This is a genomic window from Fictibacillus enclensis (assembly GCF_001457035.1).
Lineage (GTDB): Bacteria > Bacillota > Bacilli > Bacillales > Fictibacillaceae > Fictibacillus_C > Fictibacillus_C enclensis.
Window position 1 is genome coordinate 964,278 of record NZ_KQ758617.1, and the last position, 56,525, is coordinate 1,020,802.

65 protein-coding genes and 1 pseudogene (1 of these 66 only partly in view) are annotated in these 56,525 nt (G+C 42.8%); 46 read left to right on the forward strand and 20 right to left on the reverse strand.

Annotation, left to right across the window (positions count from 1 at the left end):
* Window position 1 precedes the first annotated feature (1 nt).
* Window positions 2-373, reverse strand: coding sequence for a VOC family protein (locus AS030_RS05105; protein WP_061969112.1), 372 nt, complete (start codon window positions 371-373; stop codon window positions 2-4).
* 130 nt (window positions 374-503) lie between these two features.
* On the opposite strand from AS030_RS05105, the gene AS030_RS05110 reads away from it, so the two are divergent.
* The 5 genes from AS030_RS05110 (at window position 504) to AS030_RS05130 (ending at window position 5,124) form a co-directional block, all read left to right on the forward strand.
* Complete coding sequence (locus AS030_RS05110) at window positions 504-1,364, forward strand: LysR family transcriptional regulator (RefSeq protein WP_061969114.1); 861 nt, start codon at window positions 504-506, stop codon at window positions 1,362-1,364.
* A gap of 75 nt (window positions 1,365-1,439) precedes the next feature.
* Window positions 1,440-2,156, forward strand: a complete 717-nt coding sequence (dapD, locus tag AS030_RS05115; protein ID WP_061969116.1) for a 2,3,4,5-tetrahydropyridine-2,6-dicarboxylate N-acetyltransferase — start codon at window positions 1,440-1,442, stop codon at window positions 2,154-2,156.
* Window positions 2,157-2,182: 26 nt separating this feature from the next.
* Window positions 2,183-3,307: an N-acetyldiaminopimelate deacetylase gene (locus tag AS030_RS05120; RefSeq protein ID WP_061969118.1), complete on the forward strand. Its 1,125-nt coding sequence runs from the start codon at window positions 2,183-2,185 to the stop codon at window positions 3,305-3,307.
* A 116-nt stretch (window positions 3,308-3,423) separates the two neighbouring features.
* The gene (locus AS030_RS05125) at window positions 3,424-3,669 is read left to right on the forward strand and encodes a YkuS family protein (protein ID WP_061969120.1); all 246 of its coding nucleotides are present in this window, start codon (window positions 3,424-3,426) and stop codon (window positions 3,667-3,669) included.
* Between the two features lie 150 nt (window positions 3,670-3,819).
* Window positions 3,820-5,124, forward strand: coding sequence for a hemolysin family protein (locus AS030_RS05130; protein ID WP_061971556.1), 1,305 nt, complete (start codon window positions 3,820-3,822; stop codon window positions 5,122-5,124).
* Between the two features lie 25 nt (window positions 5,125-5,149).
* Here the strand turns inward: AS030_RS05130 and AS030_RS05135 are convergent, their stop codons facing one another.
* Window positions 5,150-5,353, reverse strand: a complete 204-nt coding sequence (locus AS030_RS05135) for a ChaB family protein (RefSeq protein ID WP_061969122.1) — start codon at window positions 5,351-5,353, stop codon at window positions 5,150-5,152.
* 61 nt (window positions 5,354-5,414) lie between these two features.
* Window positions 5,415-6,263, reverse strand: a complete 849-nt coding sequence (locus AS030_RS05140; RefSeq protein ID WP_061969124.1) for a mechanosensitive ion channel family protein — start codon at window positions 6,261-6,263, stop codon at window positions 5,415-5,417.
* 243 nt (window positions 6,264-6,506) lie between these two features.
* Here AS030_RS05140 and AS030_RS05145 point away from each other — a divergent pair, with 243 nt between their 5' ends.
* Window positions 6,507-7,055: a peroxiredoxin gene (locus AS030_RS05145; RefSeq protein ID WP_061969126.1), complete on the forward strand. Its 549-nt coding sequence runs from the start codon at window positions 6,507-6,509 to the stop codon at window positions 7,053-7,055.
* Between the two features lie 164 nt (window positions 7,056-7,219).
* Window positions 7,220-7,879 (forward strand): potassium channel family protein, encoded by a 660-nt coding sequence (locus AS030_RS05150; RefSeq protein WP_061971558.1) that lies wholly within the window; start codon window positions 7,220-7,222, stop codon window positions 7,877-7,879.
* A 52-nt stretch (window positions 7,880-7,931) separates the two neighbouring features.
* Here AS030_RS05150 and rnjA read toward each other — a convergent pair whose 3' ends face one another.
* The 3 genes from rnjA to def form a co-directional block, all read right to left on the reverse strand.
* A complete protein-coding gene (gene rnjA, locus AS030_RS05155) occupies window positions 7,932-9,602 on the reverse strand; it encodes a ribonuclease J1 (RefSeq protein ID WP_061969128.1) in 1,671 nt (556 codons plus the stop codon).
* Between the two features lie 3 nt (window positions 9,603-9,605).
* Complete coding sequence (locus AS030_RS05160) at window positions 9,606-9,815, reverse strand: DNA-dependent RNA polymerase subunit epsilon (RefSeq protein WP_061969130.1); 210 nt, start codon at window positions 9,813-9,815, stop codon at window positions 9,606-9,608.
* 342 nt (window positions 9,816-10,157) lie between these two features.
* Complete coding sequence (gene def, locus AS030_RS05170; protein ID WP_061969134.1) at window positions 10,158-10,712, reverse strand: peptide deformylase; 555 nt, start codon at window positions 10,710-10,712, stop codon at window positions 10,158-10,160.
* 531 nt (window positions 10,713-11,243) lie between these two features.
* Here def and pdhA point away from each other — a divergent pair.
* From pdhA to lpdA, 4 genes are all read left to right on the forward strand, one after another.
* Window positions 11,244-12,323, forward strand: a complete 1,080-nt coding sequence (pdhA, locus tag AS030_RS05175; RefSeq protein WP_061969136.1) for a pyruvate dehydrogenase (acetyl-transferring) E1 component subunit alpha — start codon at window positions 11,244-11,246, stop codon at window positions 12,321-12,323.
* A gap of 1 nt (window position 12,324) precedes the next feature.
* A complete protein-coding gene (locus AS030_RS05180; protein ID WP_061969138.1) occupies window positions 12,325-13,302 on the forward strand; it encodes an alpha-ketoacid dehydrogenase subunit beta in 978 nt (325 codons plus the stop codon).
* Window positions 13,303-13,402: 100 nt separating this feature from the next.
* Complete coding sequence (locus AS030_RS05185) at window positions 13,403-14,701, forward strand: dihydrolipoamide acetyltransferase family protein (RefSeq protein WP_061969140.1); 1,299 nt, start codon at window positions 13,403-13,405, stop codon at window positions 14,699-14,701.
* Between the two features lie 4 nt (window positions 14,702-14,705).
* Window positions 14,706-16,118: a dihydrolipoyl dehydrogenase gene (gene lpdA / locus AS030_RS05190; RefSeq protein WP_061969143.1), complete on the forward strand. Its 1,413-nt coding sequence runs from the start codon at window positions 14,706-14,708 to the stop codon at window positions 16,116-16,118.
* Between the two features lie 408 nt (window positions 16,119-16,526).
* Here lpdA and AS030_RS05200 read toward each other — a convergent pair.
* A pseudogene (locus AS030_RS05200) lies at window positions 16,527-16,817 on the reverse strand (BCCT family transporter); the annotation flags it as partial.
* Between the two features lie 159 nt (window positions 16,818-16,976).
* Window positions 16,977-17,390, reverse strand: a complete 414-nt coding sequence (locus AS030_RS05205; protein WP_061969149.1) for a DUF1885 family protein — start codon at window positions 17,388-17,390, stop codon at window positions 16,977-16,979.
* Between the two features lie 217 nt (window positions 17,391-17,607).
* Between AS030_RS05205 and AS030_RS05210 the strand changes: the two genes are divergently transcribed.
* Together AS030_RS05210 and AS030_RS22895 are read left to right on the forward strand one after the other, a co-directional pair.
* On the forward strand, window positions 17,608-17,907 hold the full coding sequence (locus AS030_RS05210) for a DUF3055 domain-containing protein (RefSeq protein WP_061969151.1): 300 nt from the start codon (window positions 17,608-17,610) through the stop codon (window positions 17,905-17,907).
* 112 nt (window positions 17,908-18,019) lie between these two features.
* Window positions 18,020-18,139: a GapA-binding peptide SR1P gene (locus AS030_RS22895; protein WP_074440471.1), complete on the forward strand. Its 120-nt coding sequence runs from the start codon at window positions 18,020-18,022 to the stop codon at window positions 18,137-18,139.
* A gap of 81 nt (window positions 18,140-18,220) precedes the next feature.
* Here AS030_RS22895 and AS030_RS05215 read toward each other — a convergent pair whose 3' ends face one another.
* A complete protein-coding gene (locus AS030_RS05215; protein ID WP_061969153.1) occupies window positions 18,221-19,699 on the reverse strand; it encodes an aminotransferase class I/II-fold pyridoxal phosphate-dependent enzyme in 1,479 nt (492 codons plus the stop codon).
* A gap of 137 nt (window positions 19,700-19,836) precedes the next feature.
* Here AS030_RS05215 and AS030_RS05220 point away from each other — a divergent pair, with 137 nt between their 5' ends.
* Entirely contained in the window at window positions 19,837-20,805 is a 969-nt protein-coding gene (locus tag AS030_RS05220; RefSeq protein WP_061969155.1) for an NAD(P)H-dependent flavin oxidoreductase, read from the forward strand.
* An 89-nt stretch (window positions 20,806-20,894) separates the two neighbouring features.
* Here AS030_RS05220 and AS030_RS05225 read toward each other — a convergent pair whose 3' ends face one another.
* Complete coding sequence (locus tag AS030_RS05225) at window positions 20,895-21,533, reverse strand: YktB family protein (protein ID WP_061969157.1); 639 nt, start codon at window positions 21,531-21,533, stop codon at window positions 20,895-20,897.
* Between the two features lie 203 nt (window positions 21,534-21,736).
* On the opposite strand from AS030_RS05225, the gene AS030_RS05230 reads away from it, so the two are divergent.
* The 3 genes from AS030_RS05230 (at window position 21,737) to AS030_RS05240 (ending at window position 23,371) form a co-directional block, all read left to right on the forward strand.
* On the forward strand, window positions 21,737-21,925 hold the full coding sequence (locus tag AS030_RS05230; RefSeq protein ID WP_061969159.1) for a hypothetical protein: 189 nt from the start codon (window positions 21,737-21,739) through the stop codon (window positions 21,923-21,925).
* A gap of 167 nt (window positions 21,926-22,092) precedes the next feature.
* Window positions 22,093-22,908, forward strand: a complete 816-nt coding sequence (locus AS030_RS05235; RefSeq protein WP_061969160.1) for an inositol monophosphatase family protein — start codon at window positions 22,093-22,095, stop codon at window positions 22,906-22,908.
* Complete coding sequence (locus AS030_RS05240; protein ID WP_061969162.1) at window positions 22,898-23,371, forward strand: GNAT family N-acetyltransferase; 474 nt, start codon at window positions 22,898-22,900, stop codon at window positions 23,369-23,371. The genes AS030_RS05235 and AS030_RS05240 overlap by 11 nt, the downstream gene beginning before the upstream one ends.
* Here AS030_RS05240 and AS030_RS05245 read toward each other — a convergent pair.
* The gene (locus AS030_RS05245; protein WP_061969164.1) at window positions 23,368-23,556 is read right to left on the reverse strand and encodes a DUF5325 family protein; all 189 of its coding nucleotides are present in this window, start codon (window positions 23,554-23,556) and stop codon (window positions 23,368-23,370) included. The genes AS030_RS05240 and AS030_RS05245 overlap by 4 nt on opposite strands.
* 185 nt (window positions 23,557-23,741) lie before the next feature.
* Here AS030_RS05245 and typA point away from each other — a divergent pair, with 185 nt between their 5' ends.
* From typA to AS030_RS05260, 3 genes are read left to right on the forward strand one after another with little or no spacing between them, the layout of a single operon-like run.
* Window positions 23,742-25,580 (forward strand): translational GTPase TypA, encoded by a 1,839-nt coding sequence (gene typA / locus AS030_RS05250; protein ID WP_061969166.1) that lies wholly within the window; start codon window positions 23,742-23,744, stop codon window positions 25,578-25,580.
* 43 nt (window positions 25,581-25,623) lie between these two features.
* Window positions 25,624-25,941, forward strand: coding sequence for a YlaH-like family protein (locus AS030_RS05255; protein WP_061971561.1), 318 nt, complete (start codon window positions 25,624-25,626; stop codon window positions 25,939-25,941).
* 11 nt (window positions 25,942-25,952) lie between these two features.
* Window positions 25,953-26,222, forward strand: a complete 270-nt coding sequence (locus AS030_RS05260; RefSeq protein WP_061969168.1) for a hypothetical protein — start codon at window positions 25,953-25,955, stop codon at window positions 26,220-26,222.
* A gap of 188 nt (window positions 26,223-26,410) precedes the next feature.
* Here AS030_RS05260 and AS030_RS05265 read toward each other — a convergent pair whose 3' ends face one another.
* Window positions 26,411-26,611, reverse strand: a complete 201-nt coding sequence (locus AS030_RS05265; protein WP_061969171.1) for a YlaI family protein — start codon at window positions 26,609-26,611, stop codon at window positions 26,411-26,413.
* Window positions 26,612-26,899: 288 nt separating this feature from the next.
* On the opposite strand from AS030_RS05265, the gene AS030_RS05270 reads away from it, so the two are divergent.
* Entirely contained in the window at window positions 26,900-28,231 is a 1,332-nt protein-coding gene (locus AS030_RS05270) for a PhoH family protein (RefSeq protein WP_061969173.1), read from the forward strand.
* A gap of 53 nt (window positions 28,232-28,284) precedes the next feature.
* Here the strand turns inward: AS030_RS05270 and AS030_RS05275 are convergent, their stop codons facing one another.
* A complete protein-coding gene (locus tag AS030_RS05275; protein ID WP_061969175.1) occupies window positions 28,285-28,782 on the reverse strand; it encodes a molybdopterin-binding protein in 498 nt (165 codons plus the stop codon).
* A 146-nt stretch (window positions 28,783-28,928) separates the two neighbouring features.
* On the opposite strand from AS030_RS05275, the gene AS030_RS05280 reads away from it, so the two are divergent.
* The 11 genes from AS030_RS05280 to AS030_RS05330 all read left to right on the forward strand — a co-directional run bounded on the left by AS030_RS05280 (window position 28,929) and on the right by AS030_RS05330 (window position 42,323).
* The gene (locus AS030_RS05280) at window positions 28,929-29,210 is read left to right on the forward strand and encodes an Fpa/YlaN family protein (protein ID WP_061969177.1); all 282 of its coding nucleotides are present in this window, start codon (window positions 28,929-28,931) and stop codon (window positions 29,208-29,210) included.
* Between the two features lie 152 nt (window positions 29,211-29,362).
* A complete protein-coding gene (locus AS030_RS05285) occupies window positions 29,363-30,520 on the forward strand; it encodes an FtsW/RodA/SpoVE family cell cycle protein (protein ID WP_061969179.1) in 1,158 nt (385 codons plus the stop codon).
* 27 nt (window positions 30,521-30,547) lie between these two features.
* Complete coding sequence (gene pyc, locus AS030_RS05290) at window positions 30,548-33,994, forward strand: pyruvate carboxylase (RefSeq protein ID WP_061969181.1); 3,447 nt, start codon at window positions 30,548-30,550, stop codon at window positions 33,992-33,994.
* Window positions 33,995-34,376: 382 nt separating this feature from the next.
* Window positions 34,377-35,312 (forward strand): heme o synthase, encoded by a 936-nt coding sequence (cyoE, locus tag AS030_RS05295; protein WP_061969183.1) that lies wholly within the window; start codon window positions 34,377-34,379, stop codon window positions 35,310-35,312.
* A gap of 185 nt (window positions 35,313-35,497) precedes the next feature.
* Window positions 35,498-36,514 (forward strand): cytochrome c oxidase subunit II, encoded by a 1,017-nt coding sequence (gene coxB, locus AS030_RS05300; RefSeq protein ID WP_061969185.1) that lies wholly within the window; start codon window positions 35,498-35,500, stop codon window positions 36,512-36,514.
* A gap of 36 nt (window positions 36,515-36,550) precedes the next feature.
* Entirely contained in the window at window positions 36,551-38,395 is a 1,845-nt protein-coding gene (gene ctaD, locus AS030_RS05305) for a cytochrome c oxidase subunit I (protein WP_061969186.1), read from the forward strand.
* Window positions 38,395-39,015: a cytochrome c oxidase subunit 3 gene (locus AS030_RS05310; protein WP_061969188.1), complete on the forward strand. Its 621-nt coding sequence runs from the start codon at window positions 38,395-38,397 to the stop codon at window positions 39,013-39,015. Before ctaD ends, AS030_RS05310 begins: the two co-directional genes overlap by 1 nt.
* Window positions 39,016-39,018: 3 nt before the next feature.
* Window positions 39,019-39,360, forward strand: coding sequence for a cytochrome C oxidase subunit IV family protein (locus tag AS030_RS05315; RefSeq protein WP_061969190.1), 342 nt, complete (start codon window positions 39,019-39,021; stop codon window positions 39,358-39,360).
* A gap of 82 nt (window positions 39,361-39,442) precedes the next feature.
* A complete protein-coding gene (locus AS030_RS05320; RefSeq protein WP_061969192.1) occupies window positions 39,443-40,300 on the forward strand; it encodes a cytochrome c oxidase assembly protein in 858 nt (285 codons plus the stop codon).
* A 96-nt stretch (window positions 40,301-40,396) separates the two neighbouring features.
* Complete coding sequence (locus AS030_RS05325) at window positions 40,397-41,584, forward strand: GNAT family N-acetyltransferase (RefSeq protein ID WP_061969194.1); 1,188 nt, start codon at window positions 40,397-40,399, stop codon at window positions 41,582-41,584.
* Window positions 41,585-41,597: 13 nt separating this feature from the next.
* The gene (locus AS030_RS05330; RefSeq protein ID WP_061969196.1) at window positions 41,598-42,323 is read left to right on the forward strand and encodes a nucleotidyltransferase domain-containing protein; all 726 of its coding nucleotides are present in this window, start codon (window positions 41,598-41,600) and stop codon (window positions 42,321-42,323) included.
* A 234-nt stretch (window positions 42,324-42,557) separates the two neighbouring features.
* On the opposite strand, the gene AS030_RS05335 is transcribed toward AS030_RS05330, so the two are convergent.
* Window positions 42,558-42,905 carry a YugN family protein gene (locus tag AS030_RS05335; RefSeq protein ID WP_061969198.1) on the reverse strand — a complete coding sequence of 116 codons (348 nt, stop codon included), beginning with the start codon at window positions 42,903-42,905 and terminating at the stop codon, window positions 42,558-42,560.
* A gap of 163 nt (window positions 42,906-43,068) precedes the next feature.
* Here AS030_RS05335 and AS030_RS05340 point away from each other — a divergent pair, with 163 nt between their 5' ends.
* Window positions 43,069-43,497, forward strand: coding sequence for a CBS domain-containing protein (locus tag AS030_RS05340; protein ID WP_061969200.1), 429 nt, complete (start codon window positions 43,069-43,071; stop codon window positions 43,495-43,497).
* Between the two features lie 115 nt (window positions 43,498-43,612).
* The gene (locus AS030_RS05345) at window positions 43,613-44,632 is read left to right on the forward strand and encodes a CAP domain-containing protein (RefSeq protein WP_141687027.1); all 1,020 of its coding nucleotides are present in this window, start codon (window positions 43,613-43,615) and stop codon (window positions 44,630-44,632) included.
* Between the two features lie 27 nt (window positions 44,633-44,659).
* Here AS030_RS05345 and AS030_RS05350 read toward each other — a convergent pair whose 3' ends face one another.
* On the reverse strand, window positions 44,660-45,139 hold the full coding sequence (locus AS030_RS05350) for a PaaI family thioesterase (RefSeq protein ID WP_061969204.1): 480 nt from the start codon (window positions 45,137-45,139) through the stop codon (window positions 44,660-44,662).
* 174 nt (window positions 45,140-45,313) lie between these two features.
* Here AS030_RS05350 and ylbD point away from each other — a divergent pair, with 174 nt between their 5' ends.
* Together ylbD and AS030_RS05360 are read left to right on the forward strand one after the other, a co-directional pair.
* Window positions 45,314-45,748, forward strand: a complete 435-nt coding sequence (gene ylbD, locus AS030_RS05355) for a spore coat protein YlbD (protein ID WP_061969206.1) — start codon at window positions 45,314-45,316, stop codon at window positions 45,746-45,748.
* Window positions 45,749-45,763: 15 nt separating this feature from the next.
* A complete protein-coding gene (locus AS030_RS05360; RefSeq protein WP_061969208.1) occupies window positions 45,764-46,009 on the forward strand; it encodes a YlbE-like family protein in 246 nt (81 codons plus the stop codon).
* A 40-nt stretch (window positions 46,010-46,049) separates the two neighbouring features.
* Here AS030_RS05360 and AS030_RS05365 read toward each other — a convergent pair whose 3' ends face one another.
* Window positions 46,050-46,814, reverse strand: a complete 765-nt coding sequence (locus AS030_RS05365) for an ATP-grasp domain-containing protein (RefSeq protein ID WP_061969210.1) — start codon at window positions 46,812-46,814, stop codon at window positions 46,050-46,052.
* 158 nt (window positions 46,815-46,972) lie between these two features.
* Here AS030_RS05365 and AS030_RS05370 point away from each other — a divergent pair, with 158 nt between their 5' ends.
* Complete coding sequence (locus AS030_RS05370) at window positions 46,973-47,413, forward strand: YlbF/YmcA family competence regulator (RefSeq protein WP_061969212.1); 441 nt, start codon at window positions 46,973-46,975, stop codon at window positions 47,411-47,413.
* A 22-nt stretch (window positions 47,414-47,435) separates the two neighbouring features.
* On the opposite strand, the gene AS030_RS05375 is transcribed toward AS030_RS05370, so the two are convergent.
* A complete protein-coding gene (locus AS030_RS05375; protein ID WP_061969214.1) occupies window positions 47,436-47,762 on the reverse strand; it encodes a hypothetical protein in 327 nt (108 codons plus the stop codon).
* A 92-nt stretch (window positions 47,763-47,854) separates the two neighbouring features.
* Between AS030_RS05375 and AS030_RS05380 the strand changes: the two genes are divergently transcribed.
* The gene (locus tag AS030_RS05380) at window positions 47,855-48,130 is read left to right on the forward strand and encodes a YlbG family protein (protein WP_061969216.1); all 276 of its coding nucleotides are present in this window, start codon (window positions 47,855-47,857) and stop codon (window positions 48,128-48,130) included.
* A 55-nt stretch (window positions 48,131-48,185) separates the two neighbouring features.
* Here AS030_RS05380 and AS030_RS05385 read toward each other — a convergent pair whose 3' ends face one another.
* Window positions 48,186-48,563: a DUF7147 family protein gene (locus AS030_RS05385; RefSeq protein WP_061969218.1), complete on the reverse strand. Its 378-nt coding sequence runs from the start codon at window positions 48,561-48,563 to the stop codon at window positions 48,186-48,188.
* A 355-nt stretch (window positions 48,564-48,918) separates the two neighbouring features.
* On the opposite strand from AS030_RS05385, the gene rsmD reads away from it, so the two are divergent.
* Together rsmD and coaD are read left to right on the forward strand one after the other, a co-directional pair.
* The gene (gene rsmD / locus AS030_RS05390; RefSeq protein WP_061969220.1) at window positions 48,919-49,476 is read left to right on the forward strand and encodes a 16S rRNA (guanine(966)-N(2))-methyltransferase RsmD; all 558 of its coding nucleotides are present in this window, start codon (window positions 48,919-48,921) and stop codon (window positions 49,474-49,476) included.
* Between the two features lie 44 nt (window positions 49,477-49,520).
* Window positions 49,521-50,009: a pantetheine-phosphate adenylyltransferase gene (gene coaD, locus AS030_RS05395; protein WP_061969221.1), complete on the forward strand. Its 489-nt coding sequence runs from the start codon at window positions 49,521-49,523 to the stop codon at window positions 50,007-50,009.
* Here coaD and ylbJ read toward each other — a convergent pair.
* The gene (gene ylbJ / locus AS030_RS05400; RefSeq protein WP_240482282.1) at window positions 50,006-51,241 is read right to left on the reverse strand and encodes a sporulation integral membrane protein YlbJ; all 1,236 of its coding nucleotides are present in this window, start codon (window positions 51,239-51,241) and stop codon (window positions 50,006-50,008) included. The genes coaD and ylbJ overlap by 4 nt on opposite strands.
* 121 nt (window positions 51,242-51,362) lie before the next feature.
* On the opposite strand from ylbJ, the gene AS030_RS05405 reads away from it, so the two are divergent.
* Window positions 51,363-52,190, forward strand: a complete 828-nt coding sequence (locus tag AS030_RS05405; RefSeq protein WP_061969223.1) for a patatin-like phospholipase family protein — start codon at window positions 51,363-51,365, stop codon at window positions 52,188-52,190.
* On the forward strand, window positions 52,147-53,199 hold the full coding sequence (locus AS030_RS05410) for a SepM family pheromone-processing serine protease (RefSeq protein ID WP_061969225.1): 1,053 nt from the start codon (window positions 52,147-52,149) through the stop codon (window positions 53,197-53,199). Before AS030_RS05405 ends, AS030_RS05410 begins: the two co-directional genes overlap by 44 nt.
* Before the next feature lie 3 nt (window positions 53,200-53,202).
* Here AS030_RS05410 and AS030_RS05415 read toward each other — a convergent pair whose 3' ends face one another.
* Entirely contained in the window at window positions 53,203-54,444 is a 1,242-nt protein-coding gene (locus AS030_RS05415; RefSeq protein WP_061969227.1) for a nucleotidyltransferase, read from the reverse strand.
* 146 nt (window positions 54,445-54,590) lie between these two features.
* Here AS030_RS05415 and AS030_RS05420 point away from each other — a divergent pair, with 146 nt between their 5' ends.
* From AS030_RS05420 to AS030_RS05435, 4 genes are all read left to right on the forward strand, one after another.
* Window positions 54,591-55,112, forward strand: coding sequence for a YceD family protein (locus tag AS030_RS05420; RefSeq protein ID WP_061969229.1), 522 nt, complete (start codon window positions 54,591-54,593; stop codon window positions 55,110-55,112).
* Window positions 55,113-55,166: 54 nt separating this feature from the next.
* A complete protein-coding gene (rpmF, locus tag AS030_RS05425) occupies window positions 55,167-55,340 on the forward strand; it encodes a 50S ribosomal protein L32 (protein ID WP_007202619.1) in 174 nt (57 codons plus the stop codon).
* 132 nt (window positions 55,341-55,472) lie between these two features.
* Window positions 55,473-56,237 carry an enoyl-CoA hydratase/isomerase family protein gene (locus tag AS030_RS05430; RefSeq protein WP_061969230.1) on the forward strand — a complete coding sequence of 255 codons (765 nt, stop codon included), beginning with the start codon at window positions 55,473-55,475 and terminating at the stop codon, window positions 56,235-56,237.
* Window positions 56,238-56,385: 148 nt separating this feature from the next.
* Window positions 56,386-56,525, forward strand: the beginning of a protein-coding gene (locus tag AS030_RS05435) for an RsfA family transcriptional regulator (RefSeq protein ID WP_061969232.1). It continues 466 nt past the right edge of the window; 140 of the gene's 606 nt are visible here — the first part of the coding sequence; the start codon lies at window positions 56,386-56,388; the stop codon falls past the right edge of the window.

Consider the following 56,525-nt stretch of genomic DNA (forward strand, 5'->3'; position numbering starts at 1 on the left):
GTTATGTTGTTTTCTCAAGAAACTCTATGCGATTGCCGAAGGGATCACGGAATGAGAACCTTGATAAGCCCGGAATTTTAATTTCCTCTTTTACAGCTAATCCGTGGGAAAGAAGATGTTTTTTTACAGAGTCAAGCTGGGCCACTTCAAATGCGGGGTGGCTTTTTCTTTTTTGGAGAGGAATGTTTTCAATACCTAAATGAAGCTCCTGCTTTCCCATTTGATACCATAATCCGCCGTTTGGTTTTAAACTCTCGGGTTTTTCAATCTCCTGAAATCCCAGGATTCCCGAAAAGAAGGATCGTGCCTGATCTTCAGTACCAGGGGGAATGCAAAGCTGTACATGGTGAATGCCTTTTACGTCTACTTTCATTGTTTTCATCCTCTCATTATGGTTCATCTCTACTTTTTATCTTAAATATTTCGTGCAGAGATGAAAAATAGAATATAATAGGTTAGAGTTATAAGTTTTGCTTATGAAGTTTAGCCGAAGGGGGAGCAGCATGCAGCTATCTGAATTTAAAATCCTTCAAGTGCTCGCTCAGGAATTAAATATGAGAAAAGCATCCGAGCGCCTGTATGTTTCTCAGCCAGCCCTGAGCCAGCGCTTGCAGAGCATTGAAAACAGCTGGGGGACAAAAATTTTCCTACGATCGCAAAAAGGGCTCGCAATCACGGCAGCAGGAGAAAAAATTATATCCCATGTTAATGAGACGCTGAAAGACGAAGGCCGTGTGAGAGAGGAACTGCAATCCCTTTCCAAAGAAGTGTTTGGTACACTAAGGCTTGCGGTGGCGTCCATCATAGGGCAGTACTGGCTTCCAAACACGTTAAAAAAATATGTGAACCTGTATCCGCAGGTCAATATCTCTCTCATTACGGGCTGGAGCAGTGAAATCATCAAGCATCTGTATGAAGATCAGATTCATATTGGGATCGTCCGGGGGAATCCGGAATGGCGGGGAGAAAAAATCCACTTATTTTCTGACAGTCTGTACCTTGTGGATACGGATATTTCTTCTATTGAAGAGTTACAGAAAACAGAAAAGCCTTTCATCCAGTTTAAAAGCCATTCCACCTATTATCAGGATATCCAGGAGTGGTGGCAGGACCACTTTTCCATTCCTCCGAAAAAAACCATCATTGTTGATCAGATCGAAACATGCAAACAGATGGCTCTTCACGGGATTGGATATGCCATTCTGCCTTCCATCTCCTTACGTGAAGCGGATGCCTTTTATCAGGTTCCGCTGCATAATAAGAATGGCGAGCAGATGAAGCGTGACACATGGATGATCTGCCATGGTGCTTCACTTGAACTGAAACAGGTCGAAGCTTTCGTGAAATTGGTGAAGGAAGATTGAAACAATTTGGTTTGAATGTTGGCTGAATTAGTGGTTTAATACAATACAGAACGTATTAAAGGAGGAGCACACACCATGAAAATGATGGATGCAAATGAAATTATTTCTTTTATTAGTAACAGTAAAAAATCAACACCTGTAAAAGTATATGTAAAAGGGGATCTGGAGGGGCTCCAATTCGGTGAAAACACTCAATCGTTCATCAATGGGAACACCGGGGTACTATTTGGTGAGTGGAAAGAGATCCAGGACGTACTGAAAACCAATGAAAGCAAAATTGAAGATTTTGTGGTGGAAAATGATCGCCGCAATTCAGCCATCCCGTTGCTTGATATGAAAAATATTAACGCACGTATTGAACCAGGTGCGATTATCCGTGACCAGGTTGAAATTGGAAACAACGCTGTAATCATGATGGGTGCTGCCATCAATATCGGTTCAGTAATTGGTGAAGGTACTATGATCGACATGAATGTGGTTCTTGGCGGACGTGCAACTGTCGGGAAAAACTGTCATATCGGAGCAGGTTCCGTCTTGGCTGGTGTGATCGAACCGCCATCTGCAAAACCTGTTGTTGTTGAAGATGATGTCGTTGTTGGGGCGAACGCGGTGATTCTTGAAGGAGTTACAGTTGGACAAGGAGCTGTTGTTGCAGCAGGTGCCATCGTCATCGAAGATGTACCTCCATACACAGTGGTAGCCGGAACACCTGCGCGTGTGATTAAAGAAATCGATGAAAAAACAAAATCCAAAACAGAAATTAAGCATGAATTGCGTCAACTGAACGATTAATCTTGTCTGGACAGGAATGATATTGAATGGAAGCTCAACGTTTCATTGACATTAGAAGACAGCTGCATCAAATTCCTGAACCGGGTTTTATGGAATTCAAAACACAGCAGTTTATTCTAGATTTCATAACTCAGCTGCCACAAGAACGCCTGAGCGTAAAAAAATGGAAGACTGGTTTACTTGCTAAGGTGTCAGGTACCCATCCTTCAAAAACAATTGCTTATCGCACGGATATGGATGGATTGCCGATTAAGGAAGAAACCACCTATGAATTTTCTTCTCTTCATAAAGGATTCATGCATGCCTGCGGACATGATATCCATATGTCCGTCGCATTGGGGTTGCTCGATTATTTTGTCAATCACCCGGTGAAGGATGATTTGCTGTTTGTGTTTCAGCCGGCAGAAGAAGGGCCAGGGGGGGCACTTCCTTTGCTTCAAAGCGAAGAGTTTCAGTCCGAAAAACCCGATATGATCCTCGGATTGCATATCGCTCCGGAATATCCGGTTGGCACAATTGCGGTCAAAGAAGGGCTTTTGTTCGCCAACACGTCGGAGCTTTTTATTGATATTAAAGGGAAAGGCGGACATGCCGCTTATCCTCACCTTGCCAATGACATGGTCGTTGCCGCCAGTCATTTGGTGACCCAGCTTCAGTCGATTGTGGCACGAAACATTGATCCTCTTGATTCAGCCGTCGTGACGGTTGGTAAAATTACCGGCGGGACAAAGCAAAATATCATTGCGGAAACCGCCCGTTTGGAGGGGACCATCCGTACTCTTTCCTCCGACTCCATGAAAAAGGTCAAAGGAAGGATCGAATCACTTGTGAGGGGTCTCGAAATGTCTTTTGATTGCCAGGCCGAGATTGATTATGGCGCCAATTATTATCAGGTGTACAATCATGAAGAACTGACGAGAGAATTCATTGCCTTCCTCGAGCGAGAAAAAACAGCTGAATTTTACCATTGCAAAGAAGCCATGACAGGAGAAGACTTTGGCTATTTTCTAAAAGAAATTCCAGGGTTTATGTTTTGGCTAGGAGCAGACAGCGAGTTCGGTCTTCACCATTCCAGGATCGAGCCGAAAGAAGAAGCGATTCCTGTCGCTCTCCGTACGCTTGTTTCTTATATCGAATGGAAAGCAAAATGAAATTAGAAAACATATTAAATAAGGGGCTGCTCGTAATGAGCAGTCCTTTTTTCGTTGTCAGAGGAATAAGTCGCCTTCTCCTAGGAAAAATTAAAAATGCTAAGGAGGTGGAAACGATGGCAAGAATTGGTGTGGAGGAATCCTTAACTAATGTTTCCGATGCTTTAAAAGCTAAAGGTTTTGATGTGGTTATGCTTCGTCAGGAAAATGACGCAAACGGCTGTGATTGCTGTGTGATCTCTGGTCAGGATGAAAATGTGATGGGCATGCAAAATGCAGTTGTGCAGGGCTCTGTCATTAACGCAGACGGTATGAGTGCTGATGATGTTTGTCAGGCAGTACAAAGCAAGCTTCAGCAATAAAAAAACAGAGGGGAACAGCGATTAAGCTGTTCCTTCCTCATTTGTCTTTGTTTATCTGCTAGGTGTAGAGGGTAATCTTTATTATCTTTACTCTTATTTTTCAGCAGGAGGTGACGTTCCTTGGTCACATAAGTGATCTGGGATAACCACATGGCATTATTCAATATCTTCATTATTATCATCCTAATATTAATAACCGCATTCTTCGTGGCTACTGAATTTGCCATTGTAAAAGTCCGATCAACCCGAATAGATTTTCTGGCAGAACAGGGAAACGGAAATGCAAAAGCTGTTAAAAAAATTCTGGCCAATATCGATGGTTATCTTTCTTCTACACAACTGGGAATTACGATAACATCACTGGCACTGGGTGGAATGGGAGAACCGACAGTGGAAACGCTGCTTCATCCCGTTTTTCAGCATGTAGATCTGCCAGCGCAATTAATCAACACCATTTCTTTTATCATTGCATTTACAGTTATTACGTATTTTGAGGTTGTACTTGGCGAATTGGCTCCAAAGTCATTTGCAATCAGAAAGTCTGAGGCTATTGCCATGGCGGTTGCAAGACCCTTAATTGCCTTCAGCGTGATTATGTTTCCGTTTATCTTCCTTTTAAACCGTTCCGCTGCGATCCTTACCAGAATAATGGGACTGAAGCGCGGGGAAGAACACGAAATGGCCCACAATGAAGAGGAATTGCGCCACCTGCTATCCGAAAGCTTTGAGGGCGGGGAAATCAACCAATCAGAATACCGTTATGTAAACCGGATATTTGAGTTTGATGACAGACTGGCGAAGGAAATTATGGTTCCCCGTACCGAGATTGTCTGTTTATATAAAGAAAATACCTTTTGGGAAAACCTTGATATCATGAGAGGGGAAAAGTTTACGCGATATCCGGTTGCCGATGAGGATAAAGACCATATTATTGGTTTGGTGAACATAAAGGAATTCTTTAATGAACATGTAACCAATGAAGAAGAGGAACTGGAACGATACATACGGCCAATCATCTCTGTCCATGAATCGTTTCCCATACAGAAGCTGCTCGTAAAAATGCAAAAAGACCGGGTGCATATGGCAGTATTAATGGATGAGTATGGAGGAACCTCGGGCATTGTTACCGTTGAGGACATTATTGAAGAAATCGTAGGTGAAATTCGGGATGAGTTTGATGAAGATGAAGAGCCGAGAATCAAAAAAGTAAATGATCAAGTGACCATTCTTGAAGGAAAGGTACTTATTTCCGAAGTGAATGAAATGTTCCATCTGGATCTTGATGATTCGGATCTTGATACAATCGGAGGCTGGTTTTTAAGCCAGGGAATTGATGTGGACCTTGATAAAGAAGTAGAACACGAAGGGTATACATTCAAAGTGATTGAAATGGACGGACATCAAATCAAAAAGTTAAAAGTGATAAAAAGAGAAAAAGAAGAGGCAACAACATGATATAACATGTTGTTGCCTTTTTTTATTACTCTTCTTTTTTTACCCACTCATCGTTATCATTTTTTTCGTACTTGTTTTTTACCGCACTCCATGCAACCTTGAAAGCCGTTTCTTCTTCTTTGTATTCTTCAGAGGCAGAATTGAAGGCTGCTTTGAAGATTTCCTGTGCGTGGTGCGGAAGGTTGTCTTTTACTGAATCTGGCAGTTCTTTAAGAGAATCATAAGGCAAGATACAAACCTCCTTTATATGGGATTCTATATCATGAATACCCTTTGATCCCTTTTAATAATCATTCGGTACCAGGCTCGCCGGCTTTATCTTCTTCCGGAGAAGGCAACTGAATACCTGCTTCATTAAACTTCTGATGAAGGCGGTCTTTGATTTTTTGCTCCATGCTCCATTGCTTGAGGTTTTCGGTTCTTGCAAGAATGCGCAATACAGTTAGGCCAGTTTCTTCCTCGATCACTGGAAGAACATTCGGCCCTTCAAGGATGGCGGGCTCCTCCTGCTGGAGTACAAGACTTTCTTCTTTAATAATTCTCAATGCTTTTTCAACCTGGGGTGTGGTGGGGATTTTAAAATCAACGAGAGCCCTCATATTGCCTCTGGAATGGTTGCTTACACTTGTGATTAACCGGTTCGGTATATAATGAAGCGTACCGTCAAAGCCTCTTACTTTGGTTGTTCTCAATTCTACATCCTCTACGATCCCGTTAAATACGCCGGTTGTGATGTAGTCACCAACATCAATTTGTTTTTCCAGGAGAATAAAGAACCCTGTAACAATATCACTGACAAGTCCCTGTGCTCCGAAGCCGATAGCAAGTCCAACGATCCCCGCGCCTGCAAGCAGCCCTCGGATATCAATGTTGAACAGACCAAAAACGGCGACAAAAGCCATAAAGATTAAGGCATATGTATAAATGCTGATAACCAGTGTCTCCAAAGTTCTTGCCCTGAAATTGGACATGCTTTTTCGATGCATCATTCGGTCAAAGGCTGTTCGGATGATTTTCTTTCCAATATTGCGGATGACTATATAAATAATATAGATTGCAATGAGTTTTAGCACTAAAATTCCGGCGCTGATCAAAATAGCTCCCCAGTCCACCTCAGTAAATTTTCTGTAATCTGGCATTAATACTTGCTCCTCCTTCTGTTGTTAACATGTTTAGTATGCATAACAGTATAACCGAGTAAACGGCGCAATCCAATTATTTCACTTCTTTTGATTAACTTGTTATGATATGGGGGAAAGTAAAAATGGTTGTCATTTATAAGGCCCTTATTTAAATTAATTATTATTTAACATTGACTAAAAAGTAAGGGTGCATTATAATAATAGTGAAGCAATAACTTAAATAGTTGGAGGGATTTTAACATGGCAGAACGCATGGTAGCAAAACAAGCTCCGCGCTTTGAAATGGACGCTGTATTGCCAAACAAAGAATTTGGCAAAGTAAGTCTTGAAGAAAACATGAAGAATGATAAATGGACAGTACTATTCTTCTATCCAATGGACTTCACATTCGTATGTCCTACTGAAATCACTTCTTTGAGCGATCGTTTTGACGAGTTCGAAGATTTGGATGCAGAAGTAATTGGTGTTTCTACAGACACTATTCATACGCACAAAGCGTGGATCAATACTCCACGTGATTCAAATGGTCTTGGTGATCTTAACTATGCACTTGCTGCAGACACAAATCATGTTGTAGCACGTGACTATGGCGTATTGATTGAAGAAGAAGGCGTTGCCCTTCGTGGACTGTACATTATTTCTCCTGAAGGTGAATTAATGTATGCAGTAGTTAACCACAACAATATCGGCCGTGATGTGGACGAGACATTGCGTGTACTTCAAGCACTTCAAACTGGCGGACTTTGCCCGGCAAACTGGAAACCAGGACAAGAAACACTTAACGTATAAGACCTGTTTCATAAGGAAATGGCCAAGATTTATCTTGGCCATTTTTTTTTGTTTATTCTCAATGCATTGAGAATGGTAGTTTTGTGAAGAGGGGACAATGTGATATGCTAAATAAAAAATAGTACATGTGATATGCTGGAGGAATTAATGTGGCAAAACGACAGGTGAAACGGCAGTATGCGGTAATAGGGCTAGGCCGGTTTGGTGGAGGGGTTGTCCGGGCATTGGTTGAGCAGGGGATGGAAGTGCTCGGGATCGATATGGATGAAGACCGGGTAAATGAGTATTCTTCAATCGCTACTCATGCCGTGGTGGCGGACTCAACGGATGAAGGGGTACTCAAGAGTTTGGGAGTTCGAAACTTTGAGCATGTCATTGTAGCGATCGGGGAGAATCTTCAATCCAGTATCTTGACCACGCTCATTCTTAAAGACATGGGTATTGATAAAATTACGGTGAAGGCCCAGAATGATTATCATGAACGGGTATTATTAAAAATTGGTGCGGACCGCATTATTCATCCTGAACGTGATATGGGTATACGAATTGCCCATCAGGTGGTTTCAAAAAGTGTTCTTGACTATCTGGAATTATCGGATGAGTACAGTATCGTCGAAATGGTGGCCGGAAGCAAAATAGAAGGAAAATCCCTGTTAGAAATGGATATTCGGGCAAAGTACGGCTGCAATGTGGTCGCTATCAAAAGAGACCATGAAGTCATTGTTTCACCGCATGCCAACCAGCCTGTTCAGGAAGGCGATGTTTTGATTGTCATTGGTGCAGAAAAGGATATCAACCGGCTCGAAGATAATTTGATGGCATGATCAATCGATCAAAAAAAGCATGAGAGGAATTTTCCTCTCATGCTTTTATTCATTAGATTTCCATAATAATCGGTAGGATCATCGGACGCCTTCTCGTTTTTTCGTAAAGAAATGGTGAAAGGACATCGGTGATTTCATTTTTAATTTCTGACCATTGTCTTGTTCGTTTTTCTTCCATAAGACCATTCAGGTGCTGTTTCAAAAGGTTTTGTGCATCATTGATCAAATCGCCGGATTCTCTCATGTAGACGAACCCTCTGGAAATAATATCAGGACCAGCTTCAATTTTAAATTCTTTCATATTGAGGCTGACAACAACAACAACTAAACCTTCTTCGGAAAGAATCTTACGGTCTCTGAGAACAATGTTTCCGATATCTCCAATACCGCTTCCGTCTACATAAACAGATCCAGAAGGGATCTTTCCTGCGACGGATGCTTCATTGCTGGATAAGGCCAAAACCTCACCATTATCCATCGTAAAGCAATTCTCAGGCAGAACGTCACAAGATGTGGCATGATTAATGTGCGTCTTTAACATTCTGTATTCTCCGTGAATCGGAAGGAAATACTTCGGCTTCATTAATCGGAGCATCAGCTTCTGTTCCTGTTGGCCCCCATGACCGGAGGTATGGATATCATTGAGGGATCCATGAATCACCTCAGCGCCTGCACGGAACAGCTGGTTGATCGTCTTGTTTACGCTTAATGCATTTCCTGGGATTGGAGAAGAAGAAAATACGACCGTATCCCCAGGGATAATTTGAATTTGACGGTGGGTCCCGTTAGCAATTCTGGAAAGTGCGGCCATCGGCTCTCCCTGGCTTCCTGTACACAGAATCGTGACTTGGTTATCTGGCAGCCTGTTAATTTGAGAAGACTCGATAAAGGTGCCTTTTGGAGCCTTTATAAATCCAAGTTCCTGCCCGATGGTAATGGCGGAATCCATGCTCCGGCCAAAGACAGCGATCTTTCTGTTATTTTGTACAGAAGCTTCCACTACCTGCTGCAGGCGGTAGATGTTAGAAGCAAACGTAGCGAAAATCACCCGGCCGTTCACTTTTCGGAAAATATCATTGATGCTGTCACCCACGCGGCGTTCGGACATTGTAAAGCCCGGAACTTCAGCATTGGTGCTGTCGGAAAGAAGGCACAAAACACCCTCTTTTCCGATCTCGGCCATTTTTGTTAAATCTGCCGGTTCGCCGACCGGGGTAAAATCAAACTTGAAGTCGCCGGTATGTACAATATTCCCGGGAGGTGTCTTCACAACAATTCCGAACGATTCCGGTATGCTGTGAGTGGTTCGGAAAAACGAAATGGATGTTTTTCTGAATTTAATTACCTGGTCCTCGGTAATTTCATATAATTTTGCCCGTCTTAGCAAACCATGTTCTTCAAGTTTATTTTTAATTAGTGCAATGGCAAGCTTTCCGCCATAAATCGGAATATTAACCTGACGAAGCAGGTAGGGAATTCCTCCGATGTGGTCTTCATGGCCGTGGGTAATGAATAGCCCTTTGATCTTGTCTTCATTTTTCACCAGGTACGTATAATCCGGGATCACGTAGTCAATGCCAAGCAGCTCGTCCTCCGGGAATTTAATTCCTGCGTCGATGAGGATGATTTCGTCTTGAAATTGAATACCGTACGTATTCTTTCCTATCTCACCCATGCCGCCGAGGGCAAAGACTGCAGTTTGATGGTTTTTAACAAATTTCATAAATTATCTTTTCTCCACTTCAAAAGAGTCTGATTGTTGCTCATATTCTAGGAATTTCCCTTTAATCTCCTGAACAAACTCAATATTAAAATTTGAACCCGCAAGACTTTTTCGTACTTCCTCAATGGAGGTTGACTCCATAAATAGAGATTTAGTGTTCTCCCGAATAGGTACCTCATTTTTGTTTTCTTGATAATAAACTTTAAAAATCATTTTTTCGTCTCCTTACCGTGCTAGTATTAACAATATCTTCGTTCTATTATAAATGAAATAAGCATGTTTTTCATGTTTTTTTCATTATCGGCACGATGACAGGCGGAAATACAGGGAATTTTATCGATGATCGAAAGCAAAATGCGCGTTTTTTTTGGATTAAGGTAAGGATATTCATCAATGAGTTTTTTTAATCTGTTGATGATTCGTCGTTTCCTTTTCATGTGGTCATAACCGTCCTTTTTTTATAATTGGTTATAGTATGCCACCTGTTTTTTTCAGATTGCGAGGAAAATAGTGGAATAGACAAAAAAATCCCTGTCACATGGACAGGGATTTTCTTTATGCTCGGTTGAGGATTACAGTGGAAGGGGGTGTAAAAGGATTCTCTTTATTAATGCGGTCATAGAACATAATGCCGTCAAGATGGTCAATCTCATGTTGAAACACAATGGCGGGCATGCCTTTTAATTTTAAATCGACTTGTTCGCCTTTTATTGTAGTTCCCCTGACGGTAACTTTCGCGTAGCGCGGAACGTACCCGGGAACATCTCGGTCAACTGAAAGGCAGCCTTCGCCACCTTCGAGATAGGTGACTTTAACGGAGTGGCTGACAATTTTTGGATTGAAAAGAGCATAACTGTATAATTCACCTTGATCATCCTGGGTATGGACTGCGATGATCCGTTTGGGAATTCCGATCTGTGGGCATGCGAGACCTACTCCAGGCCGAAGGTTGTATTTTTGTGCCAGCTCGGGATTTTGACTGTTTTTTAAGAACTCAAGCATTTCTTTCGCAATTTGAATATCCTCTTGCTGAGGAGGAAGTTCAACGTTTGTTGCCCTCTCGCGAAGAATGGGGTTGCCTTCTCGGACAATATCTTTCATGGTTAGCATAGGTTTTCCTCCCGTTATGGTGATTTCTCTTATTCATATGACAATCGCTTTTTCTGTATTCTACCATATTTATGAGTCCGAAACGCTAGAAAAACGAGGTGAGATCGCTCATTTCCTGAAAAAAACCTGTTTTGAAACAGATGAATACAGATAGTGATACAGCGCTTTGTGATAAAGGTGCAACAGCAATAGTCCAGGGAAAAATAATTCAATAACTTATTGATATTAAACAATTGACGGTCAATATACGAAGGTGTAAACTAATGATGTGTTTAAGATGATTGTATTACTCTATATTCAAAAAATAGTAATACAGTTTATGAAAGCCCTTATATAAAGGAAGGGTGTACAAGCTTAATGTTTACCCTGGGTTAAATAGGGAAACAGCAATAATGATTTGTGCATCGGGACCCTTCAAGGCTTTTTTATAAACCATGTCATGTATACGGTAAATTTTGGGCAATCTAATAGAAGCGCCTATTACATACATGGCGGATAACATTGGTGTAAGGAAGGAAGAGGTGAAGGTTAATGAGTTTGATTGAACAGGTTGAAAAACAATTTGAAACCTTTCAAATCTTAACAGAAGACGGGAAAGTAGTTAATGAATCTGCTATGCCTGAACTTTCAGATGAAGAATTACAGGAATTAATGACACGTATGGTATATACGCGCATTTGGGACCAAAGAGCAATCTCCCTAAACCGTCAGGGACGGTTAGGATTTTATGCGCCGGTTGCAGGTCAAGAGGCTTCCATGCTTGGATCTCAATATGCGCTGGATAAAGAAGACTGGATTCTTCCAGGATATCGTGATATCCCGCAAATCGTGTTCCACGGACTGCCGTTATATCAAGCTTTTCTATATTCCCGTGGACATTTCGGAGGCGGTCAAATTCCGGAAGGCGTAAATGTTCTTATGCCGCAAATCATCATCGGTGCACAAATTGTTCAAGCAGCTGGTGTCGGTGTCGGACTTAAGAAAAAAGGCAAAAAGAATGTTGCTATTACTTACACAGGTGATGGCGGAGCTTCCCAGGGTGACTTCTATGAAGGTTTGAACTTTGCTGGAGCATATAATGCACAGACGATTTTTGTTGTGCAAAATAACCGTTTCGCGATCTCTGTTCCAGTAGAAAAGCAGTCCGCAGCAAAAACAATTGCTCAAAAAGCGGTTGCAGCAGGTATCGAAGGAATCCAAGTGGATGGAATGGACGTACTCGCTGTTTATTCTGCAGTCAAGCAGGCACGTGAACGCGCATTGAACGGAGACGGTCCAACATTAATCGAAACTCTTACTTACCGTTATGGTCCGCATACTATGGCTGGAGACGATCCTACACGGTACCGTACAGAAGACCTTGACAGTGAATGGACGAAGAAAGATCCTCTTGTTCGTTTCCGCACCTTCCTTGAAGGAAAAGGACTTTGGTCTGAAGAGCAAGAGAATAAAGTAATTGATCAGGCGAAGGATGATATTAAAGCTGCGATCAAAAAAGCCGATGCAGCTCCAAAACAGAAAGTAACTGATCTAATCGGCTTTATGTTCGAAGAGCTTCCTCACAATCTTAAAGAGCAACTTGAAGAATACAAAGCAAAGGAGTCGAAATAATATGGCTCAAATGACCATGATTCAAGCAATCACAGATGCAATGCGCACTGAATTGAAAAACAACGAAAATGTTGTTGTATTCGGTGAGGATGTTGGTCAAAACGGCGGAGTTTTCCGTGCGACAGAAGGCCTTCAATCCGAGTTTGGAGAAGATCGTGTATTTGATACTCCGCTTGCAGAGTCCGGAATCGGCGGTCTGGCGATCGGACTTGGACTAACTGGTTTCCGCCCAGTTATGGAAATTCAGTTTTTCGGTTTTGTTTTTGAGGTAATGGATTCCGTGGTGGCTCAGGCTGCACGTATGCGTTACCGTTCTGGAGGAGTGTACCACTCTCCAATCACGATCCGTTCACCATTTGGCGGCGGCGTAAAAACTCCTGAGCTTCATGCGGACAACCTAGAAGGTCTTGTGGCTCAGGCTCCTGGTATTAAGGTCGTTATTCCTTCTACACCATACGATGCTAAAGGGTTGTTAATTTCTGCAATCCGTGACAATGATCCGGTTGTATACCTTGAGCACATGAAATTGTACCGTTCTTTCCGTGGCGAAGTTCCGGAAGAAGAATATACAATTGAAATCGGAAAAGCTGATGTAAAACGTGAAGGAAAAGATGTTTCCATCATCACTTACGGTGCAATGGTTCACTCTTCTCTAAAGGCAGCAGAAGAGCTTGAAAAAGAAGGAATCTCCGCTGAAGTGGTTGACCTTCGTACAGTTAGCCCTCTTGACATTGATACAATCATTGCTTCAGTTGAGAAAACAGGACGTGCCATTGTTGTTCAAGAAGCACAGAAACAAGCAGGTGTAGGTGCGACTGTTGTTGCTGAAATCAATGACCGTGCCATCCTAAGCCTTGAAGCTCCTGTACTTCGTGTCGCTGCTCCTGATACGGTATTCCCGTTTGCAGCAGCAGAGGACGTTTGGCTTCCTGATTATAAGGATATCGTTGAAAAGGCGAAGACAGTTTATAACTTCTAATGCTAAACAACAGGTCTGAAAAAGAAATCTTTCTGATTTCTTTTTCCGCTTTTTATCCCAATAAAGCATGATTAATTTTTTACTATAGGAGGCGTTGTTAGTGGCATTTGAATTTAAGCTTCCCGATATCGGTGAAGGTATCCACGAAGGCGAAATTGTTAAATGGTTTGTAAAAGCAGGAGATGAAGTCAAGGAAGACGATATTCTTCTTGAAGTACAAAATGATAAAGCAGTAGTTGAAATTCCTTCTCCAGTAGATGGAAAAATTCTTGAAGTAAAAGTAGACGAAGGAACAGTATCTGTTGTTGGTGACGTCCTTGTAACCATCGAATCCGACAGTGCGCCTGAATCTGAAGAAACAGAAGAAGCACCAGAACAGCCTAAAGCAGACGAAGAGCAAAAACCTGCTGCTGCTGAGCCTGAGCAAAAAACAGAAGCGGCAAAAACAGAACCATCTGCTGATGAGCTTGTGGATGAAAACAAGCGTGTAATCGCTATGCCTTCTGTTCGTAAATATGCACGTGAAAAAGGCGTAGATATCCGCAAAGTTTCCGGTTCTGGAGACAATGGCCGTGTTATGAAAGAAGACATCGAGAAATTCCTGAGCGGTGATACAACTAGTCAAGATCAGGAAGCTGTAACGGCTCCTGCTGAAGCGCCTGCTGCGAAAGAAGCACCAAAAGCAATTCCTGCGGGCCAAAACGAAACACGTGAAAAAATTAAAGGTGTACGTAAAATCATTGCCAAAGCGATGGTGAACTCCAAGCACACAGCTCCTCATGTGACATTGATGGATGAAATCGATGTAACTGAGCTTGTGGCACACCGTAAGAAGTTTAAGCAGGTTGCAGCTGATAAAGGAATCAAGCTTACTTACCTTCCATATGTTGTAAAAGCATTGGTTTCTGCTGCTCGGGAATTCCCGGCAATTAATGCATCCATTGATGATGCCAATGAAGAAATCGTTTGGAAGAACTATTACAACATCGGAATCGCTGCTGATACAGACAACGGTCTAATGGTTCCTGTCGTAAAAGATGCTGACCGTAAATCCATCTTTAAAATTTCTGCGGAAATCAACGAGCTTGCTGTTAAAGCGCGTGACGGAAAACTTTCTGCTGATGAGATGAAAGGCGGATCTGTAACGATCTCCAACATTGGTTCAGCAGGCGGACAATGGTTTACTCCGGTAATCAATCATCCGGAAGTTGCCATCCTTGGAATTGGCCGCATTGCAGAAAAAGCAGTGGTGAAAAACGGGGAAATTGTCGTAGCACCTGTTCTTGCGTTATCATTAAGCTTTGACCACCGTTTGATCGATGGTGTAACGGCTCAAAATGCAATGAATCATATTAAGCGTTTATTGAACGATCCACAACTACTAGTAATGGAGGCGTAGAGAAATGGTTGTAGGTGATTTTCCGATTGAATTAGACACACTCGTAATTGGTTCCGGCCCTGGGGGATATGTGGCTGGAATCCGTGCTGCACAGCTTGGCCAAAAGGTTGCTGTTGCAGAAAAAGGTGAAATGGGCGGCGTATGCTTGAACGTTGGATGTATTCCTTCAAAAGCTTTGATCAATGCTGGACACCGTGTAGAACATGCTAAGCATTCCGATGATATGGGAATTTCAGTAGAGAACGTAACTGTTGATTTTGGCAAGGTTCAAGAATGGAAATCCGGTATTGTGAAAAAGTTGACTTCTGGAGTTCAAGGTTTGCTTAAAGGGAATAAAGCGGAAATCATTCGCGGGGAAGCTTACTTCGTTAACGAAAACACAGTACGCATCATGGATGAAAAATCATCTCAAACATATACTTTCAAAAATTGCATCATTGCAACAGGTTCCCGTCCGATTGAAATTCCTGGATTTAAATGGAGTGACCGTGTTATTTCCTCAACAGGAGCACTTGCTCTTCAGGAAGTTCCTAAAAAGATGGTAGTAATCGGCGGTGGATACATTGGTATGGAGCTTGGAACTGCATTTGCAAACTTTGGCACTGAAATAACAGTGCTTGAAGGAAGCAAACAAATTCTTCCTGGCTTCGAAAAGCAAATGAGCCAAGTGGTTTCCAAACGTCTGAAGAAAAAAGGCAATGTAGAAGTGTTTACACAAGCTCTTGCCAAAGGCGTTGAAGAAACCAAAGATGGAGTTACAGTAACGGCTGAAATCAAAGGTGAAACAAAAACCTTTGAAGCAGATTATGTATTGGTTACTGTGGGACGCCGTCCAAACACTGAAGAACTCGGTCTTGAACAAGTGGGAATTGAAATGACTGAGCGTGGATTGATCAAGATTGATAAGCAATGCCAAACAAATGTTAAAGGCATTTATGCAATCGGTGATATCGTTGAAGGACCTGCTCTTGCTCATAAGGCTTCTTATGAAGGAAAGATTGCGGCTGAGGCGATCAGCGGCCATCCTTCTGAAATCGACTATCTTGCCATTCCAGCTGTAGTATTTACAGATCCTGAATTGGCTACTGTCGGTTATGATGAAAAGAGCGCAAAAGAAGCTGGATTTGAAGTGAAAGCTTCCAAGTTCCCATTTGCTGCAAATGGACGTGCTCTTTCCATGAACGAAACTGACGGTTTCATGAAACTGATCACTCGTGCTGAAGATGGTTTACTTCTTGGTGCTCAAATCGCAGGTGGTAACGCCTCTGATATGATCGCTGAACTTGGACTTGCGATTGAAGCTGGAATGACAGCTGAAGACATTGCAATGACCATCCATGCTCACCCAACATTCGGTGAGATTTCCATGGAGGCAGCGGAAGTTGCTCTTGGTTCTCCAATTCACATCGTTAAATAATAGTTATTATCGAAAAAACCTTCCTGCTGGGAAGGTTTTTTTGTTGCATTATTTACATGAAAAAAGCGGTCCTGGGGAACCAGGAGCCGCTATTTATCCTATTTTATGGGTTGACTGCCACCATGAAGCATAAAGTAGGAAAGGGGGATGCCTATGAGAACCTTTAGCTTATTGACGCTGCTTCATGTACTTTTATGGGCAGGTTATTTTACAGTCATTGAACTTTCTCAAAACGACAGGTCTTTTTTTGAAGTGATGTTGTTTTTCATGTTTTTGTACTTTTCCTATTTGGTATCTGTAAGGGTGTGTCAGTCAACATTTTCTGCTTTAAAAAGTACGTTATGTTCATCCGTTTTATTTCTTTTAACAAAGTTGACAATGCTGTCTTTACCTTTTTTACTCTGATTTTCATATGCTGGCGAGTTCTTCACGCAATGTTTTTACCATTGAGAACATCATTGTAATAAGGATAAAGGCAAAGGGGAAGGCAGTGATAATTGCAGCGGTCTGAAGTCCCTGTAGTTCTCCTGACCAGAGAAGAACAGCAGCTGTGGCTGCCTGAACGATTCCCCACATAAATTTGATTTTATTTGACGGATAAAGGCTGCCGTTGGACGTCTGCATGCCAAGAACAAATGTTGCTGAGTCCGCAGATGTAATAAAGAATGTGGCAATTAACAGGATTGCAACCACCGATAATGTTTCACCCCTTTACTAAAGAAATTTTTTTTAGTTTCAGGTCCATTCAAAGTATCGACTTCATCCTCCAAGTTAATAGGATATCGAACATAAAAAAAGAAGTCTAACCAAAAGGTAGGACTGCGCCCATTAAAATTACACCTGTGATGTTAACCCGTTTTATTTTCTTTTATAGTAGTACATAATCCTTCCATTAAATAAATGAAGCTCGGCATCCAGATGCTTAGCCAGGAACTTGCAGAATTCATTTGCTTTTCCTTTATCACCATGGGTAAATCCTTCAGGAAGGGTAACTTGAATATAGGGGATGGATCCTGCTTCATTATCTACCCCAACCATAATGTATCTAAACCGCATTTTATCATTGCTGTTTAAATAAAACCATTGGCCTTTTGCATGGCTCTTCTCTTCAATGGTGTAGGGAAAAGCTGATTCCCCGTATTGCCAACCCAGCTGGGAACCGGTTTTGTTGGTGATGTCCTTGTAATAATGGAAGAGATCCTTTACTTCATCGATTGAAATGGTTTGTTGCTTTGAAGCCGGCACTAACTTAATATAAGCATTTTCCTGCAAGGTGAATCCCCGCTTTCTTTAAAATCATCCATTATATAATACACCAACAAGTTTATCATTATTTAAAATATTTTGACAATAAATGTTTATGAGTAGAGTCAGAGGGGAAAAAGATATAAATTGTAAGATGTTATAAAACACATTTCAGCGAATATAGTTGTGATATATTGCAAGCATAGCAGCCCGTTTTACGAATGAATTTAAAGGAGGGGTTACTGTGGAAATTTTTGAAAAGCTATACGATGAACAAGAAAATGTGGGGGTCAGGTTCGTTGGTTTTACAACGGAGGATGTTCGTTATGATTTTGGAATTGTTCACACGAATATGTTTTTCGGAAAGCCGCTGGTTATCTGTATGCAGACAGGGCGATCTGCGCTTTTAGATGCCAATGACTTGCAAAATTATGAGTACTTGCAACGGGTATTCCAAATTCATTCTTTAAAAGAAGTGAAAGATTTGTCCTTATTTTTTGAAGAGTCGGTTCCCCACATACCTGCTTCTGAACAATATGATTAATTATCCTAATTAAATAAATGTGACACACTAATTAATGGTTGACAAAATGAATGTGACATAATATTATAGAGATAAGAATAAAAGCGCTTACATGAAAAGGAGATGTTTTAAGATGGGAGAAATCATTTGCCAAACATGTGACAACACTATTGAACATTTTGAAGATGAAAAAGTAACGAAGTTATATTCCAATAAATGCCCGAACTGCTCAAGCACAAACGAAAAAAAATAGGGAAGATAAAGGACCCGGCATACTAAAAGCCGGGTCCTTTGATATTGAAAAACGCCTGGAAGTTTATCCAGGCGTCTGTTCTTAACGGATTGCGATATGCTCTTTAATGACTTTGATCATTTTCAAATCCGGATCTTCAGGTCCTTGAACTGGAAGACCAGCTTCAATCGTTTCTTTAACATAATTCAGGTTCTCTTGAGTAATAATTTCTCCTGGAATGAAAATTGGAATACCAGGAGGATACACCATCAGAAACTCCGCAATGATTCTTCCGGCGGATTCTTCAAATGGAATACTTTCCGTATCGGCATAAAACGCATCGCGCGGTGACAAAGCAAGAACCGGAATATCCGGAACGTGTACCGGGAGTGGCTGAACCGGCTTGCCGCCAGGGTTTTTTCCGAAGTGCTCAGCCATTTTTTTTAATGCATGAACAAGGACCATAATATTTTTTTCGTGGTCTGCGGTAGTAATCAAACAGAGGATATTATACAGATCGGAAAGCTCTACTTCGATGTTATTTTCCTCGCGGAGCCATACTTCTGCATCGTAACCTGTGATGCCAAGATCTTTTACTGAAATCAGCAGTTTTGTAGGATCAAGATCATAGGTTGCTTCTTTTCCCAGTATTTCCTCACCCACGCAGTACAGCAGGGGAATCTGGTTGATCTTCTCTCTTGCCTCATTGGCTAATTTAATGGTTTTTTCAATGATGCTGTATCCTTCAGTAGCAAGACGCTTGCGGGCTGTATCGAGTGATGCAAGCAGAATATAAGAAGTGGATGTGGTGGTTAGCATACTTAAAATGGTTTGCACGCGTTTTGCTGAAACAAGCCCTTCTTTTATATTCAGTATTGAACTACCGGTCAAGGATCCGCCCAATTTATGAACAGAGGTCGCGGCCATGTCTGCTCCAGCCTGCATGGCTGACAGAGGCATTTTATCATGGAAATGAATGAGTACGCCATGAGCTTCATCCACGAGAACAGGAACATGATAGCTATGGGCAATGTCCACAATCTCGCTTAGGTTGGCTGAAATGCCATAATACGTTGGATTAATGACAAGAACCGCTTTGGCATCCTGGTTTTGCTCGAGCGCCTTTTTCACGCTCTGAGGTGTAATGCCATGAGAGATCCCCAAATCGCGGTCAATTTCCGGATGAATGAAAACAGGGGTGGCTCCGGAAAAGACGATCGCCGTCATGATGGATTTATGCACATTGCGCGGGACGATAATTTTATCTCCCGGCGAAACAACGGACATAATCATGGTCATGATGGCGCCGCTTGTCCCCTGGACAGAAAAAAACGTGTGATCTGCTCCGAATGCCTGGGCGGCAAGATCCTGCGCCTTTTTAATCATCCCTTTGGGCTGATGAAGGTCATCAAGTGGTGCAATATTAATCAAATCAATCGATAATGCGTTTTCGCCGATAAAATCCCTGAACTCAGGATCCATTCCCTGGCCTTTCTTATGACCGGGAATATGGAATTGGTAAGGGTTACGTTTGGCATGTTCTTTCAAGCCGGTAAATAAAGGGGTTTCATGTTGTGACAATTCAGACACCTCATCTATAATGAACTTAATTCGTTTCTTTGTATATTTGTACATAGTAAAACAAAAGACAGTATATCAGATTCTAACAGTTTTGTATGCAAAGAAAACCAAAAAAGAAGGATAGGGGAGAAAAGAGGATGAATACGAGAATTACGAAAATGCTGGGCACACGATATCCAATTGTACAAGGAGGCTTGGCCTATCTTGCTTATTCAAGACTAGCTTCTGCGGTATCGAATGCCGGCGGCCTCGGTCAAATCACCGCCATGTCGCTTGAAACTCCGATTCATTTAAAAGAAGAAATCAGAAAAACAAAAGAAATGACGCCGTTTCCGTTCGGGGTGAATTTTGCCATCGGACAGCACGGCCGCCCCTACGAGCATATGGTGGAAGCGGCGGTTGAAGAAAGTGTCCCGGTTATCAGTATGACAGGTGGAAACCCTGCGGGAATTTTTCGGATGCTTGAAGGAATACCCGTCAAAAAACTCGTTCTGGTGGCGTCGGCCAGGCAGGCTATAAAAGCAGAACAGCTTGGTGCGGATGCAGTAATGGCAGTTGGCCAAGAAGGAGGAGGGCATATTGGCAGAGACGATATAGGAACGATGGTCCTCATACCGCAAATTGTCGATGCTGTGTCCATTCCGGTTATTGCATCAGGAGGAATCGGGGATGGCAGAGGATTGATGGCAGCGTTGGCTCTTGGAGCGGAAGGCATTGAAATGGGTACAAGGTTTATTGCCACAAAGGAATGTGAGCACGCCCATCCATCTTATAAAGAGGCACTTGTTAACGGCCTAGAAACGGATACGGCCGTTATAAAACGAACACTCGGGGCTCCTGGAAGGGCTGTCGCCAACAGTTGGACCAATCTCATTCTCTCACGGGAGGAAGAGGGTGCGGCGTATGAAGACTTGAAAGGCCTGATTAGTGGAGAGCGGAATAAAAGTTATATCTATGAAGGAAAAGCAGATGAAGGATTTGGGTGGGCCGGCCAGGTGATGGGAAGAATTCATGATGTTCCTTCGGTCGGGGAACTGATGGACCGCATTATTGATGAGGCAATCGAAATACGCAGTAAATGGGCTAAGGTGGGATTGGAAAAATAAAAAACAATCTACCCAAACCTTTTTTTTAGCCAACAATATAATGGTGGTAAGAAGAGGAGAAACCTTCTCCCCTTCTTGCCTAATCAAACTTATTCGGAATATATCTTCTTTTTCAGCTCATACAGAGGCATAAGGGTTTGAAAAACAGAATCCGCTTTATGTATAAACGTATCTCCATCCATCTGTATGGCTTCCTCTTTTGGAATATGTATTCCACACAGAAGTTCAGCTTTTTTTACATTTGCCAAGGAATTGATAAAATCAGAAAGTTTGCCGTTTTTCACATCGAGGTGTGGAAGGGCATCTGGCTTCATGTGATCTTGCGACCAGACAAAGTTATCAGGGATATTCTTATTGATTGAATCCAGCTCTTCTTTTAATAACGCTGCAAATTCTTTTTTTACGGGAGATTCGTAAATGACAGCAAACCAGATGAAAATATGGGTTTCAAAAAGCCCGATCTGAAAATGAGGAAGCTTTTTATAGCCGCGGTTGCTGCTTGAGAAGGCCACCCATGTATCATTGGGAGGATTGACGGTTCTGCGGGCATGTTTGGCCACATGATAAAACATTTCTTCTCCAGTGGATGATGAAAGTTCCGCAGCAAAATGTTTTCCCAACTCCTCCAATTTCGGTCTGACCTGTTCGATCAGTTTCTCCATTCTCGCCTCTAGGCCATCAATGGCAAATACAGAAAAATCTTTCTCGTTAAATCCATCAAATTGCATTGTCTTTCCTCCTGCTAAAAAACGTAATTGTCGTTCAGGTTAGTAGTTTACCACAGTTCGCAATATATGCTACTTTTATAATATTTTATGAAAAAAAGAGAATAAGGTTGCATTAAGCCAAAGTCAATCATATGATAGAAGACAATATCCAAAATCAGAATATTTAGTATTCTTACAAAAGAGAGAAAGGATGTGTAAAGTGTATGAAACAAGTCATTCAAACCCTAAAACGAACGGATGCAGAACGCAGAATCCCTGTATTAAAACTTGAAATCGACTATGAATTGTCCACCCTTTTCGATGCGCTGCAAAATAAAAACACAAAACAAATCAATGAGTCGAAGCGCAAGCTGGAGAAATTACGTCAAGAGCTAGTGAGACTAGAGGCATGATCACAACTGACACAGGGTAAAAAAAACGAACCTGATCTTATGCAGGGTCGTTTTTTTTGGTGTAAGGGGGGAACCTTCTTTTTTCAATAAGCGTTGTATGGTTATGTTGGGGGTAAATAGTGGTAACATATAGTAAAGGAAACACGAGACAAGGAGTGGATATAAAAATGGAAAGCGCAAAGCTCACGGAACTTTATGAGACGGCAAAAAGCTGGGTGTTTGAAGCTGGTGAAGTCATTAAACGTTCGTTTTCAGACGAATTGAACATTACATACAAATCACATGCTGCGGATCTTGTGACGGATATGGATAAGGGAATTGAACAGTTTTTTATTGATAAAATCAAAAATAAATACCCGGATCATGAAATTTTGGGTGAAGAGGGATATGGAGACAAGGTTAAAAACCTTGATGGCACAGTCTGGATCATTGATCCGATTGATGGTACAACGAATTTTGTTCACCAGCAATTGAACTTTGCCATTTCGGTCGGCGTGTTTCATGACGGAGAAGAAAAGCTGGCTTTCATTTATGATGTGGTTCGCAATGAGCTGTTTCACTGCAAGGCTGGGGAAGGTCTGTATCTCAATGAAGAAAAATTGCCGAGGCTGGAAGATACCACACTCGATAAGTCGGTAATTGGCCTGAATGCAACATGGATTACACCGAACCCGAAAATTGACCATCAGCTTCTTTTGCCTCTGGTGAGAAAGTCACGAGGAACACGATCGTATGGCACAGCAGCCATCGAGCTTGCATATGTGGCATGCGGACGCCTGGATGCGTATGTGACATTGAGACTGTCGCCTTGGGATTTTGCTGCTGGCTATATTTTAATTAAAGAAGCTGGCGGGATAATCTCGGACGTGAATGGGAATGCAGTCAATGTACTTGATAAAACAAGCATTTTCGCAGCAAAGCCTTCCTTGCATCAGGAAATCCTTGGCCTCATTTCACCAGGAACAAGTGCCAATGGACAGTAGAGTGTTTGTAACAGAAGATCTTCCTTTTTTAAAGAAAATGATTCTCTCCTCTCCGCGCTGGCTGGAGGAGGAAGGGCTGACAGGTAACGAAAGTGAAGCTGAGCTTGAAACCTATATGAAAACGTACGATAAGACGGGTGGAGAATGGCTGATCTGGAGTATACACGGACAAAAAATAGGAGCAACGTATCTTGTATACGCTGCTCCTTCTAATGGAAAGCCATGGCTTGGTACCATACTTGTTGACCCGGAACAGAGAAATCAGGGTCACGCCCGGGAAATTGTGGCTGATTGCTGCAGAAAAGTGGAAACCCTCAGTTCTGTTCTTTTTTCTGCCGCACCTGTCTTAAACCAGGATTGGATCCTATTTTTAAACAGGAACGGTTTTGAGCAAATAGGTCTGGAAAAAGATGAAAAAGGAAAAGAATATATAAAGTTCGCTAAAGCTGTTTCTCTGGCTTAAGCATTATTGTTTCTTTCTCTGAACTTCTTTTTCAAAGAAAAGCCAAAGCCCATTAGGAAGAAGACAGCGACAATGGCAATAATGGCGATGAGCCAGCTGTGTTGTCCTATGGCAACACCGATAAGCGCAATACTGAACGTCGTTAATACGGCGATCACTAAAAAAATGATATTTTCCGCTTTCATGATAAACCCTCCAATCTTCCGCATTATAAGTATAGTGTAACTAATTTTTCAAAAAAGAAAAAGATTGTTGTACTTTGTGGTATAATAGTAAAGTTGAAAACCAATAACCAAATTGAGAAAAAATATCCAGACTGGTACTGGGAATTTTATAAATAAAAAGATAGGATTTTTAAGGAGAGATTACTTTGGATTTAAGAACAGACATTAAGAACATCGCGATTATCGCGCACGTTGACCATGGGAAAACAACACTCGTGGACCAAATGCTTCATCAGTCAGGAACATTCCGTTCGAATGAACATGTAAATGAACGGGCTATGGACTCCAATGATATTGAGAAAGAACGCGGGATTACCATCCTGGCTAAAAATACAGCCATCAATTATGAAGGTACACGAATCAATATCATGGATACACCAGGACACGCCGATTTCGGTGGAGAAGTTGAACGTATTATGAAAATGGTGGATGGTGTGCTTTTAGTGGTTGATGCCTATGAAGGATGCATGCCGCAAACCCGCTTTGTTTTGAAAAAAGCGCTTGAGCAAAAACTTACTCCTATTGTTGTCGTGAATAAAATTGACCGTGACTTTGCACGTCCTGAAGAAGTGGTTGATGAAGTGATCGACTTGTTTATCGAGCTGGGTGCTGACGAAGACCAGCTGGAATTCCCGGTTGTGTATGCTTCAGCCATTAACGGTACCGCAAGCAATGACCCTGGTCAGCAGGATGAAAACATGAAAGCTCTCTTTGATTCCATCATTGAGAACATCCCTTCTCCAGTGGATAACAGTGCTGAACCGCTACAATTCCAAGTTGCACTGCTGGATTATAATGATTACCTTGGTCGTATTGGAATCGGCCGCGTATTTAGAGGAACCATGCATGTCGGCCAGTCGGTATCACTTATGAAGCTGGATGGATCGCTGAAAAAATTCCGTGTAACCAAAATATTTGGTTTCCTAGGGCTAAAGCGTGTTGAAATTCAGGAAGCCAAAGCGGGCGACCTTGTTGCTGTTTCGGGAATGGAAGAAATCAATGTCGGAGAAACCGTTTGTCCCGAAGGCCAGGAGGAGGCACTTCCGGTTCTTCGAATTGATGAGCCTACATTGAAAATGACTTTCTTGGTGAACAACTCCCCATTTGCTGGACGTGAAGGGAAATATGTAACAGCTCGAAAAATTGAAGAACGTCTTCGTTCCCAGTTGGAAACTGATGTATCTTTACGAGTGGATAACACAGATTCCCCGGATGCATGGATTGTCTCCGGACGTGGTGAATTGCACCTTTCCATCCTGATTGAAAATATGAGACGTGAAGGCTATGAACTTCAAGTTTCAAAGCCGGAAGTTATCGTACGAATGATTGATGGTGTTCAGTCTGAACCGGTAGAACGTGTACAAATTGATGTGCCTGAAGAATACACCGGAGCGGTTATGGAATCCCTGGGTGCACGAAAAGGCGAAATGTTAAATATGATCAATAACGGATCCGGTCAAGTAAGACTTGAATTTATGGTTCCAGCTCGTGGATTGATTGGTTATTCAACAGAGTTCCTTTCTCAAACCCGTGGATACGGAATCCTGAACCATACATTCGACAGCTACCAGCCGATTCACCAGGGACAGGTTGGAGGACGCCGACAGGGTGTTCTTGTATCAATGGAACATGGTAAAGCAAGCCAGTACGGCATTCTTAATGTGGAGGACCGCGGAACGATCTTCGTGGAACCGGGAACTGAGGTTTATGAAGGAATGATCGTCGGGGAACACACTCGTGAAAATGATATTACGGTTAACATTACAAAAGTGAAACAAATGACCAACATGCGTTCTGCCAACAAAGACCAAACCGTCAGTATGAAAAAACCGCGTGTTATGTCCCTTGAAGAATCACTGGAATACCTGAACGAAGATGAATACTGTGAGGTAACACCGGAGAGCATCCGTCTTCGTAAAAAAATCCTTGATAAAAATGAACGTGAACGAATGGCCAAGAAGAATAAACTAGCCAGTCAAAACTAATGATGTGCCGGGTGGGGTGTAAGTGATGAATGATAAAAAAGTCATGTCTGCGACGGGTGAAGATTCTTCACCCATCGCTCTTCTCTTAGGAATCAATGAACATCCAGTAGCAGGATTCTTTTTGTTATATTTGGTGATTACACTATTGACGATTCTCGTCTATAAGCTTGGGTTTGCAAAAAAGCTTCCTCCATTAAAATCAGCAATCATATATGTTCTGTTGGTTCTTGGATGTTTTCCGCTTACGTTTTTTGGAATCGGACTTCCGGTTGCCGAAGGGCTGTTATGTGCAGCAGCGGTACTTATCATCTATAAAATCCGTCTGCATCAAAGCAAACGAAACAAAGCTGAAAACCTTTAAGGAGAAAAATAATGACCTTACAGGACGCGCTTTACAACTGGCTGAGTATTAAAAAAGTGTCAGAAGAACGACCGGAAGATCAAGCTGCAAAAGATACCCTTCAGTTTTTTGATGAGATTTTGCGAGAAGATCACCATGTGTCAAACCCTTCAGTTAATCTGCAGGAAGAGAATTATGAGGTGGGATACATGATTGAAACCACCCACTTCAAAACGTCATTCCCCCGTGACTACATTGATGCTTTATGGGAATCCATTGAGGCAGAACCCAAATATAATTAAATGAAAAAACGCCCTTATCATGGAAAACGATCCATGTCAGGGCGTTTTTACTTTGAGCTCTTTTTTAGAACCTGGCCTGTTGCTTGTAGGGAAAGGAGCGAACCTCCTGAAACGCAAATCAATCAATTCCAGGAGCAAGCAGCACACAGCCCGAAAGAAAGCCGGCCCACAGGCCGGCAGCAACTGATTTACCATTCATTTTCTTTGGCAGGTGTCCGGTACAAAAGAAAATTTCCGGTCGAGATTCTTTTATTGGTTTTATCAGTAATCCGTTCCTCACACTTTTCACACATAAAGGTATGGATCGGCCGATTTCTCAGCCGCTTTGCCAGTGAGGATTGATCTTCAATGGATTGAATCGTATCACACAATACACATTTTACGCGCATAATTAAATCACCTCTATTTTTTGGTGCTGTTATTATTATAGCAAATAATGGGCGCTAAGCACCAATCATTCTCTGAATGGTCCGAAAACAAGGGTTACCAAATGCTATCGTTTCTTTTTCCTGTAATTTCCCTTGATTTCTTCTAACTTTATCGCTGTGTTCATACATTAGACTATAGTCCGTCCGGGCGGATCCATCCGGCCCCGGGTCATGCAATATGCATTACATTTCCTTTTATTTATTAACACTGCCCATTCTTAACAAATAATGTAAGGAGGCTGTGTAGGATTGGATAAAATATGTGTCCTTGATACTAACGTTCTTTTACAGGATCCCTATTCTATATTTTCATTTGGCAATCAGGAAGTGGTAATCCCGGCAATTGTACTTGAGGAAGTGGATTCGAAAAAAAGATACATGGATGAAATCGGAAGAAATGCACGTGAAGTATCAAGGCTGATCGACAAGCTAAGAATTAAGGGGAAGCTTCATGAAAATGTTCCGCTCGAGAATGGTGGTACTTTGCGCGTGGAACTAAATCATAAATCGTTCCAGAGGCTTCAGGAAACCTTCTCGGAACATACAAATGATAACAGAATTCTTGCTGTTACGCTGAATCTGGCAGTCGAAGAAAAAGGAAAGGAAAATGGGAAAGAGGTTATTCTGGTCAGTAAAGACGTTCTTGTAAGAGTAAAAGCTGACGCCCTCGGCATACAGGCAGAAGATTTTTTAAGTGATCGCGTGGTGGACAGGGATGAACAAACCTACCTGGGGTACAAAGAAATTTATGTAGCGAGCGAAGTGCTCGATAAATTCTATGAAAAGCATGAACTGGCTACGATCGAAATTGCCAATCATTCCTTCTATCCTCACCAGTTTCTGATTATGAAAGATCTGTACAGAAGCTCAGTTTCCGCACTGGCAAGAGTGGAGGATAACGGAAAGAAAATCAAGCCCCTTCTGTTTGACGGGGATTCGGTCTGGGGGATCAAGCCACGGAATGTCCAGCAAAAGATGGCGATCGAATTGCTGATGAGAAATGATGTGCACCTGGTGACGCTGATCGGTAAGGCGGGAACGGGAAAAACCCTTCTAACTCTGGCTGCGGGCTTGCTTCAAACTGAAGACCTGAAGAATTATATTAAACTTTTTATTGCAAGGCCCATCGTTCCGGTGGGGAAAGATATTGGATATCTGCCTGGGGAAAAGGATGAGAAGCTGAAGCCGTGGATGCAGCCCATCTACGATAATTTGGAGTATTTGTTTAATGCAAAAAAACAGGGTGAGATTGAAAAAATATTGGCAGGAATCGGCTCCATTCATGTCGAGGCGTTAACCTATATACGGGGGAGAAGCCTTCCGGATCAATTTATCATCATCGATGAAGCGCAAAACCTGACCAAGCATGAGGTCAAGACCATTCTGACAAGGGTGGGAGAAGGAAGCAAAGTCATCCTATTGGGAGATCCAAAGCAAATCGATCATCCGTATTTGGATGAGTTTACGAACGGACTCACGTATGTGGTTGAAAAATTCAAAGACCAAAGCATCAGCGGTCATGTGAGGCTCGAGAAGGGTGAACGATCAAGCCTGGCGCAGCTGGCAGCGGATTTGCTTTAATCGGGATATTAAATAAACCTGATGCAGGTGCATCAGGTTTATTTAATAATGGTTTATTTAATAATGAATTTTCGAATGTTTTTTATTGGGTTATCCTTGTTTCTTCCGTCTCCATAATAAAAATGGACCGGACCGTCTTCTCTAAGGGGTTTTCCATTTAAAGAGAATCCCAATATAGCCTTCATTCCATCTTCCAACGACAGTTCCACATCGCCGTCTTCTGACTGCACTTCAAGGACAGACGCATTGGCATCAGGTACGGCATTTTTAATAAAATGGGACAGGGCAATAGCAAACGTACCGGTTGAAATCGTTTCTTTTAACGATTTATTGGGTTTGCTTTTCTTTTCCGGAGGAGCAGAGCCTTCTATCAATTCTCTGTCCCAATGGGAGGATACTGCTTTTAAATATTTTTCCTCTTCGCTTTCCAGATCTTCGTCGCGGTCAAAATAAGTGGTCAAATCAAATTTTCTCTCATCAAAAATAAAAACACCCGGATCGATGGCAAGTTTGTATTTTACGTTTCCCGTCATTTCCAGAACAAAATCCATAGTACCAAGCTCCTATATGTTGTATAGTTATGTTATATCTTCATTTATTCTAACATGAATAAGCATAATACGGTAATTTGTTGATTTTTTGCCTGTGTCACGCTATATTAAAGAGTAGAAAGCCAGAGTAGAACGGAGGGATTATATTGTCACCTGAGATGGCAACAGGACATCGTGAAAAGGCATTTGAACTGTTACAGGCAGATGCAGCGAAGATTCTGAAATTAATCGAAGTGCAGATGGAAAACCTGACAATGCCGCAATGTCCCCTCTATGAGGAAGTGCTGGATACCCAGATGTTCGGACTCTCCCGGGAGATTGATTTTGCAGTAAGGCTGAACCTGGTGGATGAAGAAGATGGAAAAGGTTTGCTAGAATCACTTGAACGCCAGCTAACCGCTTTGCATGAAGCATCCATGCGGAAATAATAAATGACTCAAACCGTCGGCGACTGGTTTGAGTTTTTTTATTTTGTTGTCGTAATCTGTGTTAAACTATTTTTAACTTCATCATACAGTGGAAAAGCGTAGAGCAGGTACGAAAACTGTTAGGGAAAAGACTACATAAAGGATGTAAGAGCATGTTAAAGAAAATGTTTCGCCACTATGACTATTCACTCGTCATTGCTATTTTAGTGTTGTGTGCAATCGGGCTTGTCATGGTGTACAGTGCAAGTATTATTGTGTCGATTAACCGCTTTGGCTATGAAAGCAACTTCTTTTTTATTCGGCAGCTTGTCTTTCTCATTGCTGGTCTGTTTTGCTTCTTGATCGCAATGATCATTCCCTACCATCTATATAAGAAATTGATCATTCCTATTGTTTTTGGGTCAATCGCGCTATTGGCAGCTGTTCTTTTTATCGGACGTACAACCAACAATGCGCAGAGTTGGATTTATATCGGGAGCATCGGATTCCAGCCTTCGGAATTTGTGAAACTTGGACTGACGATCTATCTGGCAGCCATTTTTTCAAAGAAAAAGGACAAGCTCGAAAATTTTGCAGCCAGTGCTCCGCCTTTAAGTATATTCGGTATTATTTTTATACTGATTATGAAGCAGCCTGACTTGGGGACCGGTATGATTATTGCCGCCACTACAGGAATTATCATTCTAAGTTCTAGAATGAAGCCAGTTCACAAGCTGCTGCTGATTGTGTCGGCGGTGGTAGTTATTGCTCTCGGATCACAGGTTTTGACAGATGAACAAAAATCCAGATTTACTGCAGCCTATGCCCCTTTTACAGATCCAGAAGGACAAGGATTTCAGCTTGTAAACTCGTATCTTGCCATCGCCCATGGCGGAATAACTGGTACTGGATTAGGGCAAAGCATACAGAAGTATGGGTTTTTGCCTGAACCGCAAACTGACTTTATTATTGCTGTCATTGCCGAAGAACTTGGCTTTTGGGGTGTTGCGATTGTAGTTGGGTTAATTGCTTTTGTTGTGATCAAAGGGTTTATTACTGGTTTACGCAGCAGGGATACATACGGCAGCTTGCTGGCGTTTGGCATCTCGGGAATGGTCGGCATTCAGGCGACTGTAAACCTGGGGGCTGCAATCGGCCTTCTTCCGGTTACTGGTGTACCGCTGCCGTTTATTTCATATGGTGGTTCATCTCTAGTTTTGCTGTTAATTTCCATGGGGATTCTCGTCAATATATCCTGTCATGTGAATTATAAAAGAAAGCATCAAAACCCGGAACAAGCATCCGTAAAGGAAAATTTGCGAGCGGTCTGATTCCGGTAAAAAGAGGGAGAGATACCGATGTCACAAAAGCAGATCAGAAAAATACTCGTGGCCAACCGCGGTGAAATTGCCATTCGTATTTTCCGTGCCTGCACGGAATTGGGGATACGGACTGTAGCGGTATATTCAAAGGAAGATTCTGGGTCATATCATCGCTACAAAGCAGATGAAGCTTACTTGGTCGGAGAAGGAAAAAAGCCAATTGATGCTTATCTGGATATAGAAGGCATTATCGGCATTGCCAAAAAGAACGGGATTGATGCGATCCATCCCGGGTACGGCTTCTTATCTGAGAATATTCATTTTGCAAAACGCTGCGCCGAGGAAAACATTGTTTTCATTGGGCCCAAAGAAGAGCATCTGATCATGTTTGGTGACAAGGTGAAAGCAAGAGAAGTGGCGGTCAGTGCCGGGCTGCCGGTTATACCGGGCAGCGATGGCCCGGTAGGCAGCCTGGAAGAAGTAAAAGCTTTTGCCCAAGCCCATGGATATCCTGTTATTATTAAAGCCTCGCTCGGAGGCGGCGGAAGAGGCATGAGAATTGTCCGAAGCGAAAATTCACTCGCCGAGGGCTATGAACGTGCGAAATCTGAAGCAAAAGCGGCATTTGGCGAGGATCAGGTATATGTTGAAAGGTTTATTGAAAAGCCAAAACATATCGAGGTTCAAATACTGGCGGATTCATCAGGCAATATCGTTCACCTCTTTGAAAGGGACTGTTCCGTACAGAGAAGACATCAAAAGGTGGTTGAAGTTGCGCCGAGTGTAGGTCTTGTTACCGGCTTGCGCGATGAGATCTGTCGGTCGGCTGTTCAGCTCATGTCGCATATCAGCTATTTGAATGCAGGAACGGTGGAGTTTTTGGTAACCGGCAGCGGTGAATTTTATTTTATTGAAGTGAATCCAAGAGTGCAGGTAGAACATACGGTTACCGAAATGATTACAGGTGTCGACATTGTTCAATCACAAATCTTGATTGCCCAAGGGAATGAACTGCATGGTGACGTGATTGGTGTTCCAAGGCAGGAAGAGATCGCCTGTCATGGCTATGCCATCCAGTGCAGGGTGACTACTGAAGATCCGTCCAATCAATTTATGCCCGATACAGGGAGAATCAATGTGTATCGGTCAGGGGGCGGATTTGGGGTCAGGCTTGATGCAGGAAACGGATTCCAGGGGGCTGTGATTACCCCACACTATGACTCATTGCTGGTTAAACTCTCAACATGGGCGCTTACCTTTGAACAGGCTGCAGCCAAAATGCTGAGGAATTTAAAGGAGTTCCGGATCAGGGGGATTAAAACCAACATTGAATTTCTTGAAAATGTGGTAAAACACGAGTCCTTCCTTTCAGGGGATTATGACACTTCTTTTATTGACACGTCGAGCGAGCTGTTTATTTTTCCAAAGAAAAAAGACCGCGGAACGAAGATGCTCAGTTACATAGGTTCTACGACCATTAATGGTTTTCCGGGCATTGAGAAAGTGAAAGTGAAAGCTTTTCAAAAGCCCAGTGTGCTATCTGTTTCCATATCAGACTCGTTCCCTGATGGGACGAAGCAAATCCTTGAACACAAAGGTGCCGAAGGGCTGGCTCAATGGATTCAGGAACAAAAGAACGTTCTACTTACCGATACGACATTTCGGGACAGCCATCAATCTCTCTTGGCTACAAGAGTAAGAACGCACGACCTTCTTCAAGCGGCAGAGCCGACGGCAAAACTGTGGCCCGCTATGTTTTCCATGGAGATGTGGGGGGGAGCAACGTTTGATGTTGCCTACCGTTTTTTAAATGAAGATCCATGGGAAAGGCTATTGAAGCTTCGTGAAAGAGTTCCCAATATTTTGTTTCAGATGCTTCTCAGGGCATCCAATGCAGTTGGTTATAAAAACTATCCCGATAATGTGATCGAAGAATTTGTTGAAAAATCAAGTGAAGCCGGTATTGATGTTTTCAGGATATTTGACAGCCTGAACTGGATCAAAGGCATGACAGTTGCCATCGATTCGGTGAGAAAAAGCGGAAAGGTTGCAGAGGCAGCCGTATGCTATACTGGAGATATTCTCGATCCCGGCCGTACCAAATATAATGCACAATATTATATTGATATGGCGAAGGAGCTGGAGGCATCTGGCGCCCATATTCTCGGCATAAAAGATATGGCAGGGCTGCTTAAGCCACAGGCTGCCTATGAACTTGTTTCACGATTAAAGGATAATGTGGGGATTCCTATTCACCTCCATACCCATGATACGAGCGGAAATGGTATTTTTACGTATTCCAAGGCTATAGATGCAGGCGTTGACATTGTGGATGTTGCGGTCAGTTCCATGGCAGGAGGCACTTCCCAGCCTTCAGCTAATTCATTATATTATGCGTTGTCCGGCCATGAACGCCAGCCGGAAGTTAACATCAATAACTTGCAGCGCTTGAGTTCCTATTGGGAGGATGTCCGCCATTACTATCAAGGGTTTGAAAGCGGCATGAACGCTCCGGATCCGGAAGTATATGAACATGAAATGCCGGGCGGACAATTCAGCAATTTGAAGCAGCAAGCCAAAGCTGTTGGACTGGAAGAGAAATGGGACCTTGTCAAGCAAATGTACCGTCGTGTAAACGATATGTTTGGTGATGTGGTTAAAGTGACACCTTCATCTAAAATTGTGGGTGACATGGCCTTGTTTATGGTTCAAAACCAATTGAGCGAGGATGATGTATATGAACAAGGAGAGAAGCTTGACTTTCCGGATTCTGTTGTGGAGTTCTTCCAAGGGTACATCGGACAGCCGTACCAAGGCTTTCCTAAAGAGCTTCAGCAGCTGATCTTAAAAGGAAGGGAGCACATCACCAAGCGCCCTGGAGAATTACTTGAAGCGGCCGACTTTTTGGATATTAAGGAAACCCTGTTCCATAAGCTTAACCGGCAGGTCACGAGCTTCGACGCAATATCCTATGCGCTTTATCCAAAGGTGTTTTTGGATCGGGAAAAAATGTTCGACCAATTCGGTGACCTTTCCGTCCTTGACACTCCGACCTTCTTCTATGGAATGAGTCTGGGTGAAGAACTTAATGTGGAGATTGAACAGGGTAAAACACTGATCGTCCGTCTTGTTTCTATTGGAGAGCCACAGCTTGACGGTACACGAGTTGTTTATTTTGAACTAAACGGCCAGCCCCGGGAAGTGGTAATTAAAGATGAAAGCATAAAGTCTTCAGTTGCAGCCAAGCAAAAAGTCGATCAGGCGAATCCGGCCCATATTGGTGCAGGAATGCCTGGGACTGTCGTAAAGGTACTGGTTGAAAAAGGGGAAAGGGTTAAAAAGGGAGATCACTTAATGATCACTGAAGCCATGAAGATGGAAACCACGGTACAAGCTCCATTTGACGGTGTTGTAAAAGAGATTTATGCAAGCAACAGTGAACCAATAAGTCCGGGAGATTTATTGATCGAGCTGGAAAAGTAGTTCAGACTCCCTAAAAGAAGCTGATGAAGAGAATGTTATCCTTCTTCTCATCAGCTTCTTTTTTGTTGGAGTGAGAGATCGATAAGAAAATTCACAAATTTGTTAAAATTTAAACATATGCCAATGGCTCCCAAATCATAGATATGGCAGGGAGCCTAAGGTGTCTGGGATGAAGTATACAAACCTTCTAAATTGTTTTATAATGATTTTGAAACCTGTCTATCATATCACATCATTATGTGATAAATTTCGACATTATGTGAAAAAAGATAGGCATTTTACATATTGATTTCCGTTTCATTACTATTTAGAATAAAATATGGCATTTTAAATGGATAATTTTGAAATGGATGGAAACTTACCTGTAAAGGAGGTGTATGCGGTGAGCAAAACGGAAACAACTCTTGGTGCAGCTGATAAAGTGGTGAAGCCGAACTCTTTAACCGAAGCAAATCCGGCAGGTACGTGGAGAGACTATCTAACTCTTGCGAAAATGGGAATTGTAATCTCCAACCTCATTACCGTCTTTGCAGGATCCTTCCTTGCAATCAAGTACAACCATCTCCTGTTTATGGATAAGCTTGCAGTTCTATCATTGGCTGTATTGGGTTCTGCACTTGTCATTGCCGGGGGCTGCTCTCTCAACAATTACATAGACCGTGATATCGACGGCCTGATGGAACGAACAAAGGAAAGACCGACAGTAACCGGGAAAATAGAAGCAAACCAGGCGTTGTGGATGGGAATTATATTATCTGCCCTGGGCGTTATCTTTCTTGCAATGACAACGCTAACAGCTGCTGTTTTTGGACTGATTGGACTTTTTGTATACGTGGCTGTATATACGATGTGGCTGAAGAGAACCCATTCTATCAACACGGTGATTGGAGGAATTTCCGGTGCAATGCCTCCGCTGATCGGGTGGGCGGCAGTGGACCCGGGTCTTGCTCATACGGCCTGGATCCTGTTCTTGATCATGTTCTTATGGCAGCCTCCTCATTTTCTTGCCCTCGCCATGAAGCGTTGCGAGGAATACAGAAATGCAGGCATTCCGATGCTTCCTGTAGTGTCGGGATTTAGAATGACAAAACGCCAGATGATCTGGTATGTATCCGCTTTAATTCCAGTCTCTCTCTATCTTTATCCATTTGGCAAAGTGTACACCATCTTAGCTGCCATCATGGGTTTATGCTGGCTGGCCCTTGGTTTATCCGGACTCAGGTCAACGAATGACATCAAATGGGCAAGACAGATGTTTGTCTACTCGCTCAACTATTTGACTATTCTCTTCGTGGCTATGATTCTCGTAAACATATGATACTGGATTTTAATGAGGAAGCCCTTGTTGGAAAAATCCAGATCTTGAAGACCTTTTACATAAAAGGGCTTACATTTTTCTAGCTATTTGCTGCTTAATGTAAATGAGACATTCGACGTTTATGCTAAGCAGGTAATAGATAATAACAGCTGAACTACAACGAGAAAGTGGGGTTTTATGAAGTGATGAGAAAATTGCTGCGTAAAGGGCGGCTGGTTCCTTTGTTTGCAATGTTGGCGCTTCTCTTGATGGGTTGCGGTGATCCAACGCTTTCTGCGCTTATGCCGCAGGGTGAAGTTGCCGACAAGCAATATTCATTAATGGTTCTCAGCTTGGCAATCATGATCTTTGTTTTGTTGGTCGTATTTGTAATTTATGTATTTGTCATTATTAAGTTCAGAAAACGCAAAGGTGATGACACGATCCCTGAGCAAGTGGAAGGGAATCATTTGCTTGAAATTCTATGGACAGCAATTCCAATTTTGCTGTTGATCATACTTGCAGTGCCAACCGTTATGCAAACCTTTGATCTATCAGCGAAGGATAAGCCGAAAAAGGGCGAATTGGCGCTAAAAGTAACGGGCCATCAGTATTGGTGGGAGTTTGAGTATCCGAAAGAGGAAATTATCACTTCCCAGGAACTTGTGCTTCCGGTTAATACAAAAGTCCATGTGGAATTATCTTCTGCTGATGTTATCCATTCATTCTGGATTCCTTCACTTGCCGGGAAAACGGACACAAATCCTGGTGACGGCAGCAAAAACTACATGTGGATCGAAACAGGAAGCAAGGAACAAGTTTACAAGGGTAAATGTGCCGAGCTTTGCGGAGCTTCACATGCTTTGATGGACTTTAAAGTAAAGGTCGTGTCCAAGGATAAGTATCAGGCCTGGGTAAGCTCTTTCAAAAAAGCAAGCGGAAAAGCAACAGGCAATGCTGCTGAAGGACAAAAGATCTTTGAAAAGAACTGCCTGTCCTGCCATGCTGTTGGAAAAGAAGGCGGAAACACCGGTCCTAACCTGACAGGGTTTGGTGACAAGCAGCGAGTAGCGGGTGTTCTCGAGCACGACAAAGATAATGTTAAAAAGTGGATTGAAGATCCTCAAAAAGTAAAACCAGGCAACAACATGCCGAACGTGCCCCTTAACGATGAAGAAGTTGATGCAGTTGCTGACTATCTTCTTAGTCTAAAACTTCAATAGACATTAGGAGCTGTTTGTAAAAAGGGAGGTAAAAAGGTGTCTACTCATGCAAGTCACAAAAAGAGAAGCGGGCTGATGGACTGGCTCACTACTGTCGATCACAAGAAAATAGGTATACTTTACCTAATTGCCGGGGGATTCTTCTTCATCATCGGTGGACTTGAAGCCATGTTCATGCGAATTCAGCTGTTTAAACCGGAGAATGATTTTGTAGCAGCTGAAACTTTTAACCAATTGCTTACCATGCATGGAACCACAATGATTTTCTTTGCGGCCATGCCACTTATATTTGCCTTTATGAACGCTGTTGTTCCGTTACAAATCGGAGCAAGGGACGTAGCGTTCCCGTTTGTTAATGCGCTCGGTTTCTGGCTGTTCTTTTTTGGGGGAGTTCTCCTCAACCTGAGCTGGCTGTTAGGCGGCGCGCCTGATGCCGGATGGACAGCGTATGCGCCTCTTTCTACCACGTCCGAAGGGTCCGGTGTGGATTTCTACGTGCTTGGTTTGCAGATTTCCGGAGCGGGTACGTTAGTAGGGGGGATTAACTTCCTCGTTACCATTATCAACATGCGCGCACCAGGGATGACCTTCATGCGTATGCCGTTGTTCACCTGGACAGCATTTGTAACTTCTGGTTTGATTTTGTTCGCGTTTCCTCCACTAACCATTGGATTGTTCATGCTTATGTTTGAAAGGGTTTTTGATGCCAACTTCTTTAACCCTGACAATGGCGGTAACATTCTGATCTGGGAGCATATTTTCTGGATTTTCGGCCACCCCGAGGTTTATATCCTGATTCTTCCGTCCTTTGGAGCGATCAGTGAAGTGGTGGCAACCTTTTCAAGAAAGCGCCTTTTTGGATACAGCGCAATGGTATTTGCAACGGTGCTCATCGGTTTCCTAGGTTTCATGGTATGGGTTCACCATATGTTTACTGTAGGTCTTGGACCGGTAGCCAACTCCATTTTCGCCGTAGCAACGATGGCGATTGCTGTACCGACGGGTGTTAAAATCTTCAACTGGCTCTTCACCATGTGGGGAGGAAAAATCGTTTTCTCGACTGCTATGTTATGGGCGGTTGGATTTATTCCTACCTTTGTTATGGGTGGAGTAACAGGAGTTATGCTTGCGATTCCTTCTGCAGACTACCAGTTCCATGACAGCTACTTTGTTGTTGCCCACTTTCACTATGTTATTGTCGGTGGGGTAATTCTGGGTCTGTTTGCCGGATTGTATTACTGGTATCCAAGAATGTTCAACCGTGTTCTTAATGAAACCTTGGGAAAAATTCACTTCTGGACGTTTTTTATCGGCTTTCACCTAACTTTCTTCCCTCAGCATTTCTTGGGATTAATGGGTATGCCGCGCCGGGTATTTACATATCTTTCCGGACAGGATCTTGACCAGTTAAACTTTATCAGTACGATTGGTGCATTCCTGATGGCAATTGGAACCATTGTTTTGTTTGTCAATGTTATCATCTCAACTTCTAAAAAGTATGCACCATCTTCTGATCCATGGCATGGCCGCACATTGGAGTGGGCGATCCCGTATCCAACACCTGAATACAACTTTGCCCAAACTCCTCTTGTGCGTGGTCTGGATGCATTCTGGATTGAAAAAGCAGCAGGTAATAAAGGTATGACACCGGCAGAACCAGTGGGAGACATTCATATGCCGAACCCATCAATTCTTCCGCTAATCATGTCCATCGGATTATTTGTAGCTGCATTCGGTTTAATTTATGACACAATGACAGTCGTAGTAATTGGGATGGCAATAACCTTTATCAGCATGTTCTTTCGTTCTGTTATTGATGATCATGGCTTCCATATTCATAAAGAAGAAGTGGAAGAAGATCTTAAGGGGGTTAAGCTATAATGGATGCTGGACAACGTTTAACGGATGCTAATTTTCCGGAACATCCCGAAAAAGCCACCCTTGAAGGAAAAAACAAGTTTCTGGGATTCTGGCTGTTCCTCGGTGGTGAAACCGTATTATTTGCCACATTGTTTGGTACGTACCTGGGTCTGCGCCATATGAATATGGATGGGCCATCCACGGAGGAGCTGTTCAAGCTCCCTACCGTGTTCCTGGCAACCATGCTTCTTTTAACGAGTTCATTAACCAGTGTGTATGCTGTGCTTGCCTTAAAGCAAAATCGCGTACGCACGCTGCAAAAATGGTTTATTATCACGCTCATCCTAGGACTTGGTTTCCTTGGACTTGAAGTATATGAATTTATGGAATATGTGCATGAAGGGCATACTTTTACGAGCAGTGCTTTTGGTTCTGCCTTTTACACGCTGGTCGGGTTCCATGGAGGACACGTGGCGTTCGGATGTCTCTGGATCATCACATTGCTTATCCGGAACTGGAACCGTGGAATTACCCTTGTTAATGCACCAAAGTATTATTTGTTCGCCTTATACTGGCACTTTGTTGATGTCGTGTGGGTGTTCATCTTTACGGTAGTGTATCTTATGGGGAAGGTGGGTTAACCTATGGCTGATCATAACAACACTGAAACCAATATTCACCGCAATGAAGCACTGCAGCGGAAGCTTGCATTCAAGGAAGAAAGAAAACATCACAACGTTTCATTCATTATGATGATTCTTTTGACACTGGTTGCTTTTTACGCCATCTGGAGTGATAAGGTAGCGGATTCGTTCGCTGTACTGTTTATTCTGGTGCTCGCTGTTGTTCAAGTTTTCTTCCAATTGTATATCTGGATGCATTTGAGCCATAAAGGCCACGATTTTCCTCTTTGGGGAATGATCAGCGGTATATTATTCGCTGCCATTACCGTGGTTGGCATTGCAGGATTGATCTGGACGTCTTAAAACGAAAAATGGCTGCTGAATCGGCAGCCATTTTTCATAACTATCGAATATCCCTGCTTTCCGTGGGAAAGGAGTTGCTATAATGAACCATCATATGATGGCACCTGAAAAACTGAGCGATTTCAGTTTTTACAGTCTGTACCGGCCGGATATTTTTTTGATTATCCTCGTCATTGGCATTTTGTATTACCGGTTTTACGGGGTTCAAAGCAGCGAGTTAAAAGCCACCCTGCTTCAAAAAATATTTTTCACTGTAGGACTTGTTTTTCTTTATATTTCCAAAGGAAGTCCGCTGAATGTGATTGGCCACCATTATTTATTTAGTGTGCACATGCTGGAAATGGCCATCAGCTATCTTGTTGTACCCCCATTCCTTATCCTGGGAATGCCTCATGATTTTTATTTGAAATGGATGAAGAGGGACAAAGGTCTGATCAGACTTATTCATTTCCTGACCCAACCGCTTATTGCCATTCTGGTTTTTATCGCGTTGTTTTCTATTTATCATATGCCGGTGATCTTTGATGCCATCATGGCAAACGGCCTATTAATGTTTTTCAGCCACTCACTATTGTTCATCACCGCATTTACGATGTGGTGGCCGGTACTTTGTCCGGTCGAAGAACTAACCACTCTGTCCGAACTGAAAAAAGTGGGGTATGTGTTTGCCAGCGGCGTTCTGTTGACACCTGCCTGTGCTCTCATTATGTTTTCAAGCCATGTGCTGTATGACACTTACGCACATGCGCCTCTGCTTTTTTCATTCCTGCCGCCGCTTGAAGACCAAAATTCTGGCGGAATCTTAATGAAGGTATTGCAGGAAGCGGTATACGGTACCGTGCTTGGCCATATTTTTTACAAATGGGTGAAAAAAGAGCGGGCCAAAGACAAGGAAGACTTGGTTAAGATCAAGTTGACTGCTGCAGCCAAGAATTCCTGAAGGGTAACCGGGCAACCGGTTATCTTTTTTTGGAAAAATAGATGATTAAACGTCTTGATGTCGAAGTAGTTGGTAATGAGAACAGGAGGAGAAGCATTGATCAGGAATCTTCAACGCGACGAATTACTGGAATCGATTGAGCTTTCACAATATGCATTCAGGTATTCCTTAACCCCTGAGGAGGTTGAAAAACGTCTGTCAAATACTGACCCGATGACGATTTATGGTGCTTTTGATCAAGAACAGAGATTGCTGGCAAAATATCATCTGCTGCCATTTGACGCCTATTTTTCTGGTAAAGCAGTAAAAATGGGTGGGTTGGCAGGGGTGGCAACCTGGCCGGAAAATAGAAGAACGGGACTGGTCAGAAAGCTGCTGATGCATGCTTTACAGACAATGAACCTATCTGGAATCTACCTTTCCATGCTTCATCCGTTCTCGGTCTCTTTCTACCGGGGCTTTGGGTGGGAACTCACCTGTGATTACAAAATGTACAACATACATAAAAAGCAGTTCCCTCCTTTTGAAAGAGTGGAAGGCAAGGTAGTGCGGCATGGTTCTGAGGATTGGATGACGCTAAAGCCCATCTATGAGAAATTTGCAGCTCGATATAATGGCACGCTGAAACGCACCGAAGTCTGGTGGAAGAACAACATATTAAACAAAAAACAGATAGCGGTTTATAAAAACAGCAGAAGTCAGGCGCTCGGCTATATTGTTTATTCAATTAAAGAAGATGAAATGGAAATTAAAGAATTTGTCTTTCTGGACAAAGAAGGGTTTACCGGGTTGTGGAACTTTATAGGTAACCATGATTCGATGATTGAGAATGTGACCATTGTGGTTCCTCCTGACGATGAAATGGGGTATTTCTTGGGGGACCCGAAGATTCATCAAGAACAGCGCAGCTATTTTATGGGGCGAATTGTGAACGTTCTCGAAGCATTGAAGGATTACCCTTTTACGTGCAAGAGCAATGTAACCTTGTTTCTTCATGTAAACGACCCGGTTGCCGAGTGGAATGCAGGATCGTATTCCATTTCTTTTCAGAAAGGAGAAAAATCGATTAACTTTTTCCCGGCGAAAACAGGAAATTCTTCCTGCACGGTGACACCTCAAAGAGGCATATCCCTAAACATACAGGAGCTGAGCGCTATTCTGTTCAATTATAAAACACCGGATCAGTTGTACCGCTTTGGGAGAATTTCGGGAAAAGACGAAGACATCAAGCTGCTGCAATCCATTCTGCCGGCAGGGACCCCTTTTATATACGACTTTTTTTAAGGAGATTATTCCAATGACAATAAGAGACAGTGCAGTCCATGCTGCAAAGAAATTTATTGAGCAATATTTTCCTGTGGCTGAGGTTGTATTTTTAGCCGGAAGCATTGTGAGAGGTGAAGCAACTGAAAGCTCGGACTTGGACATTATCGTGTTTGACGGATCCCTGGACCATTCTTATCGAAAGTCATTTGTCGAATTCGGCTGGCCTATCGAAGTGTTTGTCCACAGCTTTCATACGTATAAAGACTTCTTTAAGGAAAACAGGGACCGTGCTCGCCCCTCGCTTCCTCAAATGTGTGCAGAAGGTATCATCCTTAAGGATAACGGTCGGGCGGCATCCATTAAAAATGAAGCACTTGCCCTCTTGAAGAGAGGTCCGCTGCCTTGGAAATCAAAGGAAGTGGATTCGGCGCGGTATGAAATCACCAACTTGCTGGATGATTTAGAAGGTTCAACCAACCCGGCAGAAGATTTATTTACAGTATCCCGGCTCGCTGCCAAAATTCATGAGTTTGTTCTCCGCGTCAACGGCTGCTGGATTGGGGAAGGAAAATGGATTGTCAGGGCGCTCAAGGAATTTAATGAAGAGTTTGCGGAGTGCTTTGTCTCTATCTTTGATGAATATTACAAGACCCGCCAAAAGCACCGGGTGATCGGATTTGCCGACAATGTTCTGAAGCCGTATGGCGGGCGGCTGTTTGAAGGCTACTCGATCGGAAAAAGCAGACCAAAAGAGTAACCCCTCCCAGCCGGGAAGGGTTACTCTTTTTCTGTTTGCATCCTTCGGTTGTACTTTGCTGCAAGAAAGCTTACTTAATCTCTTCAGTAACCGAGTTGCTGACAAGAAAGCTTATTTAATCTCTTCAGCAACCGAGTTGCTGGCAAGAAAGCATACTTAATCTCTTCAGCAACCGAGTTGCTGGCAGGAAAGCTTACTTAATCTCTTCAGCAACCGAGTTGCTGGCAAGAAAGCTTACTTAATCTCTTCAGCAACCAAGTTAATGGTTTGAATACAGTGGTCTACGATGTTCTTTGGGAACTCCTCGTCATATTCCACACCGTGCGGGTAATAGTGTTTTCCAAGGTAGGGGTCGCCAAGTTCAATTTTTGCATAGGGACGTTCAATCTCACCTTCGGCCACGATGCAAGGGAAGCGCAAGTAGTAAACGTCTCCATTTGTCATGTCTTCAAATTTATAATCGTATGTAATTCTTTCATAATCCCATTGTCCAGCCCGGACGATTCCGTGGTTGTTCATGATATGCTCCAGGATTGAAAATTGGACAACTTGCCCTTTTAGGCCGCTTTCTTCAAATACCATTACACTACCTCCCAATGTTCATGTAAACCTTCACTTTTCTATGATAGTATGAAAATCTTGAAGATGCAATCGTTGTCAAAATATTTCCCCTTTATCCATCCTTGTATAATTTTTCATCAGCAGATCACACTAAATGTGAAAAATTGAATGGGAGGATATCCTTTTGAAAACTTTAAGAGATATAATGACCACTAATGTGGATACTTGTTCGCCACAAGACAACATTTATGAAACTGCGGTTAAAATGAAGCAGGACGATGTAGGAGTAATTCCAGTATGTGAAGGGAAAAAGCTTCTTGGCGTCATTACCGACCGCGATATTGTTATTCGCGCAGTGGCTGAAAAGAAACAGGGATCAACGAAGGTCAGCGATGTAATGAGCAGCCGCCTCATAACCGGATCTCCCGATATGAGCGTGGAAGAAGCATCCGAGTTGATGTCACGTGATCAAATTCGCCGTCTTCCGATCGTTGAAAACAGCGATTTGGTCGGAATTGTGTCTCTGGGGGACATCGCGGTGCATAAACAAACCGATTCCAAAGCCGGTGTTGCTCTGAGTGAAATTTCCGAGCAGAGAGACCAGCTTCAATAACCCATGAACTTGAAAAAACACCCTGGAAAATGGGTGTTTTTTCGCTTTAATGGACAAAATCCCTTAAAGTACAGTACAGTTAGGAAAGGTATGTATTTTGAAGGGAGTACAGCTTTTGAAGAAAACAGCAATTCTGACGCTTTTGGGTTTGCTTGCAATTTTTTTCTTTTTGGATACCCGTGAACAGCATCCCAATCATTCACCTGAGGAAACCAAACAGAAGATCCCAAAGGAAAGTATCCAAACATTACGAGTTGAAAAATCCACTGTCGCCAACTTTATGGGCAAGAGCAAGGATTACTTAAACGACCGTCTTGGCCCGGCCGACAGAGTAGAACCTTCAGGCTATGGCTATGACTGGTATGTTTACTCCAACACAGATGGCTATCTGCAGGCCGGTGTTAAAAACAATAAAGTGGTCACGGTTTTTGCCGCAGGTAAAGGAGTACCGGTAAAACCTTTCAAAATCGGCCAGTCTGTCACTTCCATCCTTAAAAAGTTACAAGTTAAAAGTGAGATAACCGTAAAGCAGGGTGATGATTTTTATCGTTTTGAACTGTCGGAAGAAGAAATGAACACCCGCCCGCTCATTCCGTTAAATGATATTTTTGCCCAGCTTTATTTTGATAAATTTTCTCAGAAGTTGTTCAGTATCCGATATATGGATAAAGAAACGCTACTGGCACAAAGACCGTACTCTGTTGTTTACAGAGGCAGCTTGAAGCCACAGCCTGAGTTTAAGGGAAGCATGAAGCGCAAAATCGAAAAAGGGCAGGAAAAGCAAATTCTTGATCTTACCAATGTGATCAGGAAAGACCATGGGCTTACCCCTTTGAAATGGGATGCCAAAACAGCTAAAGTCGCCTATCTTCACAGCAGGGAAATGGCGAGGCTTGATTATTTTTCCCATACATCCCCAAAGGCAGGAGACTTGTCTGACAGGCTGAAAGATGGTGGTGTAAGTTACAACGAGGCCGGGGAAAACATCGCAGCCCAGTATACGGATGGACTTGCAGCAGTAGGTGGCTGGCTCAACAGCCAGGGGCATCGTGAAGCACTGTTAAATGAGAACTATACAGAACTCGGTGTAGGTGTTTATGACAGCTATTACACGCAAAATTTTATAAAACCATAAAGTAAGGAAAAGCCATTTGGCTTTTCCTTACTTTTTTATGATGAAGAATGTGCCAGTTGATAAGGATATGAGCTGTTCTTGATCGCCGTATACCTTCGCTTCTGTAACGATCACATTTTTGCCATGGTGAAGCACCTGGGCAATACAGCGCAGGAATTTTCCTGTTCCGGGGGATGTGTAATTGATTTTCATTTCCGAGGTGACGGCTGCTGAATTTTCGGGCAGTGAAAGGTTGGCAGCTGTTCCCATCGCCGTGTCCATTAACGTAGCGGTTAAGCCGCCATGAACAATTCCAATTGTATTATCTAAAAAAGGAGTAACAGGTATAGTGATTTCCACTGTGCTTTCGTTCAGCTTTCTCAGCTGCATATCCATCAGGCTGGAAATATACGTTGAATATGTATTTTCTCTTTTCCTTTTCAGGCCTTTCATAATACCGGTAAGCACCATTTTTTCTTCCTCTGATGCTTCATTCCAATAGGCTTCCATTTCGTTCTTCAAATCCATGTTCTAACCCTCTCTCTCTGCCTTGCAGCGAACTGTTGCTCTTTTATATTGACATAAATGGAATCGCTTCACAATGAGGGACTCTGCAAAAAAATAGGCGCACCTTTTTATAGGCGGAACTGTATCATGTAATAGGTGAATTGGAGTCGTTGAAGGACAGCCGGGGGTGAGAAGATGAAAAAAGACGTTGAGGCATTTCGAATATTTGTTCAGAAGCATCCTAAGCTGATTAGAGAAGTCCGTTCAAATACGCGTTCGTGGAGGGATGTGTACGAAGATTGGGTCGTCCTTGGAGAACACCATGACATCTGGAACGAATATAAACCTAAACAAAAAAGCAAGGAAGAGTATACTCATTTTAGAGGATTGAAGGAACGAAAGCAGAAGCAGGAGCCTGACGCTTCAGAAACAAAAAAAGAAATCACCATCGGGGACCTTTTTAGCATGTTCCGGGATATCAATGTAAGTGAGATCGGCCAGCATTTAGCGCAGTTCAGCGGTGCAATCGAAGGGATTCACCAGTTATTAAAACAATTTCAAGGTTCCAAAACGTATGATAGTCCGTCATCCACATCCAAAGACAATTATTTTTCATCGTATAAAGACTAATGGGGAGTGTGACCAATGAGGAGAGAGATCATTGATTATCTGCACAGCCGGCCGGACTTGAAGTTTTTTATGAGGGAGCAGCCCAAATGGTACAGGGATCTTTCAAGGAATCCCATGCTTTTGGAAGACATGGTAAAGGAAGCGGATGTTTTCTTTGGAAGGACCTTCGGCCAGCGCGTCGATAAGTTTCACAATCAGGTAAAAACTGTCGGACTTTTGATGGATTTTTTAAGCATGATGGGAAAAGGAGAAGACCTATAAAGGAATAGGCTTCTCCTCAAACATAAAAGCATGCTTACTGTCAGGCTTCTGCCTTTACCAGGTATTCATATATTTTTTTCTCGGGAGAAACTTCAAGGTGGTTAAATGCATGGTTCCCAAAAAGGACATTGAATTCGAGGATATAGTACTTGCCATTGGCGGCTACAATATCGAATCCCGCATGATTGACATTTAGCGCTTTGGCTGTCTGCCGGACAAGCTCCAGTGCCTCTTCCGGAATCTGGTCAAAAGAAATAGTCCCCCCCTGGCTGACATTGTTGTGAAAGCCGTTGCTTCCGATACGCCAATAGCTGCCAATGATTTCATCTCCTACGACACACACACGAAGATCACGGTCGATCGGCAAATATTCCTGAACATACAGTACATCGTTCGCTTCTGCATAATTGTAGAAGTCCTCTTCATTGTTAACAAGAAAAACGCCTTTGCCCATGGAGTTTCTGATTTCTTTGGCAACAAATGGGAAAGAGAAGGTTTCCAGGACTTTTTGTCTGCTATCTTTTGAATTGCCAAGTATCTCAGTATAAGGTACATTCTCTGGACACACTGTCCACAGAGCCCTCGTCATTTCCATTTTGCTGTAGCCCAGCTGGATGCTTTCAATGCTTGGGAAAATTCTTTTTTTCATTCCATAGACCAGGGAGTTGACTTGCCAGTTTTCAGGAAATAAAAGAACATCCGCTTGTTTTATCTTTTCTAGTTCTTTGAACATATGATCGGGTTTTACATATTGGACGTTGGGAATGCCAATCGTCCGGAATGGGTTAAACGTTACAAGTTTCATTCTTGTCCTCACTCTCAATATCATACAAACGAGAGTATTATACGTTTTTTTTGAGATCAGAGTCAATCCTGAATGTCATTTTCCTTTTAACTCGTTTCATATTCAGTTATAATGATAGAAATATTTATAGTTGAGTAAACCCATCAAGGAGTGAGAGGATGCTGGGAACAGTATTAGACGTAAGTCTTTTGGATGAATCTTATTTTCTCGGGAAAATGATAGCCGAATCAGAGGCCGCTATTCAATACCGGGGAACTAAATATAAACTGGAACAAGATACAGAAGCACAAAACCTGATCAAAGAATTCAACAAGGTGAAAGAATTGTATGAAGAAGTTCAGCGGTTTGGAAAATATCATCCAGACTATAAAACGGTTTCCACGAATGTGAGAGTGTTAAAACGGGAGCTTGACTTTAATGAGACCATCTCCAGCTTTAAAAAAGCTGAAAAGGAGCTGGAAAATCTGTTAAACGAATGCAGCTCGCTCATTGCGGGCAGTGTATCTGAACAAATTAAAGTTCCTACCGGGAATCCCTTTTTTGATTCACGAAGCTGTTCTGGCGGATGCGGAAGCGGAGGCGCATGCAGCTGCGGATAAGAGCTCAAACAGAGCTCTTATTTCATGTGGCGGATTGGTAGCGTATACAATCTTCGCAGAGGTTGCCGCAGCAAAACATTTTTTCCTGAGGAACAAGAAAGCGAAAACGGTAAACATATAGTAAAGCCTCTTTTCGTACGTAAATGATTTCCGCATTGAGCCGCATTCCTTTTATGGCACGGATGGCCTCCTGTTTGATCGTTTCTTCAATCATCTCTTTTGAGACAGTGCCACTGGTCAGGATATAAAGGAATGGGAGGCCGGCAACCAGCTTTTTTTCAATGGAAACGATAAAATCTGCCTGGCGAAATGCGGTAAGAAAACGTGTCCATATGTCATCCAGGTTCATTTTTGCTTTCTCCTTTCCAATCTGGGATTAAATTGCAGGACGCTCTTAATCATGCTAGACTGAATGAAAAGATGGTGTTAAAGGAGTACATTATGATAGGTAATCGAATGGGTCTTGCGGTCTATTTGCATTCTCTGAAATTTTCCAAGCAGCTGAGGCGCTATGGAAATGTCCATTACATTTCAAAACGAATGAAATATGCCGTCATTTATTGTGATGCTGCAAAAATTGAAGAAGTAGCCAACAAACTGGAATCCCTCCATTTCGTTAAAGAAGTAAAGAGATCCCATAAGCATGAAATTAAAACAGAATATGAAAGCAAAATCCCGGATAAAGCCAAGGAATACGATTATAAAATGGGATTATAAAAAGTGATGACCCACGTGTTTTGAAAGGGGTCATCTTTTTTTACATGGGAGATTCTTAAATTAACGGGGGAATCAAGTAATTCAATCGCAAGATGCCCGTAAGGTAATGGTAATAAAGCTCCTTTTCCTGAAATTCGCCGGAAGACTTAACATCAAAGGTGATAATGTCCTTTTCTACGGCTCTGGCCAGATCTTCAAAAAGCTCATAGCGTTTGGATGGAACAGGAACGCCTTCACGGCAGAGGTAAAGCGGCTGGAAGTTACCTTCTGGGGCAGGGTGAAGAACAACGAGTAGGGATGCTTGAGATCGTCCGTTTATATCAGTTTTAAGGCAGAGTAATTGGCTGATTCTATTTTGGTTGGAACGTGCAATTTCCAACAGTTCGTAAATATCGGAATATCCTTCACCAAGTTCAATAAATCGCTGGATCATAAGTAAATAAAGCCTCCTTCATGTTAAAACTGTATCACAGAAGGTACAGGCTGAAAAGGGTATGAAAAACGGGACATATAAAGATAAAAAAAACCCCGCAGACGATCTGCGGGGTGCCTTTAGGATTAGTAAACAATCACTATCGTTAAGGCGATGGGAGAGGAGAAACCGGAGGAAGAACTTATGGGGAAGTAAGTCTTCTCCGCGGTTGGCAACAACATCTTAGGGATGTTGTTATCTTTAGTATGACCGGGCAGGCATTTTCTATACGGGTTGCAGTGTTTATTCTGAAAAATTTGTGATAGGATAATGAAGAACTACAGACAAGTAATTATGAACGGTAAGGTGTGGGAAAATGAGAGTCATTTCAGGTGAATGCAAAGGGCGGCCTTTGAAGTCAGTACCGGGGCAAGGAACGCGGCCTACAACTGATAAAATCAAAGAATCCCTATTTAATATTATTGGCCCTTATTTTGAGGGCGGTCTCGGACTGGATTTGTATGGTGGAAGCGGCGGTCTCGGAATTGAAGCGCTAAGCAGGGGAATGGATAAGATTATATTTGTCGACCGTGATGCCAAAGCAACAGAAGTTATGAAAAGTAATTTGAAAGCATGCGGTTATGAAGAACAAAGCGAGGTTTATAAAATAGAGTCACATCGTGCATTGAAGGCCCTGAAAAAAAGGGAGTTCGCCTTTGATCTGGTCTTGCTCGATCCGCCCTATGCGAGACAGCGTATCGCTGAGGATATCAAAAAACTCGATGAATACGGTTTATTGAATCGTGATGTGCAGGTGGTGGCTGAGCATGATCCTTCTGTCCGCTTGCCACAAGCGATCGGAAATTTAAAGAAAGTCAGAGAAGAAAACTACGGCAGTACGACGATATCGTTATACCGGCTGCAAGGTCAGTGAATACAGAGAAGTTATGCCTAAAAAGAGAGCATGAGGTGGTTGCATTGAATAAAAAAGCGGTGTGTTCGGGAAGTTTTGATCCTGTTACCCTCGGACATTTGGACATTATCAAACGGGGAGCCAACGTATTTGATGAAGTAATCGTCGTGGTTGCTAACAATCAGGGCAAAAAACCGTTGTTTTCTGTGGAAGAGAGAATTTCTCTGCTGCAAGAAGTAACGAGAGACCTTCCTAACGTGAGGGTGGATTCGTTCAGCGGACTTTTGATTGATTATGTCAAAAGTATAGGGGCCAATGTTATTTTGCGGGGACTCCGGGCGGTTTCGGATTTTGAATATGAAATGCAGATTGCTTCGATCAACAAAAAACTAAATGAAGAAATTGAAACTTTTTTTATGATGACAAACAATCAATATTCCTTTTTAAGCTCCAGTATCGTAAAAGAAGCGGCAAAATATCATGCCTCTGTAGCCGACCTTGTTCCACCTGCTGTTCAAGATGCATTGAAAGAAAAGTTTGGCACCCCCCGTTAATGAAAACGGGGGTGTTTTTTCTCTTTTGAGTGTTTGAGGCCCCACAGGAATATGGAGAGGATAAGAGCAGTAAGTGTGAGCAAGGAACCTATTTGCAAGAAATAATGGTAATAATGAGACCAGGGATACTGCTTTAGATGTCCATCCGCCCAGACTGCGATGGCGGATTTTGAATGTGGGGAGAGAAACACCGGAAACAGAATGGCGGAAAGAGCCGCAGCAAAAACACCATGGAGCAGTCTGGCCAGAAAGAAAGGCCGAAATGAGATATCGGTCTCCGATAGTATACTTGCCACCTGAGCCTGAACTGAAAATCCGCTGAATGCCAGGATAAAACTGACGACGATACATTGCTGCATCAATAAGGACGGACTTTGACTCGCCAGCTTGCTTCCCATTGTAATTTCAAATAATCCTGAGATGAATGGATAACTGAGAGAGCCCGAAATAGAAAAGACAGAAAGACCTTTCTCAAGGATATTGGAAAAAAGCGGGGTGATCGACAGGAGGCTCAGTACCCGGTTGATCACTGAAAATAATATAACAAATCCACCGATCATCAAGAGGGTAGAAATGGATGACTGAACCGCATCTCCCAAAAGCTTGCCGATTGGACGGCCGTCAGAAAGCCTGGCTTCGTGCATTTTTTGTAAGGCGCGAAGTGGCTGAACCCTGTGCAATGGGGTGGAAGTATTCTTTTCTTTTAAACGTCGCCTGCCATGAAATCTCATGGCAAGCCCGACAAGTATATTTCCCACATAGTGGCTCAAAGCAAGAACAATTCCAAGGGAAGGATTATTGAAAAAACCAACTGCAACCGCGCCAAAAATAAAGAGGGGATTTGAACAGTTCGTAAACGAGACGAGACGCTCTGCTTCAATGGTTGTAATTTGCTTTTCCTGCCATAATCTTGCGGTCAGTTTGGCACCTGCCGGGAAGCCGGATGAAAGTCCCATCGCCCATACAAACCCTCCGGATCCCGGCACTCTGAATAAAGGACGCATAAGAGGTTCGAACAGCACACCAAAAAAATGAACCACTCCAAATCCGATCAGGATTTCAGATAGAATAAAAAAGGGTAAAAGAGAAGGGAAAACTACATCCCACCACAATTTTAGTCCGTCAAGTGAGGCGCCGAAAGCCTCTTTGGGAAATATCATGACTGCACCTGCAAGGATAATCGCCGCGACCGAAAGAGCGATCGATTTAAAAAAATTCCATTTCACTTTGATCCCCCCGATCATAAAGAACAATCTCTGACCATACATCCCCTTGTCCATCCATATATTTATACGTATAGCTTAGGTTTTTAGACCATATCTTAAAAAGGACAACAGTTAGGAGGTAACCCCAATGCACAGGCCAATTGTCGGTTTGGCACTAGGTTCAGGAGGAGCACGGGGCTTTGCACATATCGGTGTGATCAAAGCGCTCCGTGAGGCGGGAATTCCCATTGACATGATCGCGGGAAGCAGCATGGGTGCACTTGTGGGAGCGATGGTGGGAATGGGCCATAATAATGAAAATCTGATAAAAATGGCAACTTTGTTTAAAAGAAAGTATTATATGGATTATACAGTTCCAAAAATGGGTTTTGTTTCTGGCAAAAAAATAAAGGAATTGATCCGGCTCCTTACACAAAATAAAAGGATAGAAGATACCATTATTCCGATTTCCATAGTAGCTACGGACCTGATCAAGGGCGAAAAAATCGTCTTTCGAAATGGACCGATTGCTGAAGCAGTCCGGGCCAGCATCTCTATACCGGGTATCTTTGTTCCCGAAAAGATAGATGGAAGGCTGCTGGTCGACGGGGGAGTCATTGAAAGGGTACCTGCTGCAGTCGTCAGGGAAATGGGTGCGGATATCGTGGTTGCTGTGGACATTTCCCATTTTAAAGCTCAGCCTGAGATGGCTTCCATTTTGGACGTGATTGTTCAAAGCATTGATATTATGCAAAGAGAGATTGTGCGGTATCATGAAATCTCTGCTGATATTATGGTGCGGCCCATGGTTGAACAATTCAGTTCCACCGCTTTTAAAAATGTGAACGAAATCATATCAATCGGGGAAGAGGCAGGAAAAAGCAAAATTGAGAGCATTAAGCATAAAATTGAGACCTGGAAGGAGAACAATCATGAAAGATACACAGAATCCCCGGAAGATGGGATGGGTCAATAGACTTTCACTGATCGGCATTATCGTAATTGCCCTAGTGATTGGCTTGTACCCATTGCCCTACTACGTAACATCACCTGGCAGTGCCAATGAACTGGCACCGATTATCCATGTCAAAGGCGGGGATAAAGAACAAGGAAGCTTTATGCTGACGACTGTCCGAATTGGCAAAGCCAATATTCCGCAGTATTTGTATGCAAAAGTAAGTGATTACAGGGAACTGCTTCCCGCTGATAATGTAAGAGCAGAAGACGAAACTGACGAAGAATACAATCAGCGCCAGCTGCAAATGATGCAGGACTCCCAGCACGCTGCTACCGTTGTTGCCTACAGGAAGGCCGGTAAGAAAGTGGATATCATCAGCAAAGGTGTCTACGTTACCGGCATCATTTCCGGCATGCCTGCCGAAGGGAAACTGAAGGTCGGAGACGAAATTGTGGAGCTCGAAGGAAAGCCGGTTAAAACAACAGAGGAGCTTTTGAAATGGTTGGCCGATAAGAAAGCGGGAGACAAAGTAAAACTGAAGGTGCTAAGAGGCAAGAAAACGCTGAACCGGACGGTGGCGCTTGAAAAATTCCCGAAAAAGCTGAGCCAGAATAACGAAAAACGGGCGGGAATTGGTATTACATATCCTGTGACAGACGTAGAAATCAAGGTAGACCCACCAATCAACATAAAAACGAGCGAAATTGGAGGACCATCAGCCGGACTTATGTTCTCTCTTGAAATTTTGAACCAGTTAACTGAGGGAGACATGACAAAGGGCCATAAAATTGCGGGTACCGGTACCATCAACATCAATGAGGAGGTTGGTCCAATTGGCGGCATCCAGCAAAAAATTGTTGCTGCTGACAAAGCGGGAGCTGAAATCTTCTTCGCACCGGTAAGCGACAATAATTATAAAGATGCCTTAAAGGCTGCCAAGGATATTAACACCTCCATGAAAATTGTTCCGATTAAGAAAATGGATGATGCTCTGGATTATTTAAAAAAATTAAAAACTAAAAAATAAGGGTCAAATGAATAGACCCTTATCTTTTTGAAAGCGTAAAGGAGGGGTACTGTATTCCTCCTTTATTTTTTTTGTAAGAACGGTTTGCGGATAACCGCCGAAGTAAACCGCCGATACACGCTTTTCCAGGTCGATCAACGGGTGCTGCATTTTGGAAAGAGTCGTAAGAACGGGAAGATCCGCCTGCTTTTTAACGGCATTTAAATAGCATTGTCCTACATCGCTCATCCCCAGTATCCGGAGGTAAGGGGGACCATCCTTTAAAGCCGCCTCTGCATCGGTTCTTGAGATATGATTCAGGATGTGAAGACACATGCGCTGCAGCCTTGTCCATGTGTATCGTTTGGTTTTTAAAGCAGTCATGAAAGAATGAAAAGAATCAGCGTGCCGGATGGTCTCCTTCAGCCGGTATTCCAAACCTTCTTCAACCTCATAAAGTTTTCGCAGTTCTTCAGCAGATGTAGCCAGCAGCTTGTAACGCAAGAGGGGAAACAGGGAATCCCATGTCGTGAACTGTCCATTTTCCTTCAGGTAGTGTGAAAGGATCAAGGATGTATCGGAAGGAACAGCTTGTTCAATGGAAGAAACGCAAGGCTTCTTGGAGCTGTTCAAGGTTTTTCGAATGGCAGTTGCACTGGCAATCTGATGGGCGTCCATGCGTTCTTCATGGAAAGATGCACCAATGCGTTTGATGGTATGTGCCTCCATTGGTACATGGCTGTTAACGATCGCTTTTACATATTCCATTCCCAATATATTGTTTGGTTGTGATAAATCCAGGGCAGCGGAATCCCATGATAGGGAATCGGCGGCAAGAGAGGAAGCTTTAGGAAAGGAGTATCCTTGTTTGCTGTATGAATGGAACGCTTCATCATATAAATCCTTTTGCTTCTCCAATTGGGAGATCGTATGGTAAAATAAATCAATATTTCCGGACTCGCTTCCAAAACAAAGAGTCTTTGCTCTTAAGGCCTGAAGCAGTCTGACGCCCGCTTGTGCGAAAACCGGAGCAGGCGACACCGCGTACAAATAGGGAAGTTCTATAATAAGATCCGCGCCGCCCATAAGGGCTGTCTTTGCTCTTTCCCATTTAGACATAATGGCAGGTTCTCCACGCTGAAGAAAGTTGCCGCTCATGACTGCGATTATACAATCGCTTTCTGTTTGTTTTTTTGATAGTTGTAAATGATAAGAATGACCGTTATGAAATGGATTGTACTCAACGATGATGCCGCAGGCTTTCATGATCTGCCTCCTTGTTGATTGCTGTAATGGTACTTTTATTTTAACTTTAAATGCCTAAGCTTGAAAGAATATGCTGTAAAGATATTATGTTGACATTTCTCTTTATGGCCGATATAATTATTACTGTTGCCTTGAGGTGAAACGATATGAAATGGTCACTACAGGAATTAAAAAACTTTTATCGAAAACCGCTTGAATTTGATGAGTATGTTGATGCAAGTGAACTTAAGTCGCTTGATAAAGAAATACGCGATATACCACCTGTTCATGTTAGCGGACATGCTGATGTAACACAGCAAAGAGCTACCTTTTACCTGAACATTCAGGGAGAAATGACGCTTCCTTGTGCGAATACATTAGCGGATGTCCATTTTCCATTTTCGATAAAAACAACCGAACTCTTTCTTCTTGATCCTTCCTATACGGTACCGGTGGATGAGGAGAACCTTCATACTGTAGAAGGTCACTTTCTCGATCTGATGCCATATATACAAGAGCAAATTCTGCTTGAAAAGCCGATCAAGGTGGTTGCCGGGGCTGATGCGCCGGATAAAAAAGCACCGCCTGAGGGAGAAGGATGGCAGGTCGTTACCGAGGAAGACCGCAAGAACCGGATTGACCCGAGACTTGCCGATCTTGCGAAGTTTTTTGACAAAGACAAATTGTAAAAAATGGTGATCTGAATGATTCGGACCCATACCTATTTTAAGGAGGTGGATAACATGGCAGTACCTTTTCGCAGAACGTCCCAAACCCGCCAAGCCAAGCGCCGTACACACTACAAGCTTGAAATGCCTGGTATGGTAAAATGTCCACAATGTGGAGAATACAAACTATCTCACCGAGTATGCCGTGAATGCGGTTCTTACAAAGGAAAAGAAGTAATCAGCAAATAATGAAGAACAGGAAGCCCTATGAGGTTTCCTGTTTTTTTTATTTTTTTTACGCAGTGGTGAACTCTTTGCTTGTTTAAAGGAGTTTTTCAGTTGAAAAACGAACTATATGGATGAAGCGAAGGGGGAATTTTTATGGTAAAAGTCTTGTATGAAATCAAGCAAAACATAGGCTGGATTACAATCAACCGGCCCCACGTGAGAAATGCCGTGGATTTTGAAGTCATCCAGCTATTGGAGAATTACATAGACCAAGCACGCCATAATGGCGAAATTAAAATCCTGGTCATCAGGGGAGCAGGTCATGATGTATTCTGCGCGGGCGGTGATTTGAAAGCATTTTCCGGTCTAAAAACCTCAGATGAGGCATATAGCATGTTATCCAAGATGGGAAAGGTTTTAAAAAAGCTATTTTACTTTCCAAAGCCGACTGTGGCACTTTTGAATGGAACAGCAGTTGGAGGAGGGTGTGAGATTGCCGCGGCCTGTGATCTGCGAATTGCCTCGGCAAATGCCAAGGTGGGCTTCATTCAAGGAACACTGGGGATTACAACAGGATGGGGCGGAGGCACTTATCTGATGGAAAGAATCCCAAAACTGCAAGCTCTTGATTTGTTGTGGTCAGCCGGAAAAATCACGGCCAAACAAGCAGCAGAAAAAGGATTTTTGCAGCATTTAATCAAAAATGGAAGCCTGGTTGAAGAATGCTGCAGCTATTTGAACAGATATACAGAACACGCAGTTGAAGTACTTGAGGCCTATAAAAAAGTATATCTGGACAGCCTGCAAGGAAGAAACGTCGACAAAAGGGTGGAGGATGAAATAAAAGCGTGTGCCCAACTGTGGGAATCGGATGTTCATCACCATGCGGTTTCAGCCTTCTTTAATAACAATATTTAAGCGGATATTACGGTCAAATTGCTAAGTATAGTATCCTGGCGATTGGGAAAACGTACGATGGAGACGTTCATCTTACTAGAACTAAAGTCTATCTTATCTAGTAATAGCATATCTATGTAAAAACGACATAAACAATGGAGGGATTAGGTTGACTGTAGTTCGCCAGGATGCTTGGAATCAGGAAGAGGATGTATTGCTAGCAGAAGTTGTTCTTCGCCATATCAGAGAAGGGAGCACACAGCTTGCAGCATTTGAAGAAGTGGGAGAAAAGCTTTCAAGAACATCTGC

Coding starts and splice junctions, on each gene's coding strand:
- AS030_RS05110 (WP_061969114.1), top strand. CDS start 504: ATGCAGCTATCTGAATTTAAAATCCTTCAAGTGCTCGCTCAGGAATTA.
- AS030_RS05315 (WP_061969190.1), top strand. CDS start 39,019: ATGGCTGATCATAACAACACTGAAACCAATATTCACCGCAATGAAGCA.
- AS030_RS05415 (WP_061969227.1), bottom strand. CDS start 54,444: ATGAAAGCCTGCGGCATCATCGTTGAGTACAATCCATTTCATAACGGT.
- AS030_RS05380 (WP_061969216.1), top strand. CDS start 47,855: ATGATAGGTAATCGAATGGGTCTTGCGGTCTATTTGCATTCTCTGAAA.
- AS030_RS05405 (WP_061969223.1), top strand. CDS start 51,363: ATGCACAGGCCAATTGTCGGTTTGGCACTAGGTTCAGGAGGAGCACGG.
- AS030_RS05430 (WP_061969230.1), top strand. CDS start 55,473: ATGGTAAAAGTCTTGTATGAAATCAAGCAAAACATAGGCTGGATTACA.
- AS030_RS05320 (WP_061969192.1), top strand. CDS start 39,443: ATGAACCATCATATGATGGCACCTGAAAAACTGAGCGATTTCAGTTTT.
- AS030_RS05365 (WP_061969210.1), bottom strand. CDS start 46,814: ATGAAACTTGTAACGTTTAACCCATTCCGGACGATTGGCATTCCCAAC.
- AS030_RS05410 (WP_061969225.1), top strand. CDS start 52,147: ATGAAAGATACACAGAATCCCCGGAAGATGGGATGGGTCAATAGACTT.
- AS030_RS05225 (WP_061969157.1), bottom strand. CDS start 21,533: ATGCAATTTGATGGATTTAACGAGAAAGATTTTTCTGTATTTGCCATT.
- AS030_RS05330 (WP_061969196.1), top strand. CDS start 41,598: ATGACAATAAGAGACAGTGCAGTCCATGCTGCAAAGAAATTTATTGAG.
- pyc (WP_061969181.1), top strand. CDS start 30,548: ATGTCACAAAAGCAGATCAGAAAAATACTCGTGGCCAACCGCGGTGAA.
- AS030_RS05385 (WP_061969218.1), bottom strand. CDS start 48,563: ATGATCCAGCGATTTATTGAACTTGGTGAAGGATATTCCGATATTTAC.
- AS030_RS05245 (WP_061969164.1), bottom strand. CDS start 23,556: ATGAAAGCGGAAAATATCATTTTTTTAGTGATCGCCGTATTAACGACG.
- AS030_RS05335 (WP_061969198.1), bottom strand. CDS start 42,905: ATGGTATTTGAAGAAAGCGGCCTAAAAGGGCAAGTTGTCCAATTTTCA.
- AS030_RS05180 (WP_061969138.1), top strand. CDS start 12,325: ATGGCTCAAATGACCATGATTCAAGCAATCACAGATGCAATGCGCACT.
- AS030_RS22895 (WP_074440471.1), top strand. CDS start 18,020: ATGGGAGAAATCATTTGCCAAACATGTGACAACACTATTGAACATTTT.
- AS030_RS05125 (WP_061969120.1), top strand. CDS start 3,424: ATGGCAAGAATTGGTGTGGAGGAATCCTTAACTAATGTTTCCGATGCT.
- AS030_RS05260 (WP_061969168.1), top strand. CDS start 25,953: ATGACCTTACAGGACGCGCTTTACAACTGGCTGAGTATTAAAAAAGTG.
- rnjA (WP_061969128.1), bottom strand. CDS start 9,602: ATGAAATTTGTTAAAAACCATCAAACTGCAGTCTTTGCCCTCGGCGGC.
- AS030_RS05370 (WP_061969212.1), top strand. CDS start 46,973: ATGCTGGGAACAGTATTAGACGTAAGTCTTTTGGATGAATCTTATTTT.
- pdhA (WP_061969136.1), top strand. CDS start 11,244: ATGAGTTTGATTGAACAGGTTGAAAAACAATTTGAAACCTTTCAAATC.
- lpdA (WP_061969143.1), top strand. CDS start 14,706: ATGGTTGTAGGTGATTTTCCGATTGAATTAGACACACTCGTAATTGGT.
- AS030_RS05265 (WP_061969171.1), bottom strand. CDS start 26,611: ATGCGCGTAAAATGTGTATTGTGTGATACGATTCAATCCATTGAAGAT.
- AS030_RS05145 (WP_061969126.1), top strand. CDS start 6,507: ATGGCAGAACGCATGGTAGCAAAACAAGCTCCGCGCTTTGAAATGGAC.
- ylbD (WP_061969206.1), top strand. CDS start 45,314: ATGAAAAAAGACGTTGAGGCATTTCGAATATTTGTTCAGAAGCATCCT.
- AS030_RS05420 (WP_061969229.1), top strand. CDS start 54,591: ATGAAATGGTCACTACAGGAATTAAAAAACTTTTATCGAAAACCGCTT.
- AS030_RS05275 (WP_061969175.1), bottom strand. CDS start 28,782: ATGGATTTTGTTCTGGAAATGACGGGAAACGTAAAATACAAACTTGCC.
- dapD (WP_061969116.1), top strand. CDS start 1,440: ATGAAAATGATGGATGCAAATGAAATTATTTCTTTTATTAGTAACAGT.
- AS030_RS05105 (WP_061969112.1), bottom strand. CDS start 373: ATGAAAGTAGACGTAAAAGGCATTCACCATGTACAGCTTTGCATTCCC.
- AS030_RS05235 (WP_061969160.1), top strand. CDS start 22,093: ATGGAAAGCGCAAAGCTCACGGAACTTTATGAGACGGCAAAAAGCTGG.
- AS030_RS05220 (WP_061969155.1), top strand. CDS start 19,837: ATGAATACGAGAATTACGAAAATGCTGGGCACACGATATCCAATTGTA.
- coxB (WP_061969185.1), top strand. CDS start 35,498: ATGAGAAAATTGCTGCGTAAAGGGCGGCTGGTTCCTTTGTTTGCAATG.
- AS030_RS05230 (WP_061969159.1), top strand. CDS start 21,737: ATGAAACAAGTCATTCAAACCCTAAAACGAACGGATGCAGAACGCAGA.
- rpmF (WP_007202619.1), top strand. CDS start 55,167: ATGGCAGTACCTTTTCGCAGAACGTCCCAAACCCGCCAAGCCAAGCGC.
- AS030_RS05375 (WP_061969214.1), bottom strand. CDS start 47,762: ATGAACCTGGATGACATATGGACACGTTTTCTTACCGCATTTCGCCAG.
- AS030_RS05240 (WP_061969162.1), top strand. CDS start 22,898: ATGGACAGTAGAGTGTTTGTAACAGAAGATCTTCCTTTTTTAAAGAAA.
- AS030_RS05285 (WP_061969179.1), top strand. CDS start 29,363: ATGTTAAAGAAAATGTTTCGCCACTATGACTATTCACTCGTCATTGCT.
- AS030_RS05360 (WP_061969208.1), top strand. CDS start 45,764: ATGAGGAGAGAGATCATTGATTATCTGCACAGCCGGCCGGACTTGAAG.
- def (WP_061969134.1), bottom strand. CDS start 10,712: ATGCTAACCATGAAAGATATTGTCCGAGAAGGCAACCCCATTCTTCGC.
- AS030_RS05160 (WP_061969130.1), bottom strand. CDS start 9,815: ATGATTTTTAAAGTTTATTATCAAGAAAACAAAAATGAGGTACCTATT.
- AS030_RS05350 (WP_061969204.1), bottom strand. CDS start 45,139: ATGGATTTGAAGAACGAAATGGAAGCCTATTGGAATGAAGCATCAGAG.
- AS030_RS05310 (WP_061969188.1), top strand. CDS start 38,395: ATGGATGCTGGACAACGTTTAACGGATGCTAATTTTCCGGAACATCCC.
- AS030_RS05140 (WP_061969124.1), bottom strand. CDS start 6,263: ATGCCAGATTACAGAAAATTTACTGAGGTGGACTGGGGAGCTATTTTG.
- rsmD (WP_061969220.1), top strand. CDS start 48,919: ATGAGAGTCATTTCAGGTGAATGCAAAGGGCGGCCTTTGAAGTCAGTA.
- AS030_RS05255 (WP_061971561.1), top strand. CDS start 25,624: ATGTCTGCGACGGGTGAAGATTCTTCACCCATCGCTCTTCTCTTAGGA.
- AS030_RS05120 (WP_061969118.1), top strand. CDS start 2,183: ATGGAAGCTCAACGTTTCATTGACATTAGAAGACAGCTGCATCAAATT.
- AS030_RS05130 (WP_061971556.1), top strand. CDS start 3,820: ATGGCATTATTCAATATCTTCATTATTATCATCCTAATATTAATAACC.